Source organism: Streptomyces sp. 6N223 (assembly GCF_052246635.1).
Classification (GTDB): Bacteria; Actinomycetota; Actinomycetes; order Streptomycetales; family Streptomycetaceae; genus Streptomyces.
Genome location: NZ_JBQQCA010000003.1, coordinates 112,317 through 169,230 on the forward strand (window position 1 = coordinate 112,317; position 56,914 = coordinate 169,230).

The following is a 56,914-nucleotide window of genomic DNA, read 5'->3' on the forward strand; positions in this document are numbered from 1 at the left end:
TGGCCACGGAGTTCCGCTGGGGCGGGCGGCCGAGAAGCTCCGGCCGCCGCCGGCGTATGTAGCTCAGGTAGCTCTCCACCCGGTCGCAGACGATGAAGACGGCTGACGCGCGCTCCGAACGCTCCGTCAGCTCCGCGTCGAACGCCCGCAGGTGGCGCACCGCGCCGAGGTAGGCGGCTCCGCCGGTCGGCCCGGCGAGCAGCCCGCAGCGGCGGATCAGCGTCAGCATGCCGTCGATGGCCTCGTCGGCGCTGACCGACTCGATCGTGTCGTAGGTGCCGGGGTCGAACAGGCCGACGTGGTGCACCTCTTCCAGGGTGCGGATCCCCGGGATGAAGTCCGACGCCTGGGCCACCAGGCCCACCACGCGCACGTCCGGATCGTGCTCGCGCAGCACCCGGGCGACGCCCGTGGAGGAGCCGGCCGTGCCGACGCAGGCGATGAACCAGTCCGGCGCCCGGCCGTCGAGGTCCTTGACGATCTCCGGTCCCGTGCCCGCCAGGTGGGCCTCGGTGTTGCGCGGGTTGTAGTACTGGTCGGTGTGCAGGTACCGGCTGCCGTCCTCGGTCAGGGCGCGGTGGAACCGGGTCAGCGGGTCGTCCGTGTCGGTCGGGTCCAGGCACTCGCTCTGGCCGGGCAGCTCCTCGATCTCCGCGCCCAGCAGCAGGAGCAGCTCCTTGATCTCCGGAATCCGCATCCGGTTGGTGACGCTCTTGAACGCCAGCCCGTGCATCCCGGCGAGGACGGCCAGGGCCTTGGCGGTGTTTCCGCTCGACAGCTCCACGATCTGCGCGCCGCGCTCGGCGGCGGCGGCCAGCCCCGGCCGCACCATGTTCCAGGCGGCCCGGTCCTTGACCGAGCCGAAGGGGTTGAGCATCTCCAGCTTGGCGTACAGGTCGATGTTCCGCAGGCCGTGAACGGCCGGATCGAGGCGCACCAGCGGCGTGTTGCCAATGGCCTCGGTGATGCTGTCGTACTTCATCTCTGTGTCTGACCCCCGGGGAGCGTGACCGGCCAGTACCGTTCGTCCACGCACCACTGCCAGGACCCGCCGTCCCGCACGGCGGCGACCGTGCGGGCGAGGGGCTGGCGCTGGGCGTGGTGGGCGTGGAAGTCCATGCAGTACCCGGCGGTGTTCGCGAAGGCCATCAGGTCGCCGGGGCGGGGCAGCCGGGGCAGGAAGACCATCCTCCGGGTGATCAGGTCGGCCTCCAGGCACAGGTTCCCGACGAGGTAGACGCCGACCGGTCCCTCGTCCTCCGCGCCGCCCGCACCGGCCGCACCGCCCGCACCGCCCGCACCGCCCGCTCCGCCGCGGGGGACGAGGACGGGATCGACGAGAACGCCGTGCTCCTCCAGGCTGACGTCGCCGGCGTTCATGCCCAGGCGCACCAGGTGGTCGCCGTCCTCCGTGCGGCGCACGTCCACGACCGTGGCCAGCGAGAGGCCGCACTGGTCCACCAGCGACCGCCCGGGCTCGGCGTACAGCTCGTACAGGTGCTCCAGCAGCAGCGTGCCCAGCGGGCGGCCCAGCGTCGGGCCGGGGAGCGAGAGGAGCTCGTCGAGATACGCGGCGCCGGCGGCCGAGCGGTGCGCCGGATACAGCGTCTGCGTCCCGCGCAGGGTGCCGCCCTCGTTCCACAGGCCGTAACCGTGGCCGCGCCAGGTCAGCGCGGGGCGCGTGCCCAGCACGGCGTTCGCCAGCTCGGTGGTGTAGCGCTCCCACTGGCCGGCGTCGGCGACGTAGCTCGCCCCGAAGCCGCCGCCGATGTCGATGACGCGCGCCCCCAGCCCCCGGGCCTGGCACTCGTCCATGACCCTGACGCAGGCCTCCAGGGCCACGGCCTTCTCGGCGAGGCTGGTCGTGTCGAGGTGGTACGCGACGCCGATCAGCTCCACGGCCTTCCCGAACCGCTCGACCGCGTCCAGCAGGGAGTTCACCTCACGCACCGGCGAGCCGAAGCGGCTGCGCCGGGAGAGGATCCGGACGCCGGACGCCTCGAACGCCGACAGCCGCAGCAGAATCCGGACCCGGGGCAGCCCGTACGTGCTGACCAGCGCCGCCAGGTCCTCCAGCTCGGCATGTGAGTCGACGTTGACGGTCACCCCGGCACGCGCGGCAAGCCACAGGAACTCCGGATCCTTCGGCCCGGTGGCCATGATCCGGTCCGGGGTGAACCCGGCGCCCAGGGCATGCCGCAGCTCGCCCAGCGACGCCACGTCGATCCCCGCGTCCGTCGCCGCCAGCCGTCGCACCAGGGCGCTGGACTGGTTCGCCTTGTGAGCGAAGAACAGGCGGCCGCCGAGACGGTGCGTGCGGTAGATGGCGCGGAAGCGCTCGGCGTTCTCGGCGATCGCCTCCGGCAGCACCACGTTGAGCGGTGATCCCAACGCGTCGACGAGGGAGTGGAGAAACGACGCCGACTCCAGCAGTGAGCGGAGCGGTGGCTCCAGCCGCGGCTCCAGATACAGGGGCGCACCCACCACGGCTCCCTCCCCGCGCACCGCCCGTCGCGGGGCTCCGTGGCCGGGAGCACCGGACATGGTCCCTACGCTGACTCGAACAGTCGGTCAGACATAAGCATTTCCCACCAGATGCACGTTCACGCCCGGCTCGGGAAGGGCCGGTCAGTGGTCATCCCGATCATTGGCCGCCTCGAACCTGCGGCTGCCGGCCGGCACGGCCGCGACCCCCTGCGACCGTGCCGGCCAGGCCGTCGTCGGCGTCCTCCCGCCGACGACGCATGGGGGCATGCCGGACGCGCTACGGCGTTGCCAGCTCGAAGCGTGCGACGGTGACGGAGCCGCCGAGGGCCTGGGTGGCGTGGTTGAAGATGGCGTAGCGGTAGCCCATGAAGAAGGGCCAGTCGTTGTGCATCGAGAAGTCGGGGCCGAGGGCGGTGAAGGTGGTGCCGTCGGTGCTGTAGGAGAAGCGGCCCGGGCGGGGTGAGCCGGGACGGATGTCCGCGTTGGCGCGCAGCCAGATCTTGTCGCCCGAGAAGTCGGCGGCGTCCCGTTCGGTGCCGGTGCCGGTGGTGTTCCAGTCGCCGTCCATGGTCAGGCCGTCGACCATGACCACGCGCGAGGCGCCGCCCTCGCGCGTGACGCCGATCCAGGCGGAGGAGTCCCGCAGCAGGGCCAGCCCGGCCCGGTCACCATCGCTCATCGCGGAGATGTCGAGCTCGATCGTGGCGGTGGAGGTGGGGCCCTGGATGCGGTGGGTGAGGGTGTTGCGCGCGGCGTAGAGGTCGTCGGTGACAGTGGCGGTCCGCAGGGTGAGTCCGGCGCCGACCTCGAACGCCGTGGTGTCGGGGTTGTGATTCCACTCCCACTTCGGCGCCAGCTCCGTCCCCTCGAACGTGTCGACTCCGATCATCGGTTCCACCTCGACCGGGGGGAGCGGATAGGGGTACGACTCTCCCCAGGCGCCGCCCACGAGCTGGAGCTCGGGCCAGCCGTCCGAGGTCCAGGTGATCGGCGCCAGGGCGGGGACCCGGCCGCCGGGGTAGGCATCGACGAACGCCATGTAGTACCAGTCGCCGTCCGGGGTGTCCACGAGGCCGCCCTGGTGGGGCACGCCGCCGCCCTCGATCGGCCCTGGCAGGTCCAGGAGCAGCTCGCGCAGCTCGTACGGCCCGAAGGGCGAGGACGACTTGAGGATGTACTGGCCGTTGGCGGGGCGGGTCAGGAAGATGTAGTAGTTCCCGTTGATCTTGTAGAAGCGGGAGCCTTCCAGGGTGCCGATGTCCGAGGGCGTGCTGAACACCTCCTGGGCGCTGACCTGGCTGGTCGCGTCGGCGGAGAGCTGGGCCACGCTGATGGTGGTATTGCCGTAGGCGACGTACGGGGTGTCGTCCTCGTCGAAGAGCAGACCGGCGTCGTAGTAGACGCTGGGGATCGTCGCGTGCCTGCTCCAGGGGCCCTCGACCGCCGAGGCCGTATATACGTGCGTCTGGGAGAAATCGATCTGGCCGACCCAGTAGAAGGTGCTGTCGCTGGGCCGGTAGCCCAGCGAGGAGGCCCAGATCCCGTCGATGTAGGCCTGTCCGCCGTCGAGGTCGTACTTGGAGCCGAAGTCCAGCACCGGCACCGCGTGGCCGGCGAACTCCCAGTTGGCCAGGTCGTAGGAGCGGAGGATGGGCGCGCCCGGCGAGTAGTGCATCGTCGAGGCGGTGTAGTAGAAGGTGTCGCCGACGCGGATGATGTCGACGTCGGCGAAGTCCTGCCAGAGGACGGGGTTGGTGAACTGCTCCTGCTGCCTTGCGGCGGTGCCCCCTGCCGCGCGGGCCAGTGCGGTGCCGGTCACGGGCACCGCGGCGCCCGCGATCAGGCCGGCGGTGGTCGCCAGCACTCGTCGGCGGCTGGGGACGTGACGGGGACGGGACATGCGAGATCAGTCTCCTTCGATCGAGCAGGGCGAGTGGGGGCGAGTGGGGGCGAGCCCTGGGTGGGCACGGGCGGCGCGCCGCCCCAGGGCCAGCCGCGGGGGGACTGGATGGCTGTCAGGCTGGCCCTGGGAGGCGCCGATGCCGTGCCGGCGCGGCTCGCCGGCGTAGCGACCGGCTGGGGGTCGCCGCCCTGCGCGACCGCGCCGGGATCGGCCGCCGGATCCCGCTATTCCAGGACGGCCTCCCAACTGGTGGTGGTCGTACCGGAGGTGGCGTCCGCTTGGAGACGGTCACGGGCGTCGGCGTCGCCGTACAGGCTCCACCGCATCCAGTCCACGTAGGTGGCGACGGTCTGGGTGTGGTTGTAGCCGCTCCAGATGTACTCGTCGTGTGCGGCACCGAGGTGGGTGAGGAACGCCTTGGGCGCGGGCAGTTCCTCGTACGCGGTGCGGGCGGAGGAGTACTGGGTGAGGGTGTCCTGGTCGCCGTGGACGAACAGCACGTTTGCGGTGACCGTGCCGTCGGGGTTGCCCATGTCCACGCAGGCGAACGGCACGGCAGCGGCGATCCGCTCGTCCGGCCATGCCGTCAGCAGGCCGTGGGTGGTCATGCCGCCCAGCGAGTGCCCGGCCACGCCGACGCCGGTGGCGGTGTCGATGTGGCCGGCGAACGGGTCGCCCGAAGCGTCGTTCAGCGCCAGGGTCTGGGTGATGACCTCGGAGACGTCCATCGACTGGTTGCCGTTGTAGACGTCCTGAACGTTGCCCTCGGTACCGGAGGAGGTGGTGGGGAAGACCGGCGCGGGCACGACAAAGCCGGCCTCGGCCAGGGGGCGGACCAGCGGCGCGTAGCTCTCCGGGTTGCCGCCGAGACCGTGGCTGAACTCGACGACGGGGAAGACGCCGTCGGCGATGGGGGCGTCGCGGACCGGCTCACCGCCCGGGGTGCCGGGGGTGGGGTAGAAGATCCGGGTGACCAGCTGGCGGTTGCCGCGGCTCCACCGGTACTCGCGAACGCCGATGGCGAAGGGCTGGGCCGGCGCCTGTCGCCGGGTTGAGGCCCGGACGGTGGAGGCGCCGAGCAGGGACGCCCCCGCGCCCGCTGCACCGGCAGCGCTCAGGCCCAGGATGGAGCCCAGAACGGTACGCCGTCTTATCGGCATGGGTGACTCCTTGTGTGGGGTGAGTGCGGAGCCGGGGTCAGCAGGTGGGGGTGGTCGCGTTCAGCAGGCCGAGGCGGTACGGCAACTGCGAGTACTCGACGTTGGCCGAGGGGTCGACGCCCTGGTAGAGGAACTGGAGGTTGCAGGGGTCGATGGTCATGGTCTGGTCGTTGCCGCTGCGGATCAGCTCGCCGTGACTGACGTCGTTGGTCCAGTCCCCGTTGGGGTAGCTCACGTTGCGGGCGCCGGCGAACGGGGCGGACTCCATGCCCGTCAGGGGCTGCCACTGGCCGTCGATGCTGTCGGAGGTGAAGGCGCGGTAGTAGCGCCCGCCCGAGCCGATGGCCTCCATCAGCAGCAGGTAGGTGCCGGTGTCGCCGACCTGGTAGACGGCCGGACCCTCGAAGAGGTTGTTGCGGTTGCCGTCCTGGAGGGCGATCTGGGTGTTGTCGAAGCCGTTGGGAAACTCCTCGACGGTGGTCTCGGCACGGTAGAGGTGGCCGTTGTCGTCGGCGGAGAACAGGTAGCACATGGTGTCGTCGCAGATGACGTGGAAGTCCAGCCAGTAGCCGTTGCCGATGTTCTGCTGGACGATCTCCGGGACGCTGTCCTGGAAGTTGCGGGGAGCCGACCAGCTGGTGGGGTCGCTGATGTCGGTGGTGGTGGAGTACGTGGGCAGGCCGGTCTGGTAGACCAGGTACCACTCACCGGTGGGCTCGAAGTAGAAGACGTTCGGCGCGGCGCGGTAGCCGGTGCCGACGCCGGAGGAAGTCTCCAGGTTGGTCTGCGGGGCGGCGTCGGCCTGGGACCAGTCGTCGAAGCTGGTCTGCGCCAGGCTCCAGTCACCGGAGGTGCTGGCGTGCGTCATGAGCACGTGCCAGGTGCCGTTGTCGTCCTGGACCACGGACGGGTCCTTGACGGAGACGGCGCCGTTGATGTGAGGGCCGATCAGCGGACCGCTGGAGGACCACTGGTAGCTGCTGGGCAACTGCTGCTGCGCGGCGGTGGCCTCGGTGGCGTCGGTGGCGTCGGTGGCCTGCCCGCCCGAGGCCGGGGCGGCGCACAACGCCACCACCACGCCGGCCAGAGCGGCCGCGGCGGCAAGGGCCTTACGGAAACGGCGGGGACGGGGTCTGAGTGCCGAAGTGATCACAGGAAGCTCCATGGCGGCTCGGCCGGAGGGCTCGCCCACACGAACATCGCCAGTCCACGGCGTCCGGTGGTGTGGCGAACGTGGGGAGCCTCACCGGAACAAAAGGGATGGTGCGCGTACAGTCGTGTGGCCTGTGGGGCGGGCACAAACCGCGACGGCCAGGCGTAGTTCGGAGTTTCGAACTGTGACCGGACCGTCAGACACCACGGATCATAGGCCGCCAGCGGACGACGTCAATACCCCTGGCACGTTTACTTTCGCATCATGCGGCGAAAGTAAACCAGGAGGCTCGGTCGCCGCGTGGTCGACGAGAGTCGAGCATCGCACACCTTTCGTCAGATCAATCCTGGCTTGCCTCGCCGAGATCGTGTTCTTTTCGGAGAAGCAGCGGGTTGTGTCACGACCGGACCCCGCAGAGGAGTCGCCAGCTCTCGCGATACCGGCATAGGCGAGGCTGACTCGTGCCCGAATCGATCGGTCGTCACGGCGTTACACTGCGACGATGCCTTCTCGCGACGGAACCGAGCCGCTGACCATCGCGCAGATCGCCGAGCGCGCGGGGGTCTCCGCCACCACGGTCTCCAAGGTGGTCAACGGGCGCACCGACGTCTCCTCCGAGACCCGCGAGCGGGTGGAGGGCTTCATACGCCGGCACGGCTACCGGCGGCGGAAGAAGGCCACCCGCCCGGCGGCGCTGCTGGAGCTGGTCTTCCACGAGCTGCGCGGGCCGTACGGGATCGAGATCTTCAACGGCGTCCAACGGGTGGCGCGCGAGGGCCGGCTCGCCGTGGTCCTCAGCGAACTGCAAGGGGGTCAGACCCCCGGCAGTGGCTGGGTCGAGGAGATTCTCGCCCGCCGCCCGACCGGCGTCATCTCCGTCTTCTCCGGCCCCACCGACGACCAGAGCCACCAACTGCGCAGCCGCGGCATCCCGTTCGTCCTCCTCGACCCGTCCGGCGAGCCCGGCCACGAGGCCCCGTCGGTCGGCGCGAACAACTGGAGCGGCGGCCTGACCGCCACCCGCCACCTCCTCGGCCTCGGCCACCGCCGCATCGCCGTCATCACCGGCCCACCCCACGCCCTCGCCAGCCGCGCCCGGCTGGACGGCTACCGAGCCGCCATGGACATGGCCGACGTCCCCCTCGACCCCGCACTCATCCGCACCGGCGACTTCCAGATCGCCGACGGCCTGACCCACACCCGCGAACTCCTCACCCTCCCCCACCCGCCCACCGCCGTCTTCGCCTGCAACGACGGCGAAGCCCTCGGCGTCTACCAAGCCGCCGCCGAAGCCGGGCTACGCATCCCCGACGACCTCAGCGTCATCGGCTTCGACGACCTCCCCCCGGCGCCCTGGACCATCCCGCCCCTGACCACCATCCGCCAACCACTCAGCCAGATGGCAACCGCCGCCGCAACCATGGTCATGTCCATAGCCCGCGGCAAGGAACCGCCACACAACCGCGTCGAACTCGCCACCGAACTCATCATCCGCCGCAGCACCGCCCCACCCCGCGGCTGAGCGGCGGCCGGTAGCCCGCCGGCGCCCGAGTGGCCGTAGTCGTTCGTCGCGGCGCCGCGAGGCCGAGCCCGAACGCGCCTCCGCCCCGGGGCGTCCGCGTCCTCATCGAGAACCGGGGGTCAGTGGGCGATCCAGGCACTGCGCGGCGAGAAGCTGCCCAGGTCGCGGATCTGGCCGCCGCCGGGCACACCAAACGGGTCGCCGACGCAGTCGTCGTTCGCGAAGAGGGCGGCGTCCGTGGTGTGCGTGTTGATCGCCGAGACCACGCGCCCGGTCCAGCCGTGGTCGGCGAAGTTGACGCACTCCCCCGCCTCATCCGGGGTGTTGAGCGTGAGCAGTTCGCCGGTGAAGTCGGTTCCCTCGAAGAGACAGAGCGACCTGACCCCCGTGCACTCGGCCGGGGCGGGCGCCGACGCGGCGACGGGTCCGGCGGCGACGGCCACCAGGGCCGACGCGAGCGAGACGGCTCCGGCAACGAGAAGACCCACGGAACGCCTGTGCGTGCGTAAGGACATTGCTCCTCCAACGAGTACGGGTTCTCTGGGAGTTGACCCGACGGACAGCCACATGTCCAGGGCTCTTGCCCGCCATGAGAAAGAACGCCGGCGATCAGGAAAGGCCCGGGTCGAGCGACTCGTAGTACTCGGTGAACAGCTTGCCCACCAGCTCGCCCCGGCTGGACACGCCGAGCTTCTCGAAGATCGCCTTGATGTGGTCACGTACCGTGTGCGGCGACAGATGGAGTTCGCCGGCGATCCGGCGGGTGGACAGGCCGCGCGCCACGCACTGCGTGACCTCCAGCTCCCGTTCGGACAGTTCGTAGGCCTGCACGATGAGCGGCGTGACGTCGGAGATCGGGGCGCGTTCGATCACTACCGCGGCAACGCCCAGCATCCCGCTGGCTTCGCGCAGGCAGGTGGCGTGGCACACCAGCCAGCGCCCCGTCCGGCTGCGCATCCTGATGCGCGCGGTGCCGTGCTCGCGTTCCTCCGCGATCGCCCTGGCCCGCATCGCGGTGCCGTGCACCCACAGCGGGATGCGGATGCCGAGCGCGGTGACCGCGGTGGGGCCCTCGGGCATCTCCTCCAGATAACGCCGCGCGTCGTCGTTGGCCGAGATGAGGGCGCCACCGGGGTCGAAGAGCAGGAGCCCGGTGCCGATCAGGCCGTCGGCGGTCTGATGGGAGGGCTGTTTGGCGTACGACCTCAGCCTGCGGGCGATCGGCGTGGCCAGGCCCTCGATGAACCTGCGCTCGGCGGTGCTGAAAGGGGCCCTGCCCTTGGTGCGGAAGAGGCTGACGAAGCCGTGCGGCCGCCCGTCCACCCGCAGGACCGCCCGTAACTCGTCGTGCACCCCGCGCGGCGCCAGGAAGCCGTTGTAGAGAGAGCTGTGGCTCGGCTCACCACCGGTGCTCTCCCACAGGCCCGCCACCGGCACCGGCGCCCGCGCGAGGTCGCGGAACAGGTTGATCCGCTCCGTGAACAGCTCGTACTCCCAGTAGAGTGCGCAACTGCCTTCCTCGATGTTCTCCGTGAGGATCGGCGACGTCATCATCCCGGTCTCCGGGTCCGTGGCACGCCAGACGGCCGCGTCATACGGGACTGCCCTGCGCAGGTGTGTCGCGAGTGTGGCGAACATCGTCTGCGGCGTCTCGGCGCGGGTGGCCCGTGAGATGAGTTCTTCGCGGCCGATGACAGTGAGCATGTTCCGGCACTCCGTTCCGGGTCACCTGCGGATGTCGCAACCTCTTCTGCTCAGAACCACACTCCACCGTACGACAATCCGAACCGATCCCGTCCTTCGGCCGTCATCAGACCCGCCGTCACCACACCTCGTCCGGCAGCCACTGCGCGTGCCGCCACACTCCGGTCAGGACGGGCCGTTCGTCGGGCAGGACCACCGCCGGCACCTCCGGCCCGACATAGAGCGGGTCGAGCCGGATGTCCTCGATGCCCAGCGGCCGCAGCAGCGCCATGAGGGCCGGCCTGGACAGCCGGATCCACCGCTGGGTGCCGCCGAGCGCCGCGTGGAGCCGTTCCTCGCTGGTGAAGGCGAGGCCGACCCGGTCCTGCCCGGCGCCCGGCCGGGCCGTCCGGACGGAGAACGCGCCGAGGGCGTTCCCGCGTGCCGGGACGAACAGGAGCCCGTCCACTACGTCTCGAGGCAGAACTCGTCGAGCGGGTAGCCGACGTGACGGTCCTCGGTCGGCAGGTACCCGAGCACCTTGTCGCCCGGCTTGAGCTCGGTGCTGTTGAGCACCGCGCCGCCCGGGCCGAGCACCCGCACGTGCCAGTCGTCCTGCAGGATCAGGTTGACCTCGCGGCCGTCCGGGGAGACGGCGTTCACCGAGATCAGCGGCCGGGTCTCGATCTTGACCCGGCCGACGGTGACGAGCCGGGTGCGGCCCTCGACGTCGGCGGCCACGACCTTGCTGCCGGCCTTCAGCTCGCTGAGGTAGTTGGTGCGGCCGTTCTGGGACAGCGTGTAGGAGTGGATGGCGCCGGCGTTCACCCGGAACGGGCGGGTCGGCATGTACGGCAGCGGATGCGTCTCGCTGACGCACAGGACCATGCCCTTGGAGTGCGACCCGACCAGGATGCCCTCGTCCTTGCGGAAGTAGGTGCAGGTGTCCACGCAGGCTCGCTCGCCCATGCCGACGTGCTCGGTGGTGACGACCTCGAGCGTAACCAGGTTCAGGTCCGGCGTCTCGGCCTCCACCACGGCCTTCAGGGCCGCCGCGTCGCCGACCTTCCGCGGCGCCATCATGACGCCGTCGGAGCCGAGTTCCAGCACCCCGAAGATGATCTCGGCCTCCTCGACGTCGGCCGCCACCGTGATCAGGCTGCCCTGGGATCCGGTGGAGGCCGCGATGACGATCTCCAGCGGAATCTTGGTGGGGTCGCGGAACAGCAGCAGGCTCCACCGCTCGGTGCGCGCCGACTGGCAGGCGTCCTCCAGCGTCGGCGCGTCGATGATCTCCACGAACCGCCCGAACTCCAGCTCCGGGTGGGCGAGCGACAGCTCGGCGGGGGTCACTCCGTGGGACGCGGGGTCAACGATGACCACGGTCGCCTCGCCGAAGTCCTCGGGCAGCGGGCGGCCTCGGGGGAACAGCACCTTGGTGACGGTCGGGGGCAGGCCCGCGAGGTCGGCAGCGTCGTCGGCGACGATGCCGTCGAGCCGGTGATGCAGCGCCTCCTGGACGATGGCGTTCTTGGCCTCGCCGAGGTTGCGGATGTCCAGCCAACTGAGCTTCATGGTGTAGGGCTCCTAGAGGTTCATCACTCACTGTGGATGAGGTCGGCCAGCTTCGCGGCCATGGCGCCGGGGTCGGGTGCCTCGAAGACGTTGCGCCCCATGGCCACGCCCGCGACGCCCGAGCTCAGCGCCTCGGTGACGTAGGCCATCACCTGGCCCTCGTCGTCGTTCCGCGGGCCGCCGACCGTGACGATCGGGACGGGTGCTGTGGCGGCGATCTCCTTCATCTCCGCGACCGAGCCGACATAAGGCGTCTTCACCAGGTCGGCCCCGAGGTCGGCGGCCAGCGTCACCGCGTGCGCGACCAGCGCCGGGTCGTGCGGATCGCTGATCTTCGGACCGCGCGGATACATCATCGCCAGCAGCGGGACGTTCCACCGGTCGCAGGCGTCGGCGACCGCGGCCAGGTCGGAGATCTGCCGCTGCTCGCCGGCCGCCCCCAGGTTGACGTGCACGCTCACCGCGTCCGCCCCCAGCCGCAGGCTCTCCTCGACGCCGGCCACGAGGTACTTGGCGTCCGGGTCGGGGGCGTGCACCGTGCTGGCGCTCAGGTGGACGATGAGCGCGGTCTGGCGGAACCACGCGGGATCGACGTGACGGAGGCTGCCCTTGTGCAGGACGATCGCGTCCACCCTGCTGGTGGCCAGCTGACCCACGAGCGCGTCGAGTCCTTCGGCGCCGGTGATCGGTCCCTGGGTCACCGAGTGGTCCAGCGGCACGATGAGAAGCCGCCCGGAGTCGTTCCGGTAGAGGCGCCGCAGCCGGAGTCGCCTGCCGAACGCGCCGTTGGAAATCATGGGTTTCCACTCCCTCCGTGCCGGTCTTGAAGCAATCCTGAAGAGGGCAGACATCTTCCGGAACTCATCTGGATATCACGCGCCGCCGAGCACGGATATCGGCGAGAAACATCCGCGAACAAGACTCGTGGACAACCGGCTGAGAAAGGTGTCCACACGTGACGACCATTACGATTGACGGGCATGACCTGAGCATCGGCCAGGTCGTGGCCACCGCGTCCCGCGGAGGTTCGGAGATCTCGGTCTCCGAGGACGCGTTGAAGGCGATGAACGGTTCGCGGAACCTGAAGCTGGAGATCCTGAAGACCGGAAAGCCCATTTACGGCGTGACCACGGGTTTCGGCGACAGCGTCAACCGGCAGATATCCCCGGAGAAAACCGCGCGTCTCCAGAGCGAACTGATCCGCTACCACCTGAACGGAACCGGCCCGATGGCCTCTGACGAGGCCGTGCGAGCCACCCTGCTGATCCGCGCCAACTGCCTCGTCCGAGGCAACTCCGGCGTCAGCTTCCCCGTCGTGGAACGGCTCCTCGACTTCCTCCGGCACGACGTGCTGCCGGCCATTCCCGAGCGCGGCTCGGTCGGCGCCAGCGGGGACCTCGTCCCGCTGTGCTATCTCGCGTACGCGCTGACGGGCGAGGGAAAGGTGCGGTACCGCGGCGAGACGCGCGAGGCCGCGGACGTGCTGTCCGAGCTGGGGCTCAGGCCCGTGATGCTGGAGGCCAAGGACGGGCTCGCCCTGATCAACGGCACGTCGTTCAGCGCCGCCCTCGCCGCCCTGAACACCGAGGCGGCGGCGGAGATCGCCGCGGTGGCCGACATCTGCACCGCCATGGCCAGTGAGGGCATGCTCGGCAACCGGGGCCACTACGCGCCGTTCATCCACGACGAGAAGCCGCACGACGGCCAGCGCGCCAGCGCCGGGCTCGTCCACGACCTGCTCGACGGGTCCGCTCTCGCCATGACCTACGACCAGGTCGTGGACCTCAACGACCCTCTCGACGGCCGCCACTATCAGAAGCTGACTCGCAGCATCCAGGACCGCTACTCGCTGCGTTGCGCCCCGCACGTCACGGGCGTGCTGCGGGACACGCTCGGCTGGCTCCGCGAGTGGATGACGGTGGAGATCAACTCCTCCAGCGACAACCCGCTCTTCGATCCGTCCACGGGCAGCGTGTACAGCGGCGGCAACTTCTACGGGGGGCATGTCGTCGCCGGGATGGACTCGTTGAAGACGGCCGTCGCCGGGATCGCCGACCTGCTCGACCGGCAGCTCGCGCTCCTCGTGGACGAGAAGTTCAACAACGGCCTCACCCCGAACCTCATCGCCCCGGTGAACGACGACGACATCGAGGCCGGGCTCCAGCACGGCTTCAAGGGCATGCAGATCGCGTGCTCGGCGCTCACCGCCGAGGCGCTCAAGACCGCGGGCCCGGTCAGCACGTTCTCCCGCTCGACCGAGGCGCACAACCAGGACAAGGTCAGCATGGCCCCGATCGCGGCGCGGGACGCCCGCACCATCATCGAGCTGACCCGTGAGGTCGCGGCCATCCACCTCATCGCCGCGTGCCAGGCCGTCGAGCTGCGCGGCGTCGACCAGATGAGCCCCCGCACCAGGGCCGTGCACGCCCGCGTGAGGAAGGAGGTCGCCTTCGCCGCCAAGGACCGGCAGATGGACGGCGACATCGCCGCGGTCGTCGCGATGATCTCCTCGGGCGCGCTCACCGAGGCCGCGGGGATCGGAGCCGCCCTGTGACCGTCTCCCTGAACACCGGGCTGGTCGGCGGCGGAACGGTCGGCGGCGGACCGGGCACCAGCGGACCGGGCAGCAGCGGACTCCCGGCCATCGGTGACTGGACGAGCTTCGAGACGCTGCGCGCGCTCCAGGAGGAGCGGATCGCGCCCATGGTCCGTCACGCCCGCAATTCGCCGTTCTACGAGAAGCGCCTGGAGCCCGGGCAGAGCCTCGCCACGGTCGGCCTCACCCAGAAGCGGGACCTGCGCGACAGCTACCCCTTCGGCATGCTCGGCGTGCCCAGGGAACGCCTGGCCACCTACCACGAGTCCAGCGGAAGCACCGGCAACCCCACCCCCGCCTACTTCACCGAAGCGGAGTGGACGGATCTGGCCGACCGGTTCATCCGCAAGAGCGTCCCGATCGGCCCCGAGGACACCCTGCTCGTGCGCATCCCGTACGGGCTGGTGCTCGCCGGGCACATGGCCCACTGGGCCGCCATGCGGAGCGGCGCGACCGTCGTCCCGGGTGACTGCCGCTCGCTCGCGGTCCCCTACTCGCGGGTGGTGCGCCTCCTGCGCGACCTCGACGTGACGCTGACCTGGTCCACGCCGAGCGAGAGCCTGATCTGGGTCGCGGCGGCCAGGGCCGCGGGCTACGACGGCTCCTTCCCCGCGCTGCGTGCGCTGTACGTGGCGGGCGAGCCGACGAGCAGCGCGCGCCGCCGCCGCATCGAGGAGATCCTGTCGGCGCCGGTCATCGAGGAGTACGGCTGTACCGAGGTCGGCCCGCTGGCCAGCGACTGCCCGCAGGGCCGGATGCACTTCTGGGCCGACCGGGTGCTGCCGGAGATCTACAACCCGGCCACCGGCGACATCGCCGCCGAGGGCACCGGGCAGCTGGTCATCACCCCGCTGTACCGAGAGGCGATGCCGCTGCTGCGCTACAACCTCGAGGACGTGGTGGACCTGCAGTACGAGGACTGCCCCTGCGGCTGGAAGCTGCCGACGGTGCAGGTACTCGGCAGGCTCGGCCAGGGCTACACGGTCGGCGGGAGGCGGCTGGGGCAGATCCAGGTGGAGGAGCACGTCTACCGGCTCCCGGCCGACCACGGCGTGCTGTTCTGGCGAGCCAGGGCCGAGCAGGACCGTCTCGTCGTCCAGATCGAGGTGCCCGGCGAGACCGGCGGGGAAGCCAGCGCGTCGCTCGCCGCGTCCATCGAGGCGGAGCTCGGGGTGCGCTGCGCGGTGAGCGCCGTCCCGGAAGGCACGCTCGTGCCGAGCCGGCTGCTGGCGCAGCGGCTGGACGCCATGAAGCCCCGCAAGCTCTTCGGGCCCGACGAGGACTGGGAGCACGCCATTCTCCGGGGCTGACGCGCCGCCGCAGGAGGAGGAGCCGCCCGTGGGGCCAGGGAGCCGTCGCCGCGGTCCGCGCCGACGCCCCCGACCCCACGGGCGCGGGCGACGCGTTCCCGTGCGCGGGTTCGTGTTCGCCGCCCCGGCCCACAGATCACAGGAGAGTTCGTCATGCATGCCTGTCCGGACAGCCCGGTGCTGGGCCGACTCAGCTGGCGAGGCCTGCCGGCGGCGCAGCAGCCCGAGTACCCCGACCCCGAGGCCCTGCGCGCGGTCGTCGCGGACCTCGCGTCGTATCCCCCGCTCGTCTTCGCCGGCGAGTGTGACCAGCTGCGCGCCCGGATGGCGGCCGTCGCCAGGGGAGAGGCGTTCCTGCTCCAGGGCGGCGACTGCGCCGAGTCGTTCGACGCGGTGTCGGCCGACCACGTCCGCACCAAGCTCAAGACGCTGCTCCAGATGGGAGCGGTGCTGACCTACGCCGCGTCGGTGCCGGTGGTGAAGGTGGGCCGGATCGCCGGCCAGTACGCCAAGCCGCGCTCGAAGCCGACCGAGACCCGCGCCGGGGTGACCCTGCCGGCGTACCGGGGCGACGCGGTCAACGGCTCCGCGTTCACGCCCGGGGCCCGCGTACCGGACCCTGAGCGGCTGAGGCGCATGTACCACGCTTCGGCCGCCACGCTGAACCTGGTGCGCGCCTTCACCACCGGCGGCTACGCCGATCTGCGCCAGGTGCACGCCTGGAACCAGGACTTCGTGAAGTCGTCGCCGTCCGGGCAGCGCTACGAGCGGCTGGCTCGTGAGATCGCGAGCGCGCTGGACTTCATGCGCGCATGCGGGGCCGACCTGGAGGAGTTCAGGACGGTGGAGTTCTACTCCTCGCACGAAGCGCTGCTGCTCGACTACGAGTCGGCGCTCACCCGGGTGGACTCGCGCACCGGGCGGCTCTACGACGTCTCCGGGCACATGGTGTGGATCGGCGAGCGCACCCGGCGGCTGGACGGCGCGCATGTCGAGTTCGTCTCGAAGATCCGCAACCCGATCGGCATCAAGCTGGGGCCCACGGCAACGGCCGAGGAGGCGCTGCGGTACGTCGAGCGCCTGGACCCGGACGGGGAGCCGGGCCGGCTGACCTTCGTCGTCCGCATGGGCGCGGACAGGATCCGCGACCGGCTGCCGGAGCTGGTGGAGAAGGTCAAGGCCTCGGGCGCGGTGGTGGCCTGGGTGACCGACCCCATGCACGGCAACACGTTCGAGGCGGCCTCGGGCCACAAGACCCGCCGCTTCGACGACGTGCTCGACGAGGTCACGGGCTTCTTCCAGGTCCACAGGGAGCTGGGCACCCACCCGGGCGGCATCCACGTGGAGCTGACCGGCGACGACGTGACCGAGTGCCTGGGCGGCGGCGACGAGATCTTCGTCCACGACCTGCACCAGCGCTACGAGACGGCCTGCGACCCGCGCCTGAACCACAGCCAGTCCCTCGACCTGGCCTTCCTCGTCGCCGAGCTGTACCGCCCCGTCAAGGAGCGGGAAGAGAGAGAGGAGAGAGACCAGTGACGGACCGTCCGTTCTACGTGCTGCTGGGGCCCGACCGCGCCGGGAAGTCGTCCGTGATGGCGGAGATGGCGTCAGCGCTGCCCGGCTGGCAGACGGTGTCCACCGACGACGACCTCGTGGCCGGGGAACACGGTCTGGTCACCCGGCTGCGCCGGATGGTCGTGAAGGACGTCCTGCCGGGCCTGGGCACCGCGTACTCCCCCGACTTCCTCGCGGAACTGCTGGGGGCCGCGGTCGTGTACCTGCGGGACCAGCTCGAACGGCAGGAGCCGGGGGTGCCGGTCCTGATGGACTCCTACTACTACAAGATCCTCGCCAAGTGCCGGCTCGCCGGGCTCGACGAGCATCCCCTGTACGCCTGGTGGCGGTCCTTTCCGCAACCGCGCGAGGTGATCTACCTGGACGTCTCGCCCGAGACCGCTTGGCGGCGTTCGGGACGGGGTGCACGGCTCAACCCCCTGGAGTACTTCGGCCCCCGGCCCGCGTGGCTCGGCTTCGAGAGCTATCAGACGAACCTCGGGAAGCTGATGCTGGAGGAGACGGGACGGCTGCCCGTCACGGTTGTCGAGGAGCGTCCCGGCACGGCCGCGACCGCCGCCGCCGTGCGGGAGGTGCTCGCGGCATGAGCGGGACCCAGGGCTGGGGCGCCCCCGGCCACGCCGGCCGCTACCGGGAGCGGGTGTTCGCCGAGCGGGCGCGCCTGCGCGCGGACCTCGCCGGCATGGCGGAGCGGCAACGGCGCGTGCTGGCCGACCTGCTGGACTTCAACGGCGGTACCGAGTTCGGGCGGCGTCACGGCTTCGCCGCGATCCGCACCCTGCGGGACTACCGGGCGGCGGTGCCCATCCAGGACTACGCCGCGCACGCCCCGCTGATCGAACGCATGGCGGCCGGGGAGTCGAACGTGCTCACCGCGGACGCGCCGGTCGTGTACTTCACCAGCAGCGGAAGCACCGGAGCGCACAAGAAGATCCCGGTCACGCGCCGCTTCATGAGGTCCGTCTTCCTCCCCTTCTACTACGCGGCCTGGGCGCCGCTGATCGAATGCTTCCCGGAGCTCACCGAGCGGCCGGACGCCGTGCTCAACCTCAAGCACGATCCGCTCACCGCTCCCCCGGTCACGGCCAGCGGGCGTCCCCACGCCGGGGCCAGCCAGGTGGACTTCGGCGCGGCGTTCGGCGAACCGCTCTCGGCCGAGCTGGGCACCGCCGCCGAGTGGGCCGTCCTGCCCGTGGACGTCGCGCCCGACGACCACCTGGAGAAGATGTACCTGCGGCTGCGGCTGGCGGTGGCGAGCGATGTGCGGGGCTTCATCGGCATCAATCCCGCCATGCTCGCGGCCGTTCCCTATCAGCTGGACGTGTGGTGGGAGCGCATCGTCAAGGAGGTGCGCGACGGGACCCTGGGGGGCGTGCCCTACGGCGCCGGTGACCCGGAGCGCGCCGCCCGGCTGGAGTCGCTGGCCGACTACTTCGGGCAGGTGTCCCCCGCCCACGTCTGGCCGCGTGTCCGCGCGCTGTTCGGCTGGACGACAGGCGTGGCATCCCTGTACCTGCCGGCGCTGCGCGAGCGGTTCGGGGCCGGCGTCGGCCTCCTGCCCGCGCCGGTGGCCGCGTCGGAGGGTCCCGTGGCGGTGCCGCTGGACCGGCACCCCGCCGCGGGCAGCCTCGTCCCCTCCGCCTCCGTGTACGAGTTCGTGGACGCCGAGGAGGATCTCGAACCGGGGACCGGGACTCTCCTGCCGGAGGACCTCGAACCGCACCGTGACTACCACGTGGTCTTCAGCCATGTCGGGGGCCTGTACCGGTACGCCGTCGGCGACGTCGTCCGCGTGGTGGACCGCGTCGGGGGCGTGCCGCGCGTGACGTACGCGGGGCGTTCCACCCGCTCGGACGCGGCCGGGGAACGACTGCGCGAGGCCCATGTGGTGCGGGCCCTTGCGGGGGCGCTGGCCGCCACCGGCCTCGCCCTGCGCAACGTGGCCTGCCGGGTCGAGGAGGAGAAGGCGGAAGCGGCGGGGCGGGCGCCCCGGTACGTCTTCGCGGTTGCCCCGGAGACCCCGTGGCTGGGGGCCGAGACCGAGCGGTTCGCCGCGCTGCTCGACGCGGCGCTGGCCGCCGAGTCCCCCGGATATGCCCGGGCCCGGCGGGAGCGACGGCTCGGCGCCGCCACGGCGCGGCTGCTTCACGCCGACGCCTTCCAGCGCGAGTGGCATGCGCGCGTGGCGGACGGCGTCCGCCCCACCCAGGTCAAGGACCGCCTGTTCCGGCAGGAGGAGAGCCAGTGGCGGCGGTTGATCGCCGCGTCCGACGCACTCGGCGCACCCGACGCACCCCACGCAAGACGAGGAGAAGGAGCATGACGCACGTTCTGGACCCCGCGGACCCCGTGGAGAAGACCGCCCTGCTCACCGCCGCCCTCCGCGCCGCCGAGAGCCGGCGGGACGACCGGCTCTACACGGACCCGTACGCGGCCGCCCTGACCGGAGACGCCGGCCCCCGGCTCCTGGCGGAGATCCGGGACGCGACCTTCCCTCCGGACCGGCTGCGGAATCTGCCCAGCACCCCGGACTACAACGCGATCAGGACCAGGTTCTTCGACGACCTCCTCCAAGAGGCCGTGCGGGACAGGGAGATGACCCAGCTCGTCGTGGCCCCGGCCGGCATGGACTCCCGTGCCTACCGGCTGCCCTGGCCGGACCGTCTGCGGTACTTCGAGGTCGACCGGCCGGCGGTGCTCGCGTTCAAGGCGGAGCGGCTGCGCGGCGTCGCGCCGCGGGTGGACCGCGTCACCGTCGCCGTCGATCTCACCGCGGACGACTGGGAGGACCGGCTCCTCGCCTCCGGATACGACCCGGGGTCGCCGTCCACCTGGCTCCTCGAAGGGCTGCTGTACTACCTCCCCGAACCGGACGTCCACCGCCTGCTGGAACGGGTCGCCGCGTGTTGTGCTCCGGGCAGCCGCATCGCCGCCGACCTCGTCAACGCCGCGGCCCTCACCCTCCCGGCCATGCGCCCCCTCCTGGACGTCTTCGCGCGCTGGGGCTGCCCCTGGCTGTTCGGCAGCGACGAGCCCGAGGCGCTCTTCGGGCGGCACGGCTTCGAGGTGGCCGCGGTCCAGCCCGGCGAGCCCGGGGCCGGCTTCGGCCGCTGGCCGGATCCGGTCCCCGACCGTGCCGTCCGGGACGTGCGGCGGGTGTTCTTCGTGCGGGGTCGACGCAGGTGACGCGCCCCGTCGTCGTGGTGGGCGGCAGCGCTGGACGCCACCGTGCGCGGCGAGGTGCGCGCATGACCCCACCGGACCGTCCGGCGGCGGGCCGTCGCAAGGTGCTGCTGGCACCCGTGACGATCACCCCGGCCAAGCCGCTGACGCCCAGTCACCTCAAGGGCCTGCTGTGGACGGACGTCATGTTCCGGGCCACCGCCGCCCTGGCGGACGTGACCTATCTCTACCGCCCCGCGACCTACCACCTCACCGAACAGACCCTCGGCTTCTGGGAGTTCCTGGACCGCACCCAGGGAGAGCTGCCCTACTCCTCGCTCTCCGAGGAGGAGGTCGGCGAGCTGTACGTCCTGTTCCGGAAGGACACACCCCCACCGGCCGAGGCGTTGCGGCCCTACGCACACGAGGTCGAGAGCAACGGCTGGGTGCACCCGGCGAGTGAACGCGTGCTGCGGCTGTGGACCGGGCACTACGCCCGGCTCGGCCTGCACGACCCCGGTCTGCTGGCCCGTCATCCACCCGGCATCGGCATCGGCCTGGAGGAGGCGATCGAGCGGCTCGTCGCCATGGACATGGGCCTCGACCAGCGGGCCAGCGGCGGCCCGGTGTACCTGGACGCCACGCGGTTCGGCCTGCCGCTGCGGCAGATCGTGACGGCCGACGGGCGCCCGAACTACCTCGCCCTGGCGCTCAGGGAACTGCTCCCGCTGGCGCCCGCGTACGACGAGGTCGTGCTCCTGCACGACACCGAGCTGAGCGCGGACTACCAGCTGCTGGAGCGAACGCTGACGCGCCTGGGCCCGCTGGTGCACCGCGTCCCGGTCGGCCGCGTGCCCATCGACGGGAAGATCACATCCGCGCGGCACGGCGGGTGGCACGCCCACACGGCGGGCGCCCTGCTCAGGACCCTCGGCTCCGACGGCGACGCGGACGCGCGCCACCTCGGGCTGCGGCTGTACTTCGTCGCCGTCCTCGGACCCGGACAGGCACAGTCGTTCCGCGCGGACCTGCTGCACAAGAGCCTGGACCGGGCCCGGCGGCTGCTGCACCGGGCGACGGAGCGCCGGCCGGGCGGCCAGGCGCTGCTGGACGAACTGCGCCGGCACCGGCGCGGCCACACCCACGTCGATCCCTACCGGCTCACCTCGTCCCTGCTGGGCCGTGCCCGCCGAACCATCGACCGCGACCTGCTCTCCACGGTGTACCTATGACCCTCGGCCCTGACCTGCTGCTCAGCGTCGCCGCCGAACGCCTCAGGGCGGCCCGCCCCGACCTCTCCGCCTGCGAGAACCTGACCACCCCGCGCTCCCTTCTCGCGGCGAAGCGGGAGATCCAGGCCGACGCCGCCGGCCGTGCCGACGAGGTGTCGGCCGTCGCCGTCGTCCGCGACGTCCGCCTCACCTCATGGGTGCGGGAGGCCTGCGCGTTCGCTCTCTCCCTGCGTCCGGAGCAGGCCGACGCCTGGCGTCGCTCCTTCACCCGCACCCGCTACCTGGCCGGCCGTCCCGGCAACCTGTGTGAGCGGTTCGCCTTCACGCACATCGCCGGCGACGGGTCCGCCGCCTGGGCCGGCCCGCTGCCGGACGACGCCACGACCGGACTGCGCAGGCTGCTCAGAACGTTCAGCGGACGGCGTCCCCTCACCGCCTGGCGTCCCACCACCGTCGGCATACCCCGCACGGGCGCCTCCCCCGCCGGGCGCCACGACCGCCGGCCCGTCCACCGCGACCTGTACCTCGCCACGGCGCACCTCACGGTGGCCGACGCGCTGGTCCAGCTCGGGCACCTCCTCGCCGAGGCGGTCATCGACGGCACGGTCGGCCCGGGAGACCGGCTGACGCTGCGCTCCGTGCCACGCCTGTACTCCCTGCCCACGCCCTACGCCGCCCTGCGCGTGGACACCGACCGCCACCGCCCCCACGAACTCCGGGCGTACGCCGGACTGACGCGGGAGAACTGACGTGCCGAAGATCCAACCGTTCACCGCCGCCACCGGCATCCGCCTCAAACGAGGGATGGGCAGCGGCGCCCTCCCGTTGGCAGAGTCCTTACGCGTCCCGACACACACGAGATGGGCCTGGGAGCACTGATGACGACAGGCAAGAGCATCGCCAACCCAGCGGCGGCGGAACTGGCCGGACGGCTTGGTGGACAGGTCCTGCGACCCGGAGAAGACGCCTTCGCCCTGGAACTGGACGGGTTCAACCTGATCACCGAGCACGACCCTGACGTGATCGCGGTCGTGGACGGAGCCGCCGACGTGCGCGAGGCCGTGGCGTACGCCGCCGCCCGGCGGCTGCCGATCTCGGTCCAGGCCACCGGTCAGGGCCCGTCCACCGCCGCGACCGGCGGGCTGCTGATCAGCACCCGCCGGCTGCGGGGCGTGGTGATCGACCCGGTCGCGAGGATCGCCAGGGTCGAGGGCGGCACCCAGTGGTCCGAGGTGATCTCCGCGGCCGCGGCGCACGGCCTCGCGCCCCTCAGCGGGTCCTCCCCGCTCACCGGAGTGATCGGATACACCCTCGGCGGCGGGCTCGGGCTGATGGCGCGCAAGTACGGCTACGCCGCGGACCGGGTCACCGCCGTCGACATCGTCACCGCCGACGGGCGGTCGCACCGGGCCACCGCGGACCGCGACACCGACCTGTTCTGGGCCGTGCGCGGCGGCAAGGGCAACTTCGGCGTCGTCACCGCCCTGGAGTTCGAGCTGATGCCGGTGCCGCGGCTCTACGGCGGCGGGTTGTTCTTCGCGGGCGAGGCGGCCGCGGAGGTGCTGCACGCCTGGCGCACGTGGACCGCGTCCGTGCCGGAGGAACTCACCTCGTCGCTGGCGCTGCTGCGGTACCCGGACGACGAGCCGATCCCGGACCTGCTGCGCGGCCGGATGACCGTGCACGTCCGCGTCGCCTACATCGGCTCCGCCCAGGACGGGGAGTCGCTGCTCGCGCCGCTGCGGGCGTCGGGCCCGCTGATCGCCGACACCCTGGCCGAGATTCCGTACACCGGGTCCGGGGAGATCTACACGTACCCGACCGAGCCGATTCCGTACCACCAGCGATCGATGATGCTCCGCGAGCTCGACGAGGCGACGGCCGACAGGCTGCTTCAGCTGGCCGGGCCGGGGGCCGACTGCATCGATCCCGTCGTCGAGCTGTGGCAGCTCGGCGGCGCGGTCGGCCGCCCGCCCGAGGTGCCCAACGCCGTTGACCACCGGGACGCGGCCTTCGCGCTGGCGACCGTCTCGCTGCCCGACGGCCGCCCCCCGCTGGTCGTGGACGGCATGGCGCCGTGGGGCACCGGGCGCCGCTTCCTCAACTTCCTGGCCGGCCCGGACACGGCGGATCTCGCCGAGGCCGGCTACGAGCCGGCCACCTACGCCCGGCTGGCCGGGATCAAGGCCCAGGTGGACCCGGACAACCTCTTCCGGTTCAACCACAACATCGCGCCACGCCGGCCGACGGCCTGACGTGCGGAGGAGCCCGTGCGCGCGGCCGTGATCGGGCCCGCGATATCCCGTCGATACGCCCCGCTCTCAAGCTGTAGTGGGACCCACGATCTTTGACCCCTCAGGTGTCGAGTCAGGAGGACCTCAATGAAACGACGCAATGTGATGAAGGGCGCGGCGGGCGTTGCCGCCGCCGCGGCCGTGCCCGCCGCCGTATACGCGGCCGACCGCCCGGGTGACGCCCCCGGCCAGGTCCACGACCCGCAGTCCGCCCAGCGCGAGGGCGTGTACACCGAAACGTACAAGGGGCGCACGATCACCGTGTCCGAGACCGACGAGACGGTGCACATCGACGGCCAGCCGCTGCACCTCATGAAGATGGGCGAGGGCGCCTACCTCAGCGCGATGTGCCACTACCGGATGGTGCCCACCCCGCTGGCCGCCGGCCGCCAGGCCGTCGACGAGCTGCGCGGCGCCCAACTGCTCCCGAGCGGCACCCACCACCACGCCTGACCGACCGCCGAGAGAAAGGAGTTCCTCATGGTTCACGTCCGGAAGAACCATCTCGACATGACCGGCGAGGAGAAGAGACGCTTCGTCCGCGCGATGCGCACGATCAAGGAGCAGGGCGTCTACGACGAGCTGGTCCGGATCCACATCGAGATCAACTCGGGCGACTACCTGGCCAAGGACGGGGGCAAGCGCTGGGGCCACATGAGCCCGGGCCTGTTCCCGTGGCACCGCCAGTACCTGCTGGAACTCGAAGAGGCACTCCAGCGGGTCGATCCCTCCGTCACCGTCCCTTACTGGGACTGGACGCAGGACCAGAGCATGGACTCGCCGCTGTGGGCGGACGACTTCATGGGCGGGAACGGACGGCCCGGTGACCGGCAGGTCATGACCGGCCCCTTCGCCCGCTGCAACGGCTGGAGGCTCAACGTCAGCGTGGTGCCGGTCGGCGAGGAGCACCCGGCGTTCAACGGCCACTACACGACGGACGACCGGGACTTCCTCGTCCGCGACATGACCACCGTGAATCCCAACCTGCCGACGACCAAGGAGCTGGAGGACACCCTCGCGCTCACGACCTACGACACGCCGCCGTACAGCTACACCTCCGGCTACGACTCCGAGCCGCAGTCCATGCGCAACCACTTCGAGGGATACGCGAAGTTCCCCTATGAGGCGGAGCTCGGGAAGCTGCACGGCGCCGGCCACACGTGGGTGGGCGGTCACATGCTGTACATCGGATCGCCGAACGACCCCATCTTCTTCCTGCACCACTGCTTCATCGACAAGCTCTGGTCGGTCTGGCAGGAGACGCACCCGGACGTTCCGCACTACCTTCCCGAGACCGAACACCCGGAGGTCCCGTCGCTGCACACCAAGCTCCCGCCCTGGAACACCATGACCCCCGCTGATCTGCTGGATCACACCCAGTTCTACCGCTACGAGTAGGAAGCCCTCGGGGTCCAGGAGACGAACTGCCGCACGACAGTCCTTAGGTTGCATGATTCGGTTGCCATCGGTGTTTCCCTGATGCCGATGGCAACTCTATTGACCTATCGAGTGTTTTGACCCGACACTCTTCCGCGCACGTCATTACATGGGGGGTAATCAGATTTGCGTGAGAGTTACACCTTCCGAATTCTTGGCCCGCTGCTGGTGACCGACGGGGACGAGCAGATCGAAATCGGCGGAATCCGAAGACAGAAGTTACTGGCGACGCTGCTGCTCCAGTCGAACCAGGTGGTCAGCCTCGACCGGCTTGTCGATGCGATGTGGGACGACAAACCTCCCGCGTCCGCCCATGGGCAGGTTCGCATCTGCGTCTCCGGCCTTCGCCGCCTGCTCCGGGCGTGCAAACGCAACAGCGTGATCGAGACGCATCCTTCCTGCTATCGCATCCGGGTGAGCGACGACGCGCTTGACCTCTTCCAGTTCGAGAAGCTGGTCACCCAGGGACGGGCCATGATCCGTGACAACGAGCTGGAGCGCGCCGAAGGGCTGCTGAAGTCCGCGCTCGCACTGTGGCGCGGCCCCGTCGCGGCCGGGCTCGACAGCAGGGTGCTGGGCTCCCTGGCCGTCAAATACAACGAGGACCGACTGATGGTGAGCGAGGAGTACTTCGACGTGGCAGTGAAGCTGGGCCGGCATCAGCAGATCATCGGCGACCTGACGGGTTTCGTCGCCGAGAACCCCTTCCGGGAGCGTGCCTGCGCCCAGCTGATGCTGGCGCTGTGCCATGCGGGTCGCCAGGCCGACGCCCTGGAGACCTTCCGCGAGATCAGAAGACGGTTCACGGAGGACCTCGGCATCGAACCGGCGGAGAGCCTGCACGCCCTGCACCAGTCGATCCTGGTCGGCGACCTCACCTCGCCGGCCCCCTTTTCCCGCGACGTCCCCCCGTCACGAACCCCTCCCTCACGCGGGCAGAAGGGCCGTCCGGGCAAGTCCGCCCTCCTCGCACAGGCCTCGCCGAGCGCCGTCATCAGCGATCCGCTGGAGCAACTGCGCCTGGAAAACGACGTGCTCCGCATCGAGCGCGACGCGCTCCGGCAGGTGGTGCTGTTATGGCTGAACTCGTGGAAGGAGGATTCGGAGGCCTGAGCCGCCTCACACAGCGGCCTCACATCGCGGCACCGCCCGGATCCGGATCCGCTCCCGGGCGGGCCGCGGGCCTGCCCGTCAGTCGTCCCAGTGATCGAGGACCCGGCGACGGATCCCCGCCGGGTACGCCTGGGCGAAGGAGCTGTGCGGGACGCGGTTCTTGCCCGGGGCGGGCAGGAGCCCGTCATGGAAGACGATCGGTCCGGTCTGGGTGGCGCGCTCTTCTTCGGTGTAGCAGTTCAGCAGGGGGTGGACGAAGCCGCGCCACGCCTCCGCCCGGTCGAGGGGGTGGATGCGGGTGGCCAGCGCCCACAACAGGTCGGTGTCGTCGGCGGGGTTGATGTCGTCGTCCAGCACGAAGGTGGCCGCCGTGGCCCGGCCGGAGTGGGATTCGGAGAGCACGTCGCCGATCCGGTGAGTGAGCTCGGCCGAGCTGACACCGGGCAGCCGGTCCCGCCAGTCCTCGGGGACGGTGACGACCATCCAGTGTGCCGCCGCGCGCAGGGGTGACCAGGCGGTCGTGACCGGCAGACCGGCGGCGCGCAGCTCCGCCAGGACCTCGGCCGCCTGGCCGACACCGGTCACCGTGTGGAACTCGTCGACCGGCCGGCCCTCGGCCACCAACGGCCAGATCGGGTCGTCCCGGTGCGTGATGGCCTCGACCGTGTACACCGGCTGCATCGAGGTCTCGGTCGAGGCGTACCCGGCGAACTCGCCGAAGGGCCCCTCCAGCGCGTCGCGGCCGACGGACAGATGCCCCTCGATCACGATCTCCGCGCTCGCCGGCACCTCCAGGTCCACCGTCTCGCACGGGACGACCTCGATCGGCTCGCCGTACAGCGCCCCGATGTACCCGGCCTCGTCGACTCCCTTCGGCAGTGGGATGCCTCCGACGAACGGGATCGCCGGGTCTCCGCCCTGCACCAGCGCGTACGGCATGGGCTCGCCGCGTTCGGCCCACTCCTGCCAGACCATGCCGATGTGCTGCGCCGGTATCACCAGGCCGGTCATGTGCTTGCCGTCGATCAGCATGATCCGGGCGATGGACCAGTTGGTCCACCGGCCGTCCGGTGTCTTCGCGACGATGATCCCCCAGGTGTTGGGATAGCGTCCGCCGTCGAACTCGTGGACGCGGGGCACCGGGAAACGGTCGAGGGTGGCGTCGTCGCCGAGCAGCACGTTCTGCTTGCAGGCCGCCTCGTCGCGGCCGACGCGTTGGGGCGGCACGGGCGCCGCGTGGCGGGCGCGGACCAGGTGCTCCACCAGTTCGGCGGCGGTGGTCGCGGCGGGCAGCCCGACGGACAGGGCGACCCGGGCCAGCGGCGTTCCGGCGGCGGCACTCAGCGCGGCGGGGGCGCCGAGCAGCCGGAAGCCGGGCGCGACGCCCGCCACGCTCTCGAACAGCGGCGCAGGCGACTGACGTTCGCAGGACAGGCGGGTGATCGCTGCGGCCTCCAGGTCCGCGCTCACTGTCCGCGTGATGTGGGTGAGGTCGCCGAGAGCTTCCAGCGCGTCGAGGTAGCCGCGAAGGTCGCTCAACCGGGTCACGGGAGGGTTCATGAACTGACGCTCCTTTGTTCCATGCCGTTGTGATGTACCGGGGCGATGCCGGCCGCGGGCCGTGGCCGGCCCGCCGTGGCCCGCGGAAAGCCCTCCCAGCGCCGGGCTCCGGCAACCTCGATTCCGAACTGGTCGAGGACCCGGGCGACGACGTGGTCGACGATGTCGTCCACCGTGCCGGGGTGGTTGTAGAAGGCGGGCATCGGCGGCACGATCGCGGCGCCCATGCGGGCCAGCGCGAGCATGTTCTCCAGGTGGATCTCACTGAGCGGGGTCTCCCGGGGCACCAGGACCATCCGGCGCCGCTCCTTGAGCGTGACGTCAGCGGCGCGCGCCACCAGCCCTTCGGCGTACCCGGCCCGGATGCCGGCCAGCGTCTTCATGCTGCACGGGATGATCACCATGCCGTCGGTACGGAAGGAGCCGGAGGAGATCGCCGCTGACTGGTCGTCGGGGGAATAGGTGACGTCCGCCAGCGCCGCCACCTCGCGCGACGTCAACCCGGTCTCCAGTTCCACGGTGGCGCGCGCCCAGCGGGTGAGCACCAGGTGCGTCTCCACCTCCGGGTTCCCGCGCAGCTCGGTGAGCAGCCGTACGCCCAGCACCGCGCCCGTCGCACCCGTCATCCCCACGATCAGCCGCATCGCGCCCCACCAATCTTCCGTACACGGAATATCCTTGTACTGAATATACTGACCGGCATGACGAGCACAAGCCCCCGACCACGGCCGAAGCTGGAAGAAGCGCTGCCACATCAGCTCCGCCGGGCCGCGCAGGCATGGACGGCGCTGTGGCAGCAGCGCCTCCCCGACCTGACGAATCCGCAGTTCGCGGTGATGCTCGTGCTGGACGACCACGGCAGCATGGACCAGTCCGCGCTGGGCGCCATGACCGCGATCGACCGTTCCACGCTCACCGTGCTGCTGGACCGCCTGGAGGCGCGTCACCTCGTGACCCGGCGGACAGACCCGGCCAACCGCAGGCGCCGCATCGTCGCGCTCACCGACACCGGCCGGGACCGGCTGGCCACGGCGGGAGAGCAGGCCCGTCAGCTGCACGCGCGGGTGGAGGAGCTGCTGGGCGAGCGCCAGCTCGGGCACCTGGTCGAGATGCTCCGCGCTCTGGGCGACATGGCGGAGCACCCCGACCGCTGACGCCCGCATCCCCTCAATGGAGGGATTGGTCGCGGGGACCGCCGCTGTCAAGGTGATCAGCATCTGAGTGGTCTGCCTTGGAGGGCTGATTCATGGTCACATCAGCAGCGGCGTGGCGGCTCGCCGGGCGCCTCTCCTGCCCGGTGCTGGAGCCCGGGGATGACGGATACGCGGCCGATGTCGCGGGGTTCAACCAGGTTGTGGAGCACCGGCCCCCGATCGTCGTCGGCGTGCGCGACGCGGTCGAGGTGCGGGAAGCCGTCGCCTTCGGAGCCGAGACCGGCACGCCGATCGCGATCCAGGCGACCGGCCACGGCCCCTCGGCCGCTGCCGCCGGGGCCGGACTGCTCATCAACACGCGCCGGATGGCCGCGGTGGCGATCGACCCCGTCGCCCGGGTTGCAAGGGCAGAGGCCGGAACGCAGTGGCACCAGGTCGTCGAAGCGGCCGCCGAGCACGGGCTCGCCCCCCTCAACGGTTCCTCACCGCTCGTCGGTGTGGTCGGCTACACCCTCGGCGGCGGGCTGGCGCTGCTGTCGCGCGCGTACGGCTTCGCCGCCGACCACGTCACCGCGATCGACGTCGTCACCGCCGACGGACGGCTGGTCAACGCCACTCCGGAGCAGCACACCGACCTGTTCTGGGCGCTGCGCGGCGGCAAGGGCAACTTCGGGGTCGTCACGGCCATCGAGTTCGGGCTCGTGCCCGTTCCGCGGTTCTACGGCGGCGGGTTGTTCTTCCCCGGCGAACTGACCGCCGAGGTGCTGCACGCCTGGCGGCTGTGGACCGCGTCCGTTCCGGAGGAGATGTCCTCCTCGCTGGCGCTGCTCCGGATGCCGGACATCCCGCCGATCCCGGAGTTCCTGCGAGGCAGGCTCGTGGCGCACGTGCGCATCGCTCACCTGGGTCCGGTCGATGAAGCGGAACGCCTGGTCAAGCCGCTGCGGCAGACCGCGCCGACGATGGTGGACACCCTCGCGGAGATGCCCTACACCCGCTTCGCCGACATACACAACGACCCGACCTTCCCGATCCCCTACAACGAGCGCTCGATCATGCTGCGGGAGCTGGACGAGAAGGCCGCCGACGACCTGCTCTCCCTCGCCGGCCCCGGCAGCGACTGCACGGACATCGTGGTCGAGCTGCGGCACCTGGGCGGCGCGCTCAGCCGGCCGCCCGCGGTACCGAACGCCGTCGACCACCGGGACGCCGCGTTCTGCCTGTCCACGCTCGGGATGCCCGGCCCGAGCCCCGCGCTCGTCGTGGACGGGATGGCGCGGTGGGGCACGGGCCGCAGCTATCTCAACTTCCTCGCCGGTCCGGAAACCGCCCAGCTGGCCGAGCAGGGCTACAGCCCGGCCACCTACGCGCGACTGGGCGAGATCAAGCGCCGGTACGACCCGGACAACCTCTTCCGGTTCAACCACAACATTCCGCCGCACGCGGCGGGCTCCTGAGCACCCGAAGACGCCGGGTATTTCACCGATCACAAGACGGGAAGGAAACGGTCTCTGATGACTACTGACAGCGCGGTGCGGGCTGAGCCCCGGATCGCACCTGGTGCGGGGTTGATCGGGCTCCGGCTGGGAGCCCTGTTCGGCCCGGTGATCTTCGGAGTCACCGCCGCGGGCGTGGCGCTGCCCGACGTCGCCATCGCCATGGAGGTCGAGCCGGCCGTCGCCGGCTGGGTGCTCACCGCGCACGCCCTGGCGCTCGGCGTGGGCACCGCGCTCTTCGGGCGGCTTTCGGAGAAGTGGGGCGTGCGCAACACGGTGCTGGCCGGGGCGGCGCTGCTGGCCGTCGGCGCGGTGCTGATCCTGGTCGCCTCCAGCTTCGGCCTCCTGATCGCGGGCCGGTTCGTGCAGGCGGCGGGTTCCGGCGCCGTCACCTCCAGCGCCCTCACCCTCGCCTCCTCGGCCGCCCCGGATCAACGCCCCAAGATCCTCGGCATCTTCGGGGCGACCATGGCGATCTGCTCCTCCACCGCCACCCTCGCCGGAGGGATGGTGACCGACTGGATGCACTGGCGGCTCACCCTCGTGCTGCCGGCGCTCTCCCTGCTGGTGGTGCCCTTCTGCCTGGAACTCGCGGCCACCCGCCCCGGCTTCGGACGGGCCGTCGACCTGATCGGCGGGCTCCTGCTGGGCACGGTCGCCACCTCGGTGCTCCTCCTCATCCAGGCCTCCTCGCTCGACCTCGCCACCCCGGTCGTGATCCTGCTGGCGGTCCTGCTGGTGGTGTCGGTGGCGGGCCTCGCGCTGCGGATCAGGAGCGAACCCGACGGCTTCGTGCCACGGCCGCTGACCACGAACCGCACATTCCTGATCGCGGCGGTGGTCGGCCTCGGCGGCTACGCCGGGCTGTTCGCCGCGATGTACGCGGTGCCGCAGATCCTCGCCATCCAGTACGGCTGGAGCGTGTTCAAGGTCGGGGCCTGGCTGCTGCCGGGCGCGGTCGTCGGGGCGGTCTTCGCGCGGCTGGCCAGCAAGCTGACGACGAGCAAGGGCGGCAGCGTCCTGCTGGCGGCGGCCGCCCTGAGCTGTGCGGCGTTCCTCGGCATCGTCGGCCTGGTCGACGGCGGCATCGTCGTGATGCTGATCGGCACGTCCATGGGCATGGCCACCTTCGCCGTCACCCAGGTGCTCACCACCGCGGTGCTGTCCAGCAGCCTCCAGCCCCTCCAGCGCGGCGGTGCCATCGGCGTGCTCAACCTCATCTTCTTCGTCGGCGGCGGCATCGGCTCCGCGACCACCGGGACGCTCTCCGAACACATGGAGCTCAGCAGCGCGCTCGCCGTCGTCGCCGTGCTCCCGCTGCTCGCGGCTCTCGTCGCTCTGCTGCTCCCGCCTGCCCGGCCGCAGCAGGCGGCCTGACCGGGAGCGACCGTTCTCTCCCCCCAACGCCCTGGCGTTGGGGGGAGAAACGATCCACCGGCGCGCCGCCGACGCCAGCGCGATCAGCGTGGTTCAGCGTGGTTCAGCGTAATTCAGCGGTCGATGTTGACGTAGTCGCTCCGGCCGGCCTCGCCCCAGGCCTCCAGGACGTCGGGCTGCGTGGTCACGCGCGTGTCGCACTTCTTGTAGGTGTTGAATTGCGCGACGGCCTTGATGTTGGGATGCCTTTCCAGGGCGGGCACCAAATTGCGGTACCACTGCGCCTGCGCGCCCTCGTCCTCCGGGTCGGCGACAGTGCCGTACTCGGCCAGCATGATCGGCTTGTCCTCGAAGCCGTTTCGCTGGAGCCATTGGTACCAGCGGCCGAACGCCACGTCCGGCGAGCGCCATTCGTTGTCGCGGCAGACGTAGTAGTTGAACGGGTCGTAGCCGATCCAGTCGACGTATTCGTCGCCCGGGAAGAAGGTCGGGGTCGTGTGCTCGTGCCCGATCCAGCCGACATGGATCCAGGTCCAGATGGCGTTGTCGGCGCCTTCCTCCTGGAAGATCTCGTAGACGTGGCGGTACGCCTGGACGTAATCCGGGCCGTCGCCCTGGTCCGGGTGGCGGGCGCCCTCGGCCTCGTGGTCGAAGGCGAGGAAGATCGGCTGGCCGAACTCGGCGATCCGCCGCGCCGCCGGGCGGATGACCTCCTCGTCGTACTCGCCGCTGGCCACGTCCGCCCACGTCGCCCGGGCGCCACCGTCGTGGTTGCGGGTGGTCCAGTTGACCAGGAGTGTGCGCTCGCCGTTACCCGTGAGCTGCTGCTCTCCCTCGTCCGGGAAGGGCGAGGAGAAATCGTGGTAGCGGTGGACGATGTCGAAGGGGCGCTGGATGTCCTCCTCGATGCCGGTCACGGTCGCGGGGAGGTCCCCGCCCTCGGGCTTGGTGTAGATGCCCCAGAGCACGCCGCAGTTCGGGACGAGGATCTCGTTCTGGGTGCATTCCTCCCTGGCCTCGGCGGCGTCGGTGGAGGCACCATTCGCGGCGGAGCCGCTGATCGCCAGAGGACTCACGACGACCGCCGCGAGCGCCGCCGCGGCCAGACTCCACCTGCGGCGACGCCGCCACGAACGGCGCGTTGGGGCATGGTCGTTCATGATCGCTCCCAGTCAGACGAAACGGCTTGATCTTCTCGCGTGGCATACGGCACAACGCGCGTGAACCAGCCCCCGAGACGCCCGGCAGAGGACATTCACAGGCGCCTCTCCTCACCCCGCGTCCACAGCAGCACCTGCAAACACGAAAATGGATTATGTTTGCCCCGGTGCCGCCGCGTCCAGAACTGCTCTGAACGGCTTTCAAACCCCTCAAGAGTTTTTCGGCCGTGTGAAGGCGGTGTGGCCGTGCCTGAACCCATCGGTGACCAGCGGCACCTCGAGAGGTGGGCGTACGAAGCGTACGGTGACGGCCAGGCCGCCTTCGGGACGTGCGCTGATGGTGAGGGGGGCGTGGTGAGCTCGGGCGACGGCATGGACGATGGCGAGGCCGAGGCCGTAGCCGTCGCGGCGGCCGTTGCGATCGGGCGCCAGTCTCTGGAAGGGCTGAACGAGGCGCTGGATCTGGTCGTCGGGGATGGCCGGCCCGCTGTTGGTGACCGTCAGGGTCGCCCGCGTCCCCGAGGTCTGCGTGGCGATCTCCACGTGCCCGCCAGGGTGGTTGTGGCGGATGGCGTTGTCGACGAGGTTGGCGATGAGGCTTTCGATCAGTCCCGGGTCCCCGGCCGTCACTGCGGGCGTGAGGCGTTCGGCGAGGTCGATGCCCCTTTCTGTTGCCCGGCCGCGGCGGGAGGCGAGCACTCCTCGGACGACGTGGGCGAGGTCGAGGGTGTCGCGGCGGGCGACGCCGCCCTCGCCGGTGGCCAGGGCGAGCAGTGCCTGGACGAGCCGCTCCTGGTGTGCGCCGAGAGCGAGGGCCTCCTGGCAGGCCGAGCGCAGGGTGCCGGCGTCGGCATCGGGGTCGGCAAGGGTGACCTCGAGGAGGGTCCGCAGGCCGGCGAGGGGGGTGCGCAGCTCGTGGGAGGCGTTGGCGACGAAGTGTCGTTGAGCGTCGAAGGAGGCTTCGAGGCGGGCGAAGAGGTCGTCGAGGACGGAGCCAAGCTCGGTCAGCTCGTCGGCGGGCTCGCCGAGGTCGAGGCGCTGGTGGAGGTTTCCGGCCGAGATGGCCTTGGCGGTGGCGGTGACGGCCCGCAGGGGCCTGAGGAAGCGGCCGGCGACGAACCAGCCGGCGGCGAGGGCGATGGGGATGAGGAGGGCGAGCGCGACGGCGGAGCCGACGAGGAGCTGGTGCGGGCCGATCCCCTCCCCGGTGCCGGTGATCGCACCTGGCGCCTGGCTTCGGGCGGGAACGGTCGACTGGATGCCGGCCAGGGGGACGGTGACGACGGCGAGGACCACGATCCCGGCGACGTAGATGCCCGCAGCGTAGAAGAGCGCGAGCCGGGTCCGCAGGGACCGTCTGGGGAGCGGCCGGGGGTCGGTCATGGCGGCCCGATCCGGTAGCCGCCCTCGCGGATGGTCTCGATCACCGGCGGGTCGCCGAGTTTGGCCCGCAACCGGTGCATGGTGTGCTTGACCGCGGACGTGAAGGGGTCGGCCGCTTCGTCCCAGACGCGTTCGAGGAGTTCCTCGGCGGACAGAACCAGGCCGGGCGAGGCCAGCAGGCATTCAAGGAGCGCGAACTCCTTCGGGCTGAGCTCAAGGCGCCGGCCGGCGCGGAACGCCACCCGGCGAGCCGGATCCAGGGTGATGTCCCCGCAGGAGAGGGTGGGAGGAACCGGTGGGGTGGCCCGGCGGGCGAGGGCCCGGACACGGGCGACCAGTTCGGCGAAGGCGAACGGCTTGGGCAGGTAGTCGTCCGCACCGAGGCTGAGCCCGTCGACGCGGTCCTTGACGGTGCCGGCCGCGGTCAGCATCAGCACGCGGGTGCCGGAGCGGTCGCTGGCGAGTCGCCGGCAGATGTCGTCGCCGCCGACGCCGGGCAGGTCCCGGTCGAGGATGACCACGTCGTAGCGGACGGCGGCCACGCGGGCAAGGGCGTCGGTCCCGTCCAGCACGACGTCGACGGCCATGCCCTCGCGGCGCAGCCCGGTGCCGATCGAGCGGGCCAGCACCTCGAAGTCCTCGGCCACCAGGACCCTCACCGCGGATCACCGCCTGTCGTACGGGGAGGGCGGCGTGGCGGGCCGCCGGTTTGGGGTGCCATGCACCCAACGATGCCAGGCAGCGGGTTCCAACCAGGTCGCAGCGGCCGAGACCGGGCGGGAACCAGGCGGCATGTACAACAACCGGCATGAGACCACACCGAGCTGGCCGCTCACCCCGATGAGCGCCGCAGAGATCGCCGTCGCCGGGCTGCGCAAGCGGTACGGGGCGACCCGGGCCCTCGACGGCATGTCCTTCACCGTCCGCCCGGGGCTGGTGACCGGCTTCGTGGGCCCGAACGGGGCCGGCAAGTCCACCACGATGCGGGTGATCCTCGGCCTGGATGCGGTCGACGAGGGCACCGCGCTCGTCGAGGGAAGGCCGTACCGCAGCCTCCGGCACCCGCTGAGCCACGTCGGTTCAATCCTGGACCCGGCGGCGCACCCCAGCCGGAGCGCTCGCAACCACCTGCTGTGGCTGGCGCATTCACAGGGCCTGGCCGCGCGGCGGGTGGACCAGGTGATCGAGCAGGTCGGCCTCGCCTCCGCGGCCCGGCGCAAGGCCGGCGGCTACTCGCTGGGCATGCGGCAGCGGCTCGGCATCGCCGCGGCCCTGCTGGGCGACCCGCCGATCATCATGCTCGATGAGCCGTTCAACGGCATGGACCCCGACGGCATCGTATGGATGCGTGGCTTCCTGCGGTCGCTGGCCGCTCAGGGCCGCGCCGTCCTGGTGTCCAGCCATCTGATGAGCGAGGTGCAGGACGCCGCCGATCACCTCGTCGTGGTCGGGCGCGGCAAGGCCATCGCCGACGCCGGCGTGGCCGACCTGATCGCGGCCGCGTCCGGGAACCGGGTGGCCGTGCGTACCACGGCTCGGCCGGACGCGACGACGGTGCTCGGGCGTGCCGGCGCCGCCGTGGTGGCTACCGGCCGGGACACCATGACCGTCTCCGGCCTGCCGGCGGATCGCATCGTGGCGTTGCTCAGCCAGAGCGCCGTCCCGTTCTCGGAGGTCTCGGCGCACCGCGCCACGCTGGAGGACGTCTACCTGGAGCTCACGCGCGACGCGGTTGAGTTCCGCGCCGCGAAGCCGCGGGAGGTGTCGCCGTGACCCCCACCGTTACGCCGTACCGATCCGGCCAGCGGGAGGGGCGGGACGGCTTCCTCCAGTTGCTGCACGCGGAGTGGACGAAGTTCCGCACGGTCCGGGCCCTGGTGACCGGCGTGGTGGCTGCGGCGCTGATGGTGGTGCTGATCGCCCTGCTCGCCGGGGCCAGCAGCGATCAGAAGGGCTCACCGCCCGTTCCGGTCGGACCGGGCGGTGAACCGGTGACCGACAGCTTCTACTTCGTGCACCAGCCGATGGCCGGAAACGGCAGCATCACCGTCTCCGTTTCCGCGCTCAGGAGCAGCATCCCCGAGGGCCCCGGGGACCTGCGGCCCGGCACCGTGCCGTGGGCGAAGGCCGGGCTCATCATCAAGGAGAGCACCCGTCAGGGATCGCCCTACGCGGCGGTCATGGTGACCGGCAGCCACGGCGTGCGGATGCAGGACAACTACGTCAACGACACGGCCGGCCTCCCCGGCCCCGTCTCCGCCGCGTCTGTTCGCTGGCTGAGGCTGGACCGCTCGGGCGATGCGGTCACCGGATATGCCTCCGCCGACGGCACACACTGGACCACGGTGGGCACCGTGCACGTGCGCGGGCTCGGACCGACCGCGCAGGGCGGGCTGTTCGTCGCGTCTCCGCCTTCCGTGCAGGGCATGGGCACACGCGGCAGTGTGTCCACGGCCGTCTTCGAAGATCTTCGTGTCCAGGGGGGCTGGGCCGGTGGCGCCTGGACAGGCGATCAGGTGGGACCCGAATCCCCCAGCTTCGCCGGCTACCCGCAGAGCACGGCGGGTTCGTTCACGGGATCCGACGGCGACTTCACGGTGACCGGCGCCGGCGACATCGCGCCCGCCGTCCGCGGCACCCTGCCGACCGGCGGCACCCTCAAGGACCTCCTCACCGGCACGTTCGCCGCGCTGATCGCGGTGATCGTCGTGGGAACGCTGTACATCACCACGGAATACCGGAAGAACCTGATCCACGTCACCCTGGCCGCCAGCCCGAGACGGAGCCGGGTGCTGATGGCCAAGGCGATCGTGCTGGGCGTCGTCACCTTCGTCGCCGGGCTGGCGGGAGCGGTCGTCGCGGCTCCGGCCGGCGAGCGGCTCGCCCGGGCCAACGGCGTCTACGTCTTCCCGGTGTCGTCCTCAACCGAACTGCGGACGGCGCTCGGCACCGCGGCGCTGCTCGCGACCGCCTCGATCCTGGCCCTTGCCGTCGGCGCCATCGTCCGGCACGGCGCCGGCGCGATCACCGCCGTCCTTGTGGCCATCGTGCTGCCCTGCGTCCTGATCGCCAACCCGTTCATGCCCGCGAGCGTGTCGGACTGGCTGACGCGGGTGACGCCGGCCGCGGCCTTCGCCGTCCAGCAGACGCTCGTGCCGTATGACCAGGTCACGAGCATCTATACGCCGTACAACGGCTACTACCCGCTGGCACCGTGGGCCGGGCTCGCCGTCCTGGCCGGCTACGCGGTGGCAAGCCTGGCCGTAGCAGCCGTCCTTCTCCGCAGGAGGGACGCATGAGACCGGCCCTGCACGCGGAATGGACGAAGATACGGACCGTCGCCGGCCCCCTGTGGCTGCTGCTCGGCATGATCGCGGCGACAGTGGCCCTGAGCGCCGGGGCGGCCTCGGTGGTGACATGCACGTCCGCCGGCTGCGGCGGCGACATGACCAGGCTCTGCCTCACCGGCGTCGAGCTCGGCCAGGCGTTGGTCGCCATCCTGGCCGTGCTGGTCATCAGCGGCGAGTACAGCTCGGGCATGATCCGCACCACGCTCGCGGCGATGCCGCGCCGGGGCACCGTCCTCGCGGCCAAGGCCATCACCCTCACCGGTGTCGTGGCCGCGGCTGGAACCATCGCGGTCCTCGGGTCGCTGCTGGCCGGGCGGTTCATCCTGCCCCGCCACGCCTTCACCGCCGCCCGCGGCTACCCGGCCCTGTCCCTTGCCGACGGGCCCACACTGCGCGCGGCCGTCGGGTCGGTCCTCTACCTCGCCCTGATCGCCCTGCTCAGCCTCGGCATCGCTGCCATCGTGCGGGACTCCGCGACCGCCATCGGGGTCGTCCTCGGCCTGCTCTACCTTCTCCCCGTCATCTCCCAGGTGATCGGCAATCCGCACGTGCGGCGCCTGCTCCAGCAGATCGGGCCGATGAGCGCCGGGCTCGCCATCCGGGCCACCACCGATCTCCACAGCCTGCCCCTCAGCCCCTGGGCCGGTCTCGGCGTCACCGCCGGGTGGGCCGCCGCCGCGCTCGTGGCCGGCGGCCTGCTGCTGCGCAGACGCGACGCCTAGGCCCTGTCCGGGCGATCTTGTCGGATCAGCCCGCGGCGTCAGACGCGGTGCATCGCAAGGCGGAGGGTCGCCCTCGTACTGGGCGTACTTGGGCAAACCGTACACCCTTGTAGCTCAGGGAGTCACCAGGTCAGCGGGCATGAAGGAGCCCCGTCCCCGGTCGTGGCCGGTCGGGGACGGGGCTGGTTGTCCCTCACCGTCGTGTGGCACTCACGTGAGCGCACCATCGGTGCGCCGTCGAGCGGGAGGGGCGGGAGCGTGAGCGATGCGTGCGCTCACCTCTGCGCGGTGCTCCCCTCCGGGGGACTTCCCCACCAGGCTCCGCCCCGAGCACCCGAGGCGGAACGGGTGGGATCTTGCGACCCGCACGGCCGGGAGTGAGCACACGCGGCCCCCGACCGTACGGGGGTCATCGGCGGGTCAGCCGGTGTCCTGACCGGTCCCGATGAGGTAGCCGCCGAGTGCGGCGACCACCATGAACGAGGTCAGCACAAGCGGCCCGGCGAACCGCCCCGCCCAAGCTATGGCGCGCCGCCAGCAGGCGCCCCAGCGTCCGGGGGCGCGGTGCGTGGCGGGTGTCCGATCGGCCGTGCTGGCGGTGCCGGGCGGGGTTGGCGTGGCCGTGCCGTGTCCGTCCGGGGTGTGTGTGGGTTCAACGCGCCAGTGACGCTCAACGGTCACGAGGAACTGACTGTGATTCGGTCCGTGTTCCTGGTGTGGAGGATGGCCCAGCGCGCGACGGGATCGGGATCGCTGTCCACGCGCCCGGACGTGGCGGGGCAGGTGGTGCACTCGGCGAGATAGATCCCGTCCGGTGCTCCCTGCGCGCGTTCGGCGGTGAGCACCAGGTCGTTGCCTCTCAAGATGGTTCGCGTCACTGCCACGCCCCCGGCTCGACCTTGTAAGGGCGGGTGATGTGCTCGCGGTAGCGGACGTGCCCGGGGTTGTTCCTCAGATGCGCTAACGCCCAGGTGGCTCCGGCGTCGGCGTTGCCGGACACTCCGCATCGCGCGTCGCACGTCACGCACTGCATGACGAACGTGAGGGGCTCGGCGTCGGGGCCGGTGTCCGGCATGATCGTGTGCTCCCGGAACCGGTACGTCGCGCGGGTCATGCCCGCCTCCTTCCGGCGGAAGCGGCCCTCTTGCTGTGGTCGGGGTGGCGCTTGAGCAGCACGGCACAGTCGGTGACCTTGCTCAGGTCCCCCGCCTGCCGCGCCGCTTCCCTCTCGCGCTCCAGGCGGGCGCACTCGGCACAGTTCGCGCTCATGACACGCCTGCCAGGCGCTGTGCCTCTTCCAGCCGTCGCGCTATCGGGCATGACTGGTCGGGCGTGCACGTGTGGCACTCGTCCCGGTGCATGAGGTACGCGGCTTGGAGTTGTTAAAGGTCAGCGGTTCGGGGGTGTTCGGAGACGACACGATCTGTGGCCGTATCTCTCACCAGTGACCCCACGTTCGGGTGACCGTGGCTAACCTTGCTCACGGCTGCCTGCCTCTCTTGGTGATCAGGTGGTCCGCGCCCCCGGGCCGACGCACATCGGTTGCGGGGGTCTTCTGCGTCGTCCCAAGCTTCCGCGCTGCCTACGCGGCCGTTAGTGACCCATGACGGGTGTGACTCGCGACGACAGACGTAGACTTGGAGATCACCACTCGGCGACTCAGGGTTGGGTATGAAGCCGTCAGCAGCGCTCCCACGAGAGGTACTTGCCCGAAGTGACGTGCGGGACGCCATTGACGCACATGACTTCGGACGGCTGTTTTTTCTTGCCAGGAAATGGGCGGGGATCAGCTACAACCGCATGGCGGAAGCGTGTGACATTAAATCCTCCCGCGTCAGCGAGCTTGCGCGCGGCGAAGGTTCGATCACGACTCTGAGCAAGATTGAACAGATTGCCGACGCGTTGCGGATTCCCGGCCATATGCTCAGACTTGCACGTCGACCGTGGGAGCCATCGGCACACAGAACGACCGAGCGGCCCGCGAGTGGAGATTCCCGGCAGCTCCCCGTATTGAGCGGAGCAAGGGGAGACGTGTACGCGGAGGCAATCCGCGAGACTTCCCGCAAATTGGTTGCCCTCGATAACGAGCTTAACGGCCTGCCTATTGCTGACATGGCTGTGCGCGCTTTTAGGGCCGTACATCGACGTCTTGGGGACGGCGACTATGAAACTAGATACGAACGCGACATTCAGGCAGCGGGCGCAGAGTTGGCTGAAATTGCCGGATGGGCTCTCTTCAACGCGGGTCATTTTGCTGCCTCTCGAAGGTTCAATCAAGAAGCTCTCTTCCTTGCGAAGCTGTGCGGGGATCACTCGACAGAGCTTTTAATTCTTCAGAATATGGGCATGTTGGCCGGATGGGTTGGACGGTCGCGTGAGGAGTTGTCCATTGCTCGGTCCGCAATCGACCGTGAACCTTTGCCGCCACGGATCGAGGCGATGTTCCGAGCTAGGGAAGCGCAAGGGCTCGCAGCATCGGGTCAGAATGCAGACGCCTCACGCTCCTTCGGTCGCGCTCGTTCTCTGCTTCAAGACAGTGCGCCCGACGATGCCCCTAACTGGGCATGGTGGGTCACGGAAACAGAGATAGACAGGCAGGAGGGACGCGTACTGCATGAAACCGGGCAATGGGAAGCGGCTATCCCAATTCTTCAACGAGCCATGGAGAGAGATTCCGGCGCGCACGTAGGGTATCAAAACGTCGCCTCTGTACGCCTGCTTGCTTGCCTGCTAGATGTAAGAGCCTGGCAAGCGGCAGAGGAGGAATCCGAATGCCTTATTCCGGCTGTCGCTGAAATGTCTTCTGTCGTAACCCTCGAACTGCTAGCGAAGACGACTCGCAAGGGAAAAGGGATGACAGGGGCGCCGCCCAACCTTCGTGATGCCCTACACGGCATCGAAGAAGCAATAGGTGGTGATCCGTACGCACTTTGAGTACGGGAAACCCCCGTACCGGCCTGGGAAGGGCTGGCACGGGGGTTCGGTCGGTCAGCTCACGGCGCGGTCATTCGCGACCGGCATGGTCTGCGATTGCCCGGACTCAGCCAGCGACGTATATCGGCGCGCGGCAATCGGGTGCCACGACTCGTCGGCCGGAGGAACCTCCGAGCTGCTCCCGGCCCGAGCCTTCACCAGCTCCGGGCCATCGGGCTTGTTGCGCCCTGCGGCGCTGATCGGATCGCTTCGGGACCGGTCCTGGCATGGCTGCCACCCCCTTCGGTCCCTGCCACCGCTTCTCGGGCACCGGGCGTGTCCAGGCCGAAGCCTCCCGGGCTACGCAGGTCTGTGCGTGGTCCCGCCCGCGCTGGCTGTCGAGGCCCAAGGCCCTCCAGGCCCGGTCGACGTTCGTTCACGGCCCAGTCACTGCGCAGGATCGGGCACGGATGCACGTCCGGCAGCGCTCCAGGCGGCACGGGCTTGGGCCCGACAGCGTGAGGCGTGAAGAGTTCGAGAATCAGAGACCCTGGTTGATCACTCAATTACTCGCCTTGCGCGGGCTGTAGAACGCTGTGCGCCTCAGTTCGACAGCGACCGCAGGCCGGTACAGAATCTAGTACGAGCGCTTGCAGATTGGGGCCGTGACATGGATGAATCACCTAGCGACAAAACTGCGAGAGCTAGGCTTCTTGCGAAGCTCCACATTCCACTTGTGACCATCGGCGGATGTCTACTCGCAGCCGGACTAGCGGCCATGTTCCTAGGCCTCGACACAACGGCAGTCACCTTCACTTTGGCCTCCGGCGTCTTTCTAGTGGCACTAGGCGCCTTCTACCATCGAATCCGAGGCGTGGTGAAAGTTCCAGGCGGAGGGGAATTTTCAGTTGAACCGCTCTACGATTCCATCGACCAGGGGGAGATCCAATTGACCGAACGAGCCGTTACATCGGCCGAGGAGCTGGCTCCATGACAACAACCGAAATCGTGTTCGCCAACCAGGCCGCCGATAAGATTCGGTCCATTCCACTGGGGGAAAGACACAAATGGTTGGACCGACTCGTCGAAGAACTCTCAAAGAGACCAGAAACGAGTGAGTATTCGGTCGCCGTTCCTGGGACGGATTACGTTGCAGTCCACCTAGGCGACAGGGTCACCTTGGCACGCCCCATGACCGAATCAGAGCGGAAGAAGTTTGCTTCTGGCTCGGATGAGGCTTACTTCGTAGCCGATGTGATTCCCACCGAGGAGAAGCTCGGGAGGATGCTCTAGGGTTACCTCGTTGACAACCTTGGAACCCGTACAGCATCTGGACTGCTATACGCTTGCGGTCTTCCGGCCTTGATCGCGGGGGTATCCCCCAGGCCAGCGGCAAGGGTCCTCACATTGTGGGGACCCTTCGCGGGGACGTGCATAGTCTGCACTCCCCTTTGCTGCGAAGGTACCCACTTTGTGGGCTCCCTTGCCGTAAGGATACTCAGAATTGAGTACCCTTACGGCTGAGCCGTATCGACCGCATACGCCTTGAGGCCGTGGCTTACTGCGTGAGCGAGACCTTAGCGACCGCCGCGGGGTGTGGGTAGCCGAATCCGACGCGCATGGTGCCGCTTACGGCTACCTGGTCGGAGCTGAAATAGGCGTCTGCGCTGATGTCCACGCGCACGTCACGGCGGAGTACGACGAATACACGGTCGCGCGGGATTCCCCACACGGTGCCCGGGGTGACGGCCGGGGAGACGTACAGCGGAACGCCAGCGATCACCCGCCGCGTCGGCATCGTGGGGTCCGAGCCGAGGAGCGGCCGGTTGCTTCCGCTCTGTTCCTTGAGTTGGGCCAGGGCCAGCGCGTCGTTCGGGTGTGCGGTGAAACTCGTCAGCGTGGCGCCGACGTTCTCAGCCGCAGCGATAGCGGACAGGAACGGGTCGAGGTTCGTCCACTTCCGGCCGGCCGCGACCGCCGATATCCCGGTGAGCTTTTCCAGTCCGTGCGGTGCGGGATGGGGCAGGCTGCCGAAGAATGCGGCATCGACTTGGCGGGCGATGGAGCGGGCCAGGCCGTTGCCGACGATCTGCTGTGCGTCGGGGTTGGAGTCCTCGGCCAGTTCGGAGGAGACGACCGTCAGCCCGGCCACCTTGGCGGGGGCAACGACTTCTTCGCCTTCAAGGACCCATGCGGCTCCGGCGTCTTCCACCACGATCGGCAGATGCATCCGTGTCGAAGTGGTCGTGAGCGGAGTACCAACCTGGAAGGCCGTCGATTCGGCCTGTACGGGCTGGACGACAAGCGCCGCGTAGTCGTCGGGCGTGATGCCCTACGCCCCGGGCGAGGTGGTGAAGATTCCCAGACTCACTGTGCTGTCCTCTCGTGGTCAGAGTTCGCCGGATGACCGGCGTCGCTGAGGTAGGTTTTTCGTCATTCGTCAGTAAAAAATGACAGCCTGTAGAGTGCTCAGTTACTCCATGTAGAGAATCGGAGCGCCTTACTCCGGTTACTGGTGCGCAAGGGGTATCGGGTCAGCGATCGCTGACGTGTCGCAGATCACACAGATTGGTCACTCTCTGCTGCCTTCCGTGTTCTCTGGGAATGCAAAGAGCCCCCACCCCGGAACGTCGTCCAGAGTGAGGGCTGCAGCCGGGCCGCGTACGTCGTGGTTATCCGGCGCCGAGCACTCTCTTCCGCGCCCTCTCGGCCTCCAACGCCGCCATGAGCGCCGCCTCGAAGTCGTCATCCGGCCCCGTCCCGGGCCGCGTGGGCTGAACTTCGGCGAGAGAAGCGAGACGTCTTTCCTCCGCCCTTCTGCCACTCTCAGCGCGTCGGCGTAGGCCCGGGCCCTGTGCTGGCGCATCAACTCAGCCTCTCGGGTCTTGATGGCGAAGTACGCCTGAGCAGCGGCTACCTCGGGCTTGTGCGGGTCGTTCATCGCCACGAGGTAGGCGGCAAACCGGCTCAGCCGGTAGTCCTTGTACTTGCGCACGCCACCGAACGCCGTCGGATCGTCATAGTGCCGGACCTCCGTAATCACGTGCTGACCTGCGTCAACGCCCGTGTTGTCCATGACCCTTATCGCGCGCCGCACCGCGATGTCGGCGTCTTGCCACTTGTTGTAGCGGAACGTCTCGCCCATCAGCAGCTCACGTGCTGACCACTACTCGGAGCCGTCGTCGTCCACGCGCCGGGACGCGTCGAACGGCGAGACGGGGCGCAGTTCTCCACCCATCGTGTGCACTTCCCTCCGGGGCCACCCGCTTTGAGCGGACGGTTGCTTCGTCACTGGCAGGGGAACGCGTCGGTCTCCCGAGCAATGGAGGAGCACCGTAATCACCCACTGACCAGCGGAAACGGCATCACAGAGGCCAACGGAACTGACGCCCCGTGTCGTCCCTCAGACACGCGAACGGCCCGCCCTCTGGGACAACTCCCAGAGAGCGGGCCGCGAACGAGCCGTCAGGCGCGCTGTCAGGCTGCTTGCTCGTACTCCTCTGCTTCCTCGGCCGCCTGCTCGGCGGGTGTTGCCCACTGGACGGTCACGCGGTCGTCGCCGACGAAACGGGCGCCCGGACGGGACGCCTTGGTCACCGCTATGCGTTCGACCGCCAGGCCCAGCAGGTCACGCCGTAGCGCGTCGTCCGCCGCTTCCCACGCTCCGCGAGCCTGCCCATTGAGCAGGAACGAGACATCGACCGCCCCGCCGGACAGTTCGGCAAGCCGCTCCTCCGTAGCCGTCAGGCGTTCCTCCGCCTCCCGCTTCGCCGGTAGCCGGTACTTCGCGGAACGGCCCGCGTAGAAACCGGCCCGGTCATCCGCGTGGAACGCCTCAAGCGCCGCCTCAGCCGCCCGCACAGCGGCCACGGCTTCCCGTATCTCCGCCGTCTCCTCCGGCTTCATCAGTGCCGTCCAGCGCTGGGCAACGGCGATCATCAGCGGATCGTCGTCCTCCGCCCCGTTCATGCGCGACAGCCACAGCTCCGAGACGTAACGCTCCAGCGCTCCGCGCATCACCGACGCCTGCGCCGGACACGGACGCCCGGAAGCGCGGGAGTGACACACGTACGACTGACTGTCGGCCACCATCGCCCGGCCACAACCGGCGCACGTCAGCAGGCCCGACAGCAGATGCTTGCGCCGTCCCTCACGCGGCACGGTGGGGATGATCTGATGCCCCGACAGCACCCGCCGCGCCTTCTCCGCCAGCGTCGCCGGGATCATGCGCCGGAGCGCTCCACGCGCCACGCATCGGACGCGCTTGCCCTCGTCGGTCAGGTAGGGGACGGGCCGCTTGTTCTGCGTCACGGTCAGCCACCCCTCGTAAACGGGGTGGATCACGATCGAACGAACGCTGTCCGCGCGCCATGACTTGCCCCGTCCCGTCGTGATGCCCTCAGCGGTGAACTTCCGTGCCACGGCCCGTGCCGACAGCCCTTCGCTCACCTCCTTGAAGATGCGAAGGATGATGTCCCACGGGGAGTAGTCCCGGCCCTTGATCCACTTGGTATCGGGCTTGAGCTTCCGGTCGGTGTCCACCACCAGCCCGAAGGGCGCACGCCCCAGCCAACGCCCCTCGTTCCGCTGCCGGGTCTTGGTGCTGCGGATGTTGTAGGACAGCCGCAGCGAGTACTCCCGTGCGTCCTCCGCTCGCTGGATGATCCAGCGCCGGTCACGCTTGTTCGATGAGTCAAGCTGTTCGTAGTCGAAGATGACCCGCGCCTTGCCCAGGATCGGGCCGATCGCATCGATCCCCTTGCGGCTGAAGCGGTCCAGCGCGAAACACCACAACGCCGGAACCTCCCCATCAAGCACCGCCTTCATCGCCGCGTCGCACTTCGGGCGCTCCACGTCCGAGTAGGCGCTCAGGTTCTCCTTCCACACCTTCCGCACCCGGTAGCCGTTCTGATCCGCCCAGCGTCGGCCCCGCTCCTCCTGCGCCCGGAGGGAGAGCGCGTGTTCCCCGTCCCGGACGATCTTCGACTTCCTGACCAGTAGATCAAGCTCCGGCCGCTTCCCGGCCGCCTGCACTGCATGAGTCTTCATGCCCTTGGCGGAGCGCAAAGGTCGCCCGGCCACTGCCACACCCACGGTCACCACGTCCCTGACCTGCGGGAATCGGCCCGCCTCCCGAGGCTCCCAGAGTGTTGGGAACGCCTGGGCGGGCCCGACAACGCAGCGAGGTGCCGTGGCGCGAAGCGGTGGGGGTACCTCCCGCGCAGCGAAGCGGAGTGGGGGAGTCGCGGGCCCGGCAAGATCGCCCGGACAGGGCCCAGAGCCGGACAGGTCAGCAGAGCTCGATCGGGGAGCCGTGACCAGACGGCCGGCGACCCGCAGCGGCGGCCGCCGTGCTCGCCTCTGGCGCGGCGCGAGTTCAAGAGCCCCCATTATCATGGGCCTAGTCATCGAGACGATACGAGGGTGTCCGTGGTCACGATCAAGGACGTTGCGCTCCGTGCGGGGGTGACGAAGCAGACCGTGTCCAACGTGATCAACAAGCGTCCCGTGGTCAGCCCCGTCACGCGCGAGCGCGTCGAGCGGGCCATAGCGGAGCTCGGCTACACCCCGAACCTGCTGGCCCGGGGCCTTGCGACCGGGCAGACGATGATGGTCGGCCTCGTCGTGCCCACCATCGCCGACCCCTTCTACGCCGAGCTGGTGGAGGACCTGGAGCGCTCCCTGGATGCGGAGGGCTACAGCATCGCGCTCTGCACCACCTACGGCGATCCCGAGCGCGCCCGCGGGCAGTTGGAGATCCTCAAGCGGCGGTACATCGACGGGCTCATCCTCGCCGACGACGGGAACGTCAGTCACCATGTCGATCTGCTGACCGAGTTGGGGCTCCCGTTCGTGCTGTGCGCCTCGGAGACCGAGACCCCCTCCGGCATCAGTGTGGTGACCTTCGACCACGGCCACGCCGGCTACCTCGCCGCCCAGCACCTGCGCGACCTGGGGCACCGGGACATCGCCGTGGTCGGTGACCTGCCACCGCACCGGGTGCGGCTGGAGGGGGCGCGGCGTGCGCTCGCCGAGGCGTCCATCGTCATCGAGCCCTCGCGGATCGGGACGGCCAGGGAGTCGTCGCAGCCTGGCGGGTTCGAGGCCGCGATGAGCGTGCTGACCGAGCACCCCGAGGTGACCGCCGTGTTGGCGACGCACGACCTGCTGGCGCTCGGCGTGCTCCAGGCGGCGGCCGACCTCGGCCGTGCGGTGCCCGGCTCCCTCTCCGTGGCCGGCATCGACGACATGGCCGAGGCCGACCAGTCCCATCCGCCGCTGACGACGGTGGCCTTCGCCAAGCGGCGCATGGCCCAGGCGTCGACCGAGCTGCTCGTCCGCGCGCTCAGGTCGGGCCGGCGGGAGCCGGGTGTGACCTCGCTCAGCCCGGACCTCGTCGTCCGCGCGAGCACGGCGCCTCCGCCCGGCAGCTGAGGCGCCGGGCCGCACCGGCGGTCACACGCTCAGGCGCCGCTGCCGACGCCGAACAGGGTGCGGGCGAAGTACTGGGTGTCGAAGAACTCCCGCATGCTGGTGATCCGGCCGTCGGTCACGGTGAAGTGGGCGCTGATGTCCGCGCGGTACGGGGCGCCGTCCACGGTCGTGCCGCGCGTGACGCACTCGACGACCACCTCCGAGCCCTCGGCGACCACGTGCGCGACGTCCACGGCGTACTCCGCCCCGGGATCGAACCGCTCGGCCATGGGCGCGAAGAACTTCTCCGAGATCTCCTGCGGACCCGTCCACACCCCCGCCACCGGGTGGTCGCCGGGGATGCGGTACGCGGCGTCCGGCGCCAGCACCTCGGCCAGCGTGGCGAGGTCGCGCTCCCGCAGCGCCCCGAGGTAGCGCAGGACCACGCTGCGTGCGTCGGGGTGTGCGGCGGGGTCCGTGTCGGCGGATGTCATGCCGTCTCCTCCAGCAGTTCCGGGGTGAGCGCCGCCCGCATCGGGCGGGCGAGCACGGATAGCGGCGCCACGCGCATGTAGGCGTTGCGCAGCAGCGCCGACATGGGGTTCTGGAGCTGCTCCATGCCAGTCAGCCGGTAGGAGACCTCGACCATCGTCCTGGTCCGCTCCCGCCGCAGGTCCTCGTACGCCCGCAGCGCGGCCGGCGGGTCGGGTATCCGGGCCAGGCACTGGGCCAGCACGACGGCGTCCTCGATCGCCGTGCTGCCGCCCTGGCCGAGGGCGGGCATCATCGGGTGCGCGGCGTCGCCGAGCAGCGTCACCGGGCCCTCGCCCCAGCGCTCCAGGAACGGCCGGTCCTGCGCCGGCACGGCCAGGATGTCGCCCGGTGGCGTCGCGTCGATCGCCTCGCACACCTCCGCCGCCCAGCCGTCGTAGGCCCGCAGCAGCTGTTCCCTGTCGCCGTTGCCGCTGCGGGCGGAGGCGGCCGGGACGTTCTTCGTGCCCCACCAGTAGACCCGGCCGTGGCCCACGTCATGGATGCCGAAGCGCTGCCCGCGGCCCCAGTAGTGCCCGTTGGAGCCGGGGGCCACCCGTGGATGCGTGAACGGCGTGACGGCCAGCCAGCAGACGAACCCGCCGTAGCGCGGCTCCTCGGCCCCGGCGTGCTGGCGGCGCACCGCCGAGTTGATGCCGTCGGCGCCGATCAGCACGTCGCCGGTGGCCTCCCGGCCGTCGGCGAACCGCACCCGGACGCGGCCGTCCTCGACCCGGAGGCCGGCCGACTCCTTGCTGTCCATGACGACGACGGCCAGCGCCTCCCCCTCGTGCGGCGGGGCGGTGAGGGTGGTCCCGGCCCGTTCGATCCCGGGCAACGCCGCCGGGGTGGGCAGCCTGAGATAGGACAGGGTGACGTCGAACAGCCTGCGGTCTCCGGGGTCGCCGACCATGACCGGCGGCAGCTCGCGCAGCACCTCGCTCAGCGGCAGCCGCTCGTGCCGCCGCAGCCGCCCCACCGCGACGCGCGCCTGACGGGCGAGCGCGGGCAGCGACACGCCCGCCGGCACGGGCAGGCGCAGCGGCAGGGTGTTGGCGTACAGGCCGACCGTCGCCCGGTCCGCGGGGGTGTGACGGTTCAGCAGGGGGACGCCGATCACCGGGGCGTCGGTGCGGTGCGTCCGGGACAGGCACACGGCGAGCGCGGCGGCGAGGAACGGGAAGGGGTGGCCGCCGGCCCGGCGGATGCGGGCCGGCGTCTCGGGGTCGATGACGAGGGTGTGGCGCCCGGATCCGGCGCCGGTCCCGGCGGCGGCGCCGCGGGTGCCGCCGGAGCGGCGGGTACGGCGGGTGCGGCGGAAGAACGCCGGTTCCATGCCGGAGAGGGCGTCGCGGTGGAACGCGCGGTCCGCGTCGTGGGCGGGCGAGGCGAGGTACTCCTCGCAGGCGGTGACGGCCGTCCGCACGGACGGCGCCGCCACGGCGGCGGGCTCCTCGCCCCGGGCGTGGCGGGCGTAGTCCTCGATCAGCTGGACGCGGATCAGGTTCGCCGACCAGCCGTCCGTGATCAGGTGGTGGGTCTTCAGGAAGAGGTGGGTGACGGTGGCGCTCTCGCGCAGCAGGGCCGCCCGGAACAGCCGCGGGCTCTCCCCCAGCGGGAACGGCTCCTTCAGCGCCTCGTCGCACCACCGTCGGCAGGCCTCGGCGGGGCGGCCCGCGGTGGAGAGGTCGACGACCTCGACCGCGTCCCGCGCGGGGTCCTCCGGGTCCCCTGGGTCGTCGGGGTCGTCGGGGTCGTCGGGGTCGTCGGGGTCGTCGGGGTCGTCCACGAGCGCATCGGCCAGCCACTGCCAGGGCACTCCCTCGTCCTCGGCCACGCGGAGGCGAAAGGCGTCGTGGCGATCCAGCACGCGCCGGAAGCAGGCGCGTAACGCCTCCACGTCCACGTCGCCGACGAACGTCTCGTGCACCATGGTGTTGAACTGAGGGGTGCCCGGCGTGTGGCGTTCGGCGGACCACACGTCGCGCTGATAGGCGCTCAGCGCGAAGCGGGCCGACGCCGGCGGGGCAGACGCGGACGGGGTGTGCATGGCAGCGGGCTGTCCCTCTTCACCTTCAGCGCTCCGCCAGCCGGAGCGCGGAGGACGGGCAGGTGGCCACGGCCTTCCGCACCCCGTCGAGCAGCTCCTCGCCGGGCTGCTCGACGAGCAGGACGGTGACGCCGTCCTCGTCCCGCTGGTCGAAGACGTCCGGGGCGGCCAGGACGCAATGCCCCGATCCCACGCACTTCGGTTCGTCCAGTTCCAGACGCATGGTTGTTCTCTCTGTGTTCTTCCGCCGGAGCGTCCGGCGGGTGGGGTTGCCAGGTGATCGCGCCGGGTGGGCCGCTGCGCGTCCGGCTTACGGCCGCGTCGCGCGGAACGCGGCGTACCGCTCCTCGATGAGGTCGACGACGTGGCGGGTGGGGATCTGCCGGATGTGCCGGGGCATGGGCTCCCAGCCGGGGACGACGTTCACCTCGACCACGACGAACCCGTCGTCGACGCGGATGACGTCCACGCCCGCGTAGCTCAACTCCATGGCCTCGGTGGCGCGGACGGCGATGTCCACGACGCCGGGAGACGGGTCGATGAGCTTGACGTCGATGTCCCACGGAATCCCGGTCTCGTGGCCGGGGAAGGGCTTCCACAGCTCCCCGTGCGTGCCGAAGAGCGCGGTGAACGCCGGCTTGCCGTTGACGATCAGCACCCGCAGGTCGCCCTCGTGCGGGATGTACCGCTGGCAGATCAGCACGCCGTACTGGCCGAGCATCTCCTCGACCTTCTTGGTGTCCACATCGGTGAGCTCGCCGACGAAGCGCTCCACGTCGGTGCCGTAAAAGCCGACGGAGGGCTTGAGCACCACGGAGCCCCAGTCCTCGCGCGCGGCGTGGAAGTCCTCCAGCGAGCGGCAGGAGCGGGTCTCGGGGACGGGGATGCCCGCCTCGGTGAGCCGGTGCAGCATGGCGAACTTGCTGACCACCCGCAGGTGTGTCTCCACGGGGTCGAGCATCAGCAGGCCGGGGACGCCGGAGAGCAGTTGGAGCTGCTCCGAGGTGTCCCGCCAGTTCTCGTAGCCGACGTTCGCCCGGGACAGCACGACGTCGAACTCGGTGGCCGGCGTGCCGGCGATCGTGGGGACGGTCCCGTTCGGCACGGCCATGCAGCCGATGTCGTCCGACGCGAAGAGGGTGGTGTCGTGTCCGCGAGCGCTGGCGTGTTCGGCGATTTCGACGGACTCGATCTCACCGCGCGCCCAGGCGAAGACTCCGAGTTTCATTGCGCTCCTCCCAATGATAGCCGTGGCCATCGGCAGCAATTGGTCATTTCTTTTGTGCCGACGAGGCGAAATGGCGGTGGCCTGGCGTCGATCACGGGGAGCGATGGTGCCGCAAAGGCGCGGCTATGACAATCGCCGGTGTCCCGCCGGCGAGACACGGGGCGTTCGGGCCTTCGCCGCTACGGCGGTGCTGACCTGCCGCCGGGCCCGGCGGCCGCACGTCGCGGCAGGCCGCGGGAGAACGGCTCCGCGGCGCCGGATGCCGGCTATCGAACGCCGCCGGTGACCGCTCCGCTTTGTGTTCGTCCACGACCCGCGCGGGCCGCGTTCTTTCCAAGGCCAACTCTCCTTGCTGCGGCCCGACGTCCTCTGGTACAACATCCGCGTCAAGCTATTGTCTGGCCGGATTCTCGATGGTCGCTGAAGTGGCCTTGTGGAAATTGGCGGTCGGAGCCGCGCGCCGTTTCCTCCCTCATTCCTGGGTGCTTGACATTGACGCCGTGATGGACGTCCTGATGGACGTCGTGACCGTTTGACCGCTGCAAATTCATCTGGAGGACCATCGTGAGTGATCCGTCCGTCCTGGAGGACGTCGACAGCGAGACCATGTACCAGGGGAAGACCCCGGTCGGGACCAGGATGCCCTGGGACATCGGCGAGCCCCAGCCGGCCCTGGTGGCGCTCGAGGACGCCGGCGAGATACGCGGTGACGTGCTCGACGTCGGGTGCGGGCTCGGCGACAACGCCGCGTTCCTGGCCTCCCGGGGGCACCGCGTGACGGCCATCGACGAGGCGCCTACGGCGATCGAGGAGGCCCGGCGGCGGGCCGGCGGGAAGGGCGACATCACCTTCGCGGTCGCGGACGCGATGAAGCTGGACGGCTACGAGGACAGCTTCGACACCGTCATCGACAGCGCCCTCTACCACAACCTGACCGACGAACAGCGGGCCACCTACGTGGCCGCGCTGCACCGCGCGGCCCGCCCGGGCGCGCGGCTCCACATCCTCAGCTTCTCCGACGCCATGCCCGAGGAGTTCCCGGAGTGCTTCCGGGTCACCGAGCAGAACCTCCGCGGCATCCTCGGCGCCTCCTGGACCATCACCGCCCTGGAGCGGACGGCGTACACGAGCGCGATGACCCGCGAGGTGCTGCCCCAGTTCGTCCGCCTGCTGTCGAACCAGGACATCGACGAGGAGACGGTGCGGGCACTGCCGGTGGACGAGCAGGGCCGGTTGAGGCTGCCGATCTGGCGGCTGACCGCGACCCGCGCCTGACCTGCCCCACGGCGACGGGCCGCGGTCCTTCGATTCTCGTCCACGAAAGTCGGCCAGCGATGCGATACGGAGACCCAGAAGTGCGACTTGCGCAGTTGATGGCAGATGTGATGGAGCGCTACGCGGACCGGCCCGCCGTTGGCGAACGGGCAAGAGAGCTCGCGCCGGATCCCAGCACGGGTCGCGTCTCGCTCCGCCTGCTGCCGCGATACGAGACCACCAGCTTCCGCGAGCTGTGGGCGCGTGTCCGCGCGGTGGCCAGTGAATGGCACCACCACGCGGAACACGCGCTGAACGCCGGCGACCGGGTCGCGCTCCTGGGTTTCACGAGTCGTGACTACGCGACGCTCGATCTGGCCTGCGTCCATCTCGGCGCGGTGAGCGTCCCGCTCCAGGCCAGCGCTCCCGTGTCGCAACTGGAGTCGGTCATCGGGGAGACGCGGCCGCTCATCGTCGCCGCCGCCGTGGAGAACCTGGACGCCGCGGTCGAACTGATACGCGACGGTTCCTCGGTCCGGCGCCTGGTGGTCTTCGACTACCACCCGGAGGTCACCGATCAGCTGGAGAGGTTCACCGCCGCCCGCGACCGCCTGGCACAGGCCGGTCGCGACGTGGCGGTCGAGCCCCTGCCGGACATCGCCGAGCGGGGGGCCGCGCTGCCCGGCGCGCCGCTGTTCACGCCCGCCGACGACGACGATCCGCTGTCCATGCTCATCTACACCTCGGGAAGCACCGGGGCCTCCAAGGGCGCCATGTACACCGAGCGGCTGTCGAGGGAGATGTGGGGCGGCGCCTGGTCGAGGATGTTCTCCGGCACGGCGGCGACGAGCATCAACTACATGCCGATGAGCCACGCCGTCGGACACGCTTCTCTGAAGAACACCCTCGCGCGCGGTGGCACCAGCTACTTCACGGCGAGCAGCGACCTGTCGACGTTTCTCGAGGACATCGCGCTGGCGCGTCCCACGGAGCTGTCGCTGGTGCCGCGCGTCTGCGAGATGCTCTTCGAGAAGTACCAGAGCGAACTCAGCCGGCGGGCACCGGCGGAGGGCGGCGACCGGGAGAAGACCGAGTCCGAGGTCAGGGCGGAGATGCGCGGGAATCTCCTGGGCGGCCGGGTCTCCTGGGCGAGTTCGACGTCCGCGCCGCTGTCCACCGAGCTGACCGCGTTCATCGAGTCCCTGCTGGACCTCAGGCTGCACATCATCTACGGCTCCACCGAGACCGGCGCCATCTCGGTCGACAAGGAGCTGCTGCGCCCATGGGTCATCGACTACCGTCTCGCCGACGTGCCCGAGCTCGGCTACCGCCGGACGGACTCTCCTCACCCGCGCGGGGAGCTGCTGCTCAGGACCGAAACCCTCATCCCCGGGTACTACCAGCAGCCCGAGCGGACGGCGGAGATCGTCGACGAGGAGGGCTACTACAGGACGGGCGACATCGTCGCGGAGACCGGGCCGGGCCGCTTCGTCGTCGTGGACCGGCGCAAGAACGTCCTGAAGCTGTCGCAGGGCGAGTTCGTGGCCGTCTCGCGCCTGGAGGCCATCTTCGCCGCCAGTCCCCTGCTCAGCCAGATCTTCGTCTACGGCAACAGCGAACAGTCCTATCTGCTCGCCGTGGTCGTTCCCACTCCCGACGCCCTCCAGGAGTCCGGTGACGACCGGGACGCCCTGAGGCGGCGTCTCACCGAGTCGTTCCAGCGGACGGCGAACGAGGCGCGACTGAACTCCTACGAGATCCCGCGCGAGTTCCTGATCGAGACGGAGCCGTTCAGCCACGCGAACGGCCTGCTCTCGGACTCCGGAAAGCTGCTGCGGCCCCAGCTCCTGGACCGGTACCGCGAGCGCCTGGAAGGCCTGTACTCCGAGGTCACCGCCCGCGCGGACCGGGAGCTGCTGGAGCTGCGCCGCGACGGTGGGAACCGGCCCGCCCTGGAGACGATCCAGCGGGCCACCCGGGCGCTGCTCGCCGGCTCCGCCGCCGAGGCGAGCCCCACGGCGCACTTCCGGGAGCTGGGCGGAGACTCCCTGTCCGCGGTGTCCTTCTCCGACCTGCTGCATGACATCTTCGGCATCTGGGTTCCCATCGACGTCATCATCAGCCCGGCGACCGATCTGCGGCGGCTGGCCGACTACGTCGAGTCGAAGCGCGAGACCGAGCGGAAGCAGCCCACCTTCGCGTCGGTGCACGGCGAGGACAGCACCGAGGTCCGCGCCGGGGACCTCGCCCTGGACACGTTCATCGACGCGCACACACGCGCCGACGCCCCGTCCCTTCCCCGCCCGACGGGTGCGCCGCGGACCGTGCTGCTGACGGGAGCGAGCGGCTATCTCGGCCGCTTCCTGTGCCTGGAGTGGCTGGAGAAGCTGGGCGAGGCGGGCGGGAAGCTGATCTGCCTCGTGCGCGGGAACGACGCGGCCGCGGCCAGGAAGCGGCTGGAGGAGGCGTTCGTCAGCGGTGACGAGGACCTCGTCCGCGCCTTCCGGGACCGGGCGGAGGAACATCTGGAGGTCGTGGCGGGCGACATCGCCCAGCCGCAGCTGGGGCTGGACGACCAGACCTGGAAGCGGCTGTCCGCCGACGTGGACCTGATCGTCCACGCCGGCGCCCTGGTGAACCAGGTCCTGCCGTACCCCCAGTTCTTCGAGGCCAACGTGGTCGGCACCGCCGAGCTGATCCGTCTGGGGCTCACCGGCCGGATCAAGCCGTTCACGTACATCTCCAGCGTGGCCGTCGCCATCACCGACGACGGACAGGCGGCCCTGGACGAGGACTCCGACGTGCGGACCGCGCTTCCCGTCCAGCCGGTCGGGGGGGCCTACGCCGCTGGTTACACGACGAGCAAGTGGGCCGGAGAGGTGCTGCTCCGGGAAGCGCACGAGCTGTACGGTCTCCCGGTCACCACCTTCCGGTCGAACCAGATCCTCGCGCACAGCCGGTACGGCGGGCAGCTGAACGTCTCGGACCAGTTCACGCGCCTGTTGTTCAGCCTCATCGCCACCGGCGTCGCGCCGCGCTCCTTCTACCGCACCGACAGCGAGGGAAACCGCCCGCGCGCCCACGTCGACGCGCTGCCGGTGGACTTCACCGCCGCCGCCGTCGTGGCTCTGGGCGGGCAGACCACGGACGGCTACCAGACCTTCCACCTGGTGAACCCCCACGACGACGGCGTCTCGTACGACGTCTTCGTCGACTGGCTGACCGACGCGGGGCAGCGCGTCGAGCGGGTGGACGACTACGCCGACTGGCTCGCCCGGTTCGAGGCGGCCCTGCGCGCCCTGCCCGAGGCCGGGCGGCAGCATTCGGCGCTGCCGATCCTCCACGCACTCGAGGTTCCCGAAGATCCGGTTCTCGGGTCCCCTGTTCCGTCCGACCGGTTCCGTGCCGCCGTACGGGCCGCCAAGATCGGCCCGGCCGAGGACATTCCGCGGCTTTCGCCGTCCCTTATCAGGAAGTACGTCACCGACCTGAAGCAGCTCATTCCCTCCTAGACCCCCACCGGGCCGCCCGAGCTGCCGCTCGTTCGGCCCGGATCCTGGGACCACCGTGGGCGCCGCCCTTATGCCCGGCTTGAGGACACAACACCGGCCGGCTCGTGGGCGGCGCCCACTGGCGTGTTGTCGCGGGGGGCGATGACGGTACCGCGATGACGGTACTGCGGGGTGATGACAGTTTCTTGATCCGTGCGGTATGCCGAGGTCATGCGGTATCCACAAGGTGGCGGTCCGACGGCCGAGCGGGAGCGGCTCCTCCGGCTTCCCTCCGTTCAACGCTGCTACAACGAATCCCCAACGCCCTGCTGTCACGGTCCGTCCGATGGAGAGTCTGACGGAACGTGACGACGACCACGGGCTGGAGTCGGCCGCGGCGGTGCTGCGCGGCGACGACTCCGGGCGCCGCCGCGCCGGACGCTCTCCCCATCGCGGAATGCCGGGGCATTCCCCCGCGCGGCATTCCGGAGCCGGGGCAGCGGACCGCGTTGCACAATTTCTCCCACTTCTCCACTACTGCTCGGAAATCCCGTTACCGGGCGCGTAGGCACGCCTTTCCGCCGCGCCGGGATGGATCCCGGAGGGACGGGTCCCGGATCGCACCG

At 70.2% G+C, this 56,914-nt stretch carries 51 protein-coding genes (1 of these 51 running past the window's edge); 24 read left to right on the forward strand and 27 right to left on the reverse strand.

All coding sequences use genetic code 11. The features are described from left to right. From ACTWQH_RS03495 to ACTWQH_RS03515, 5 genes are all read right to left on the reverse strand, one after another. Positions 1-982, reverse strand: the 5' portion of a protein-coding gene (locus ACTWQH_RS03495; protein WP_443284789.1) for a pyridoxal-phosphate dependent enzyme. 347 nt of this gene lie to the left of the window's left edge; the window shows 982 of its 1,329 coding nt (coding positions 1-982); the start codon lies at positions 980-982; the stop codon falls past the left edge of the window. Beyond that, positions 979-2,544, reverse strand: coding sequence for a Y4yA family PLP-dependent enzyme (locus tag ACTWQH_RS03500; protein ID WP_443284790.1), 1,566 nt, complete (start codon positions 2,542-2,544; stop codon positions 979-981). The genes ACTWQH_RS03495 and ACTWQH_RS03500 overlap by 4 nt, the downstream gene beginning before the upstream one ends. A 220-nt stretch (positions 2,545-2,764) precedes the next feature. Beyond that, entirely contained in the window at positions 2,765-4,387 is a 1,623-nt protein-coding gene (locus ACTWQH_RS03505; RefSeq protein WP_443284791.1) for a glycoside hydrolase family 43 protein, read from the reverse strand. A 227-nt stretch (positions 4,388-4,614) separates the two neighbouring features. Next, positions 4,615-5,550 (reverse strand): alpha/beta hydrolase family protein, encoded by a 936-nt coding sequence (locus tag ACTWQH_RS03510; protein WP_443284792.1) that lies wholly within the window; start codon positions 5,548-5,550, stop codon positions 4,615-4,617. Positions 5,551-5,587: 37 nt separating this feature from the next. Next, entirely contained in the window at positions 5,588-6,703 is a 1,116-nt protein-coding gene (locus ACTWQH_RS03515; protein WP_443284793.1) for a non-reducing end alpha-L-arabinofuranosidase family hydrolase, read from the reverse strand. 502 nt (positions 6,704-7,205) lie between these two features. Here ACTWQH_RS03515 and ACTWQH_RS03520 point away from each other — a divergent pair. Then, positions 7,206-8,225 carry a LacI family DNA-binding transcriptional regulator gene (locus ACTWQH_RS03520; RefSeq protein ID WP_443284794.1) on the forward strand — a complete coding sequence of 340 codons (1,020 nt, stop codon included), beginning with the start codon at positions 7,206-7,208 and terminating at the stop codon, positions 8,223-8,225. Positions 8,226-8,344: 119 nt separating this feature from the next. Here the strand turns inward: ACTWQH_RS03520 and ACTWQH_RS03525 are convergent, their stop codons facing one another. From ACTWQH_RS03525 to bagB, 5 genes are all read right to left on the reverse strand, one after another. After that, positions 8,345-8,713 carry a peptidase inhibitor family I36 protein gene (locus ACTWQH_RS03525; protein WP_443284795.1) on the reverse strand — a complete coding sequence of 123 codons (369 nt, stop codon included), beginning with the start codon at positions 8,711-8,713 and terminating at the stop codon, positions 8,345-8,347. A gap of 121 nt (positions 8,714-8,834) precedes the next feature. Beyond that, the gene (gene bagY, locus ACTWQH_RS03530; RefSeq protein ID WP_443284796.1) at positions 8,835-9,929 is read right to left on the reverse strand and encodes a LuxR family transcriptional regulator BagY/FevT; all 1,095 of its coding nucleotides are present in this window, start codon (positions 9,927-9,929) and stop codon (positions 8,835-8,837) included. 118 nt (positions 9,930-10,047) lie between these two features. Continuing rightward, entirely contained in the window at positions 10,048-10,377 is a 330-nt protein-coding gene (locus ACTWQH_RS03535; RefSeq protein ID WP_443284797.1) for an SAV_915 family protein, read from the reverse strand. Continuing rightward, on the reverse strand, positions 10,377-11,483 hold the full coding sequence (bagC, locus tag ACTWQH_RS03540) for a bagremycin/ferroverdin biosynthesis 3,4-AHBA synthase BagC/FevH (protein WP_443284798.1): 1,107 nt from the start codon (positions 11,481-11,483) through the stop codon (positions 10,377-10,379). The genes ACTWQH_RS03535 and bagC overlap by 1 nt, the downstream gene beginning before the upstream one ends. Before the next feature lie 23 nt (positions 11,484-11,506). After that, positions 11,507-12,280 (reverse strand): bagremycin/ferroverdin biosynthesis DhnA-type aldolase BagB/FevI, encoded by a 774-nt coding sequence (gene bagB / locus ACTWQH_RS03545; protein ID WP_443284799.1) that lies wholly within the window; start codon positions 12,278-12,280, stop codon positions 11,507-11,509. Positions 12,281-12,438: 158 nt separating this feature from the next. On the opposite strand from bagB, the gene bagA reads away from it, so the two are divergent. The 12 genes from bagA to bagI all read left to right on the forward strand — a co-directional run bounded on the left by bagA (position 12,439) and on the right by bagI (position 26,205). Next, positions 12,439-14,037, forward strand: a complete 1,599-nt coding sequence (gene bagA, locus ACTWQH_RS03550; protein ID WP_443284800.1) for a bagremycin/ferroverdin biosynthesis tyrosine ammonia-lyase BagA/FevW — start codon at positions 12,439-12,441, stop codon at positions 14,035-14,037. Continuing rightward, positions 14,034-15,389 carry a bagremycin/ferroverdin synthetase BagE/FevW gene (gene bagE, locus ACTWQH_RS03555; RefSeq protein WP_443284801.1) on the forward strand — a complete coding sequence of 452 codons (1,356 nt, stop codon included), beginning with the start codon at positions 14,034-14,036 and terminating at the stop codon, positions 15,387-15,389. The genes bagA and bagE overlap by 4 nt, the downstream gene beginning before the upstream one ends. A 153-nt stretch (positions 15,390-15,542) precedes the next feature. Continuing rightward, on the forward strand, positions 15,543-16,928 hold the full coding sequence (locus tag ACTWQH_RS03560; protein WP_443284802.1) for a class II 3-deoxy-7-phosphoheptulonate synthase: 1,386 nt from the start codon (positions 15,543-15,545) through the stop codon (positions 16,926-16,928). Beyond that, entirely contained in the window at positions 16,925-17,554 is a 630-nt protein-coding gene (locus ACTWQH_RS03565) for a hypothetical protein (RefSeq protein ID WP_443284803.1), read from the forward strand. The genes ACTWQH_RS03560 and ACTWQH_RS03565 overlap by 4 nt, the downstream gene beginning before the upstream one ends. Then, complete coding sequence (locus ACTWQH_RS03570) at positions 17,551-19,290, forward strand: GH3 family domain-containing protein (RefSeq protein WP_443284804.1); 1,740 nt, start codon at positions 17,551-17,553, stop codon at positions 19,288-19,290. The genes ACTWQH_RS03565 and ACTWQH_RS03570 overlap by 4 nt, the downstream gene beginning before the upstream one ends. Then, positions 19,287-20,153 carry a class I SAM-dependent methyltransferase gene (locus ACTWQH_RS03575; RefSeq protein ID WP_443284805.1) on the forward strand — a complete coding sequence of 289 codons (867 nt, stop codon included), beginning with the start codon at positions 19,287-19,289 and terminating at the stop codon, positions 20,151-20,153. Before ACTWQH_RS03570 ends, ACTWQH_RS03575 begins: the two co-directional genes overlap by 4 nt. Positions 20,154-20,215: 62 nt before the next feature. After that, complete coding sequence (locus tag ACTWQH_RS03580; RefSeq protein ID WP_443284806.1) at positions 20,216-21,361, forward strand: hypothetical protein; 1,146 nt, start codon at positions 20,216-20,218, stop codon at positions 21,359-21,361. Continuing rightward, the gene (locus tag ACTWQH_RS03585) at positions 21,358-22,110 is read left to right on the forward strand and encodes a DUF6182 family protein (RefSeq protein WP_443284807.1); all 753 of its coding nucleotides are present in this window, start codon (positions 21,358-21,360) and stop codon (positions 22,108-22,110) included. The genes ACTWQH_RS03580 and ACTWQH_RS03585 overlap by 4 nt, the downstream gene beginning before the upstream one ends. A gap of 129 nt (positions 22,111-22,239) precedes the next feature. Further along, the gene (gene bagG, locus ACTWQH_RS03590) at positions 22,240-23,616 is read left to right on the forward strand and encodes a bagremycin/ferroverdin biosynthesis FAD-dependent oxygenase BagG/FevA2 (RefSeq protein ID WP_443284808.1); all 1,377 of its coding nucleotides are present in this window, start codon (positions 22,240-22,242) and stop codon (positions 23,614-23,616) included. A 126-nt stretch (positions 23,617-23,742) separates the two neighbouring features. Next, the gene (locus tag ACTWQH_RS03595) at positions 23,743-24,108 is read left to right on the forward strand and encodes a tyrosinase family oxidase copper chaperone (protein WP_443284809.1); all 366 of its coding nucleotides are present in this window, start codon (positions 23,743-23,745) and stop codon (positions 24,106-24,108) included. A gap of 27 nt (positions 24,109-24,135) precedes the next feature. Then, positions 24,136-25,053: a bagremycin/ferroverdin biosynthesis o-aminophenol oxidase BagH/FevF gene (gene bagH / locus ACTWQH_RS03600; RefSeq protein WP_443284810.1), complete on the forward strand. Its 918-nt coding sequence runs from the start codon at positions 24,136-24,138 to the stop codon at positions 25,051-25,053. 207 nt (positions 25,054-25,260) lie between these two features. Continuing rightward, the gene (bagI, locus tag ACTWQH_RS03605; RefSeq protein ID WP_443284811.1) at positions 25,261-26,205 is read left to right on the forward strand and encodes an AfsR/SARP family transcriptional regulator BagI/FevR; all 945 of its coding nucleotides are present in this window, start codon (positions 25,261-25,263) and stop codon (positions 26,203-26,205) included. A gap of 78 nt (positions 26,206-26,283) precedes the next feature. On the opposite strand, the gene bagN is transcribed toward bagI, so the two are convergent. Together bagN and bagM are read right to left on the reverse strand one after the other, a co-directional pair. Next, a complete protein-coding gene (bagN, locus tag ACTWQH_RS03610; protein ID WP_443284812.1) occupies positions 26,284-27,765 on the reverse strand; it encodes a bagremycin/ferroverdin biosynthesis UbiD family decarboxylase BagN/FevL in 1,482 nt (493 codons plus the stop codon). Beyond that, positions 27,762-28,409 carry a bagremycin/ferroverdin biosynthesis UbiX family decarboxylase BagM/FevK gene (gene bagM, locus ACTWQH_RS03615; RefSeq protein WP_443284813.1) on the reverse strand — a complete coding sequence of 216 codons (648 nt, stop codon included), beginning with the start codon at positions 28,407-28,409 and terminating at the stop codon, positions 27,762-27,764. The genes bagN and bagM overlap by 4 nt, the downstream gene beginning before the upstream one ends. 57 nt (positions 28,410-28,466) lie before the next feature. On the opposite strand from bagM, the gene bagL reads away from it, so the two are divergent. From bagL to bagJ, 3 genes are all read left to right on the forward strand, one after another. After that, a complete protein-coding gene (gene bagL / locus ACTWQH_RS03620; protein WP_443284814.1) occupies positions 28,467-28,919 on the forward strand; it encodes a MarR family transcriptional regulator BagL/FevM in 453 nt (150 codons plus the stop codon). Positions 28,920-29,011: 92 nt separating this feature from the next. Continuing rightward, complete coding sequence (gene bagK / locus ACTWQH_RS03625; RefSeq protein ID WP_443284815.1) at positions 29,012-30,376, forward strand: bagremycin/ferroverdin biosynthesis FAD-dependent oxygenase BagK/FevA1; 1,365 nt, start codon at positions 29,012-29,014, stop codon at positions 30,374-30,376. Between the two features lie 57 nt (positions 30,377-30,433). Continuing rightward, positions 30,434-31,792, forward strand: coding sequence for a bagremycin/ferroverdin transporter BagJ/FevB (gene bagJ / locus ACTWQH_RS03630; protein WP_443284816.1), 1,359 nt, complete (start codon positions 30,434-30,436; stop codon positions 31,790-31,792). Between the two features lie 113 nt (positions 31,793-31,905). Here bagJ and ACTWQH_RS03635 read toward each other — a convergent pair whose 3' ends face one another. The 3 genes from ACTWQH_RS03635 to ACTWQH_RS03645 all read right to left on the reverse strand — a co-directional run bounded on the left by ACTWQH_RS03635 (position 31,906) and on the right by ACTWQH_RS03645 (position 34,994). Beyond that, the gene (locus tag ACTWQH_RS03635) at positions 31,906-32,868 is read right to left on the reverse strand and encodes a glycoside hydrolase family 26 protein (protein ID WP_443284817.1); all 963 of its coding nucleotides are present in this window, start codon (positions 32,866-32,868) and stop codon (positions 31,906-31,908) included. A 294-nt stretch (positions 32,869-33,162) separates the two neighbouring features. After that, entirely contained in the window at positions 33,163-34,335 is a 1,173-nt protein-coding gene (locus tag ACTWQH_RS03640) for a sensor histidine kinase (RefSeq protein ID WP_443284818.1), read from the reverse strand. Further along, positions 34,332-34,994, reverse strand: coding sequence for a response regulator transcription factor (locus tag ACTWQH_RS03645; protein ID WP_443284819.1), 663 nt, complete (start codon positions 34,992-34,994; stop codon positions 34,332-34,334). Before ACTWQH_RS03645 ends, ACTWQH_RS03640 begins: the two co-directional genes overlap by 4 nt. 181 nt (positions 34,995-35,175) lie before the next feature. Between ACTWQH_RS03645 and ACTWQH_RS03650 the strand changes: the two genes are divergently transcribed. From ACTWQH_RS03650 to ACTWQH_RS03660, 3 genes are read left to right on the forward strand one after another with little or no spacing between them, the layout of a single operon-like run. Beyond that, entirely contained in the window at positions 35,176-36,108 is a 933-nt protein-coding gene (locus tag ACTWQH_RS03650) for an ATP-binding cassette domain-containing protein (RefSeq protein ID WP_443284820.1), read from the forward strand. Beyond that, complete coding sequence (locus ACTWQH_RS03655; protein WP_443284821.1) at positions 36,105-37,634, forward strand: ABC transporter permease subunit; 1,530 nt, start codon at positions 36,105-36,107, stop codon at positions 37,632-37,634. Before ACTWQH_RS03650 ends, ACTWQH_RS03655 begins: the two co-directional genes overlap by 4 nt. Beyond that, positions 37,631-38,407 carry an ABC transporter permease subunit gene (locus ACTWQH_RS03660; protein WP_443284822.1) on the forward strand — a complete coding sequence of 259 codons (777 nt, stop codon included), beginning with the start codon at positions 37,631-37,633 and terminating at the stop codon, positions 38,405-38,407. Before ACTWQH_RS03655 ends, ACTWQH_RS03660 begins: the two co-directional genes overlap by 4 nt. Positions 38,408-38,827: 420 nt before the next feature. Here the strand turns inward: ACTWQH_RS03660 and ACTWQH_RS03665 are convergent, their stop codons facing one another. The 4 genes from ACTWQH_RS03665 to ACTWQH_RS03680 are packed head-to-tail and all read right to left on the reverse strand — an operon-like array spanning position 38,828 to position 39,676. Continuing rightward, the gene (locus ACTWQH_RS03665) at positions 38,828-39,088 is read right to left on the reverse strand and encodes a hypothetical protein (RefSeq protein WP_443284823.1); all 261 of its coding nucleotides are present in this window, start codon (positions 39,086-39,088) and stop codon (positions 38,828-38,830) included. Further along, on the reverse strand, positions 39,085-39,291 hold the full coding sequence (locus ACTWQH_RS03670; RefSeq protein WP_443284824.1) for a DUF7848 domain-containing protein: 207 nt from the start codon (positions 39,289-39,291) through the stop codon (positions 39,085-39,087). The genes ACTWQH_RS03665 and ACTWQH_RS03670 overlap by 4 nt, the downstream gene beginning before the upstream one ends. Continuing rightward, positions 39,282-39,521, reverse strand: a complete 240-nt coding sequence (locus ACTWQH_RS03675) for a DUF7848 domain-containing protein (RefSeq protein WP_443284825.1) — start codon at positions 39,519-39,521, stop codon at positions 39,282-39,284. The genes ACTWQH_RS03670 and ACTWQH_RS03675 overlap by 10 nt, the downstream gene beginning before the upstream one ends. Further along, entirely contained in the window at positions 39,518-39,676 is a 159-nt protein-coding gene (locus ACTWQH_RS03680; RefSeq protein WP_443284826.1) for a hypothetical protein, read from the reverse strand. Before ACTWQH_RS03680 ends, ACTWQH_RS03675 begins: the two co-directional genes overlap by 4 nt. A 450-nt stretch (positions 39,677-40,126) precedes the next feature. On the opposite strand from ACTWQH_RS03680, the gene ACTWQH_RS03685 reads away from it, so the two are divergent. Next, on the forward strand, positions 40,127-41,341 hold the full coding sequence (locus ACTWQH_RS03685) for a helix-turn-helix domain-containing protein (protein WP_443284827.1): 1,215 nt from the start codon (positions 40,127-40,129) through the stop codon (positions 41,339-41,341). A 54-nt stretch (positions 41,342-41,395) separates the two neighbouring features. Here ACTWQH_RS03685 and ACTWQH_RS03690 read toward each other — a convergent pair whose 3' ends face one another. Continuing rightward, positions 41,396-41,581, reverse strand: coding sequence for a phage terminase small subunit (locus ACTWQH_RS03690; RefSeq protein WP_443284921.1), 186 nt, complete (start codon positions 41,579-41,581; stop codon positions 41,396-41,398). Between the two features lie 729 nt (positions 41,582-42,310). Between ACTWQH_RS03690 and ACTWQH_RS03695 the strand changes: the two genes are divergently transcribed. Further along, on the forward strand, positions 42,311-42,613 hold the full coding sequence (locus tag ACTWQH_RS03695) for a hypothetical protein (protein ID WP_443284828.1): 303 nt from the start codon (positions 42,311-42,313) through the stop codon (positions 42,611-42,613). Positions 42,614-42,878: 265 nt separating this feature from the next. Here ACTWQH_RS03695 and ACTWQH_RS03700 read toward each other — a convergent pair whose 3' ends face one another. From ACTWQH_RS03700 to ACTWQH_RS03710, 3 genes are all read right to left on the reverse strand, one after another. After that, entirely contained in the window at positions 42,879-43,649 is a 771-nt protein-coding gene (locus ACTWQH_RS03700; protein WP_443284922.1) for a phage major capsid protein, read from the reverse strand. Between the two features lie 243 nt (positions 43,650-43,892). Continuing rightward, positions 43,893-44,465, reverse strand: a complete 573-nt coding sequence (locus ACTWQH_RS03705; RefSeq protein WP_443284829.1) for a hypothetical protein — start codon at positions 44,463-44,465, stop codon at positions 43,893-43,895. A gap of 332 nt (positions 44,466-44,797) precedes the next feature. Beyond that, entirely contained in the window at positions 44,798-46,423 is a 1,626-nt protein-coding gene (locus ACTWQH_RS03710) for a recombinase family protein (protein WP_443284830.1), read from the reverse strand. A gap of 321 nt (positions 46,424-46,744) precedes the next feature. On the opposite strand from ACTWQH_RS03710, the gene ACTWQH_RS03715 reads away from it, so the two are divergent. Further along, complete coding sequence (locus ACTWQH_RS03715) at positions 46,745-47,755, forward strand: LacI family DNA-binding transcriptional regulator (protein ID WP_443284831.1); 1,011 nt, start codon at positions 46,745-46,747, stop codon at positions 47,753-47,755. Between the two features lie 29 nt (positions 47,756-47,784). Here ACTWQH_RS03715 and ACTWQH_RS03720 read toward each other — a convergent pair whose 3' ends face one another. The 4 genes from ACTWQH_RS03720 to ACTWQH_RS03735 all read right to left on the reverse strand — a co-directional run bounded on the left by ACTWQH_RS03720 (position 47,785) and on the right by ACTWQH_RS03735 (position 51,543). Continuing rightward, on the reverse strand, positions 47,785-48,228 hold the full coding sequence (locus ACTWQH_RS03720; RefSeq protein ID WP_443284832.1) for a nuclear transport factor 2 family protein: 444 nt from the start codon (positions 48,226-48,228) through the stop codon (positions 47,785-47,787). After that, positions 48,225-50,315: a condensation domain-containing protein gene (locus tag ACTWQH_RS03725; protein WP_443284833.1), complete on the reverse strand. Its 2,091-nt coding sequence runs from the start codon at positions 50,313-50,315 to the stop codon at positions 48,225-48,227. Before ACTWQH_RS03725 ends, ACTWQH_RS03720 begins: the two co-directional genes overlap by 4 nt. A 25-nt stretch (positions 50,316-50,340) precedes the next feature. Beyond that, positions 50,341-50,538 (reverse strand): ferredoxin, encoded by a 198-nt coding sequence (locus tag ACTWQH_RS03730; protein ID WP_443284834.1) that lies wholly within the window; start codon positions 50,536-50,538, stop codon positions 50,341-50,343. Positions 50,539-50,625: 87 nt separating this feature from the next. Next, the gene (locus ACTWQH_RS03735) at positions 50,626-51,543 is read right to left on the reverse strand and encodes an ATP-grasp domain-containing protein (RefSeq protein ID WP_443284835.1); all 918 of its coding nucleotides are present in this window, start codon (positions 51,541-51,543) and stop codon (positions 50,626-50,628) included. A gap of 564 nt (positions 51,544-52,107) precedes the next feature. Here ACTWQH_RS03735 and ACTWQH_RS03740 point away from each other — a divergent pair. Together ACTWQH_RS03740 and car are read left to right on the forward strand one after the other, a co-directional pair. After that, positions 52,108-52,818 (forward strand): class I SAM-dependent methyltransferase, encoded by a 711-nt coding sequence (locus ACTWQH_RS03740; protein ID WP_443284836.1) that lies wholly within the window; start codon positions 52,108-52,110, stop codon positions 52,816-52,818. 32 nt (positions 52,819-52,850) lie between these two features. Further along, positions 52,851-56,309 (forward strand): carboxylic acid reductase, encoded by a 3,459-nt coding sequence (gene car / locus ACTWQH_RS03745; protein WP_443284923.1) that lies wholly within the window; start codon positions 52,851-52,853, stop codon positions 56,307-56,309. Positions 56,310-56,914 lie beyond the last annotated feature (605 nt).

Excerpts from the sequence above, each read along its gene's own strand:
- ACTWQH_RS03500 (WP_443284790.1), bottom strand. The coding sequence starts at position 2,544 with ATGTCCGGTGCTCCCGGCCACGGAGCCCCGCGACGGGCGGTGCGCGGG.
- ACTWQH_RS03505 (WP_443284791.1), bottom strand. The coding sequence starts at position 4,387 with ATGTCCCGTCCCCGTCACGTCCCCAGCCGCCGACGAGTGCTGGCGACC.
- ACTWQH_RS03510 (WP_443284792.1), bottom strand. The coding sequence starts at position 5,550 with ATGCCGATAAGACGGCGTACCGTTCTGGGCTCCATCCTGGGCCTGAGC.
- ACTWQH_RS03520 (WP_443284794.1), top strand. The coding sequence starts at position 7,206 with ATGCCTTCTCGCGACGGAACCGAGCCGCTGACCATCGCGCAGATCGCC.
- bagY (WP_443284796.1), bottom strand. The coding sequence starts at position 9,929 with ATGCTCACTGTCATCGGCCGCGAAGAACTCATCTCACGGGCCACCCGC.
- bagC (WP_443284798.1), bottom strand. The coding sequence starts at position 11,483 with ATGAAGCTCAGTTGGCTGGACATCCGCAACCTCGGCGAGGCCAAGAAC.
- bagB (WP_443284799.1), bottom strand. The coding sequence starts at position 12,280 with ATGATTTCCAACGGCGCGTTCGGCAGGCGACTCCGGCTGCGGCGCCTC.
- ACTWQH_RS03560 (WP_443284802.1), top strand. The coding sequence starts at position 15,543 with ATGCATGCCTGTCCGGACAGCCCGGTGCTGGGCCGACTCAGCTGGCGA.
- ACTWQH_RS03570 (WP_443284804.1), top strand. The coding sequence starts at position 17,551 with ATGAGCGGGACCCAGGGCTGGGGCGCCCCCGGCCACGCCGGCCGCTAC.
- ACTWQH_RS03575 (WP_443284805.1), top strand. The coding sequence starts at position 19,287 with ATGACGCACGTTCTGGACCCCGCGGACCCCGTGGAGAAGACCGCCCTG.
- ACTWQH_RS03580 (WP_443284806.1), top strand. The coding sequence starts at position 20,216 with ATGACCCCACCGGACCGTCCGGCGGCGGGCCGTCGCAAGGTGCTGCTG.
- ACTWQH_RS03585 (WP_443284807.1), top strand. The coding sequence starts at position 21,358 with ATGACCCTCGGCCCTGACCTGCTGCTCAGCGTCGCCGCCGAACGCCTC.
- bagG (WP_443284808.1), top strand. The coding sequence starts at position 22,240 with ATGACGACAGGCAAGAGCATCGCCAACCCAGCGGCGGCGGAACTGGCC.
- ACTWQH_RS03595 (WP_443284809.1), top strand. The coding sequence starts at position 23,743 with ATGAAACGACGCAATGTGATGAAGGGCGCGGCGGGCGTTGCCGCCGCC.
- bagH (WP_443284810.1), top strand. The coding sequence starts at position 24,136 with ATGGTTCACGTCCGGAAGAACCATCTCGACATGACCGGCGAGGAGAAG.
- bagN (WP_443284812.1), bottom strand. The coding sequence starts at position 27,765 with ATGAACCCTCCCGTGACCCGGTTGAGCGACCTTCGCGGCTACCTCGAC.
- bagM (WP_443284813.1), bottom strand. The coding sequence starts at position 28,409 with ATGCGGCTGATCGTGGGGATGACGGGTGCGACGGGCGCGGTGCTGGGC.
- bagL (WP_443284814.1), top strand. The coding sequence starts at position 28,467 with ATGACGAGCACAAGCCCCCGACCACGGCCGAAGCTGGAAGAAGCGCTG.
- bagK (WP_443284815.1), top strand. The coding sequence starts at position 29,012 with ATGGTCACATCAGCAGCGGCGTGGCGGCTCGCCGGGCGCCTCTCCTGC.
- bagJ (WP_443284816.1), top strand. The coding sequence starts at position 30,434 with ATGACTACTGACAGCGCGGTGCGGGCTGAGCCCCGGATCGCACCTGGT.
- ACTWQH_RS03640 (WP_443284818.1), bottom strand. The coding sequence starts at position 34,335 with ATGACCGACCCCCGGCCGCTCCCCAGACGGTCCCTGCGGACCCGGCTC.
- ACTWQH_RS03650 (WP_443284820.1), top strand. The coding sequence starts at position 35,176 with ATGAGCGCCGCAGAGATCGCCGTCGCCGGGCTGCGCAAGCGGTACGGG.
- ACTWQH_RS03660 (WP_443284822.1), top strand. The coding sequence starts at position 37,631 with ATGAGACCGGCCCTGCACGCGGAATGGACGAAGATACGGACCGTCGCC.
- ACTWQH_RS03675 (WP_443284825.1), bottom strand. The coding sequence starts at position 39,521 with ATGACCCGCGCGACGTACCGGTTCCGGGAGCACACGATCATGCCGGAC.
- ACTWQH_RS03680 (WP_443284826.1), bottom strand. The coding sequence starts at position 39,676 with ATGAGCGCGAACTGTGCCGAGTGCGCCCGCCTGGAGCGCGAGAGGGAA.
- ACTWQH_RS03695 (WP_443284828.1), top strand. The coding sequence starts at position 42,311 with ATGACAACAACCGAAATCGTGTTCGCCAACCAGGCCGCCGATAAGATT.
- ACTWQH_RS03705 (WP_443284829.1), bottom strand. The coding sequence starts at position 44,465 with ATGGGCGAGACGTTCCGCTACAACAAGTGGCAAGACGCCGACATCGCG.
- ACTWQH_RS03720 (WP_443284832.1), bottom strand. The coding sequence starts at position 48,228 with ATGACATCCGCCGACACGGACCCCGCCGCACACCCCGACGCACGCAGC.
- ACTWQH_RS03725 (WP_443284833.1), bottom strand. The coding sequence starts at position 50,315 with ATGCACACCCCGTCCGCGTCTGCCCCGCCGGCGTCGGCCCGCTTCGCG.
- ACTWQH_RS03730 (WP_443284834.1), bottom strand. The coding sequence starts at position 50,538 with ATGCGTCTGGAACTGGACGAACCGAAGTGCGTGGGATCGGGGCATTGC.
- ACTWQH_RS03735 (WP_443284835.1), bottom strand. The coding sequence starts at position 51,543 with ATGAAACTCGGAGTCTTCGCCTGGGCGCGCGGTGAGATCGAGTCCGTC.